51 protein-coding genes and 1 tRNA gene (1 of these 52 only partly in view) are annotated in these 56,820 nt (G+C 61.3%); 23 read left to right on the top strand and 29 right to left on the bottom strand.

From position 1 onward, the window contains the following. Positions 1-2: 2 nt before the first annotated feature. From fdxA to AC07OO_RS20860, 7 genes are all read right to left on the bottom strand, one after another. Positions 3-332: a ferredoxin FdxA gene (fdxA, locus tag AC07OO_RS20890; RefSeq protein WP_495084073.1), complete on the bottom strand. Its 330-nt coding sequence runs from the start codon at positions 330-332 to the stop codon at positions 3-5. A gap of 120 nt (positions 333-452) precedes the next feature. Beyond that, complete coding sequence (locus tag AC07OO_RS20885) at positions 453-1,823, bottom strand: sulfate adenylyltransferase subunit 1 (protein WP_495084072.1); 1,371 nt, start codon at positions 1,821-1,823, stop codon at positions 453-455. Continuing rightward, positions 1,823-2,755, bottom strand: coding sequence for a sulfate adenylyltransferase subunit CysD (gene cysD, locus AC07OO_RS20880; protein ID WP_495084071.1), 933 nt, complete (start codon positions 2,753-2,755; stop codon positions 1,823-1,825). Before cysD ends, AC07OO_RS20885 begins: the two co-directional genes overlap by 1 nt. Positions 2,756-2,781: 26 nt before the next feature. Then, a complete protein-coding gene (locus AC07OO_RS20875) occupies positions 2,782-3,417 on the bottom strand; it encodes a phosphoadenosine phosphosulfate reductase domain-containing protein (RefSeq protein WP_495084070.1) in 636 nt (211 codons plus the stop codon). Beyond that, complete coding sequence (locus AC07OO_RS20870; RefSeq protein WP_495084069.1) at positions 3,414-3,797, bottom strand: DUF934 domain-containing protein; 384 nt, start codon at positions 3,795-3,797, stop codon at positions 3,414-3,416. The genes AC07OO_RS20875 and AC07OO_RS20870 overlap by 4 nt, the downstream gene beginning before the upstream one ends. Positions 3,798-3,799: 2 nt before the next feature. Further along, complete coding sequence (locus AC07OO_RS20865; protein WP_495084068.1) at positions 3,800-5,617, bottom strand: nitrite/sulfite reductase; 1,818 nt, start codon at positions 5,615-5,617, stop codon at positions 3,800-3,802. 65 nt (positions 5,618-5,682) lie between these two features. Continuing rightward, positions 5,683-6,474, bottom strand: coding sequence for a sulfite exporter TauE/SafE family protein (locus tag AC07OO_RS20860; protein ID WP_495084067.1), 792 nt, complete (start codon positions 6,472-6,474; stop codon positions 5,683-5,685). A gap of 134 nt (positions 6,475-6,608) precedes the next feature. On the opposite strand from AC07OO_RS20860, the gene AC07OO_RS20855 reads away from it, so the two are divergent. Then, the gene (locus tag AC07OO_RS20855) at positions 6,609-7,013 is read left to right on the top strand and encodes an MAPEG family protein (protein WP_495084066.1); all 405 of its coding nucleotides are present in this window, start codon (positions 6,609-6,611) and stop codon (positions 7,011-7,013) included. A 48-nt stretch (positions 7,014-7,061) separates the two neighbouring features. Here the strand turns inward: AC07OO_RS20855 and AC07OO_RS20850 are convergent, their stop codons facing one another. The 3 genes from AC07OO_RS20850 to AC07OO_RS20840 are packed head-to-tail and all read right to left on the bottom strand — an operon-like array spanning position 7,062 to position 9,896. After that, positions 7,062-7,907, bottom strand: a complete 846-nt coding sequence (locus AC07OO_RS20850) for an isopenicillin N synthase family dioxygenase (protein ID WP_495084065.1) — start codon at positions 7,905-7,907, stop codon at positions 7,062-7,064. A 32-nt stretch (positions 7,908-7,939) separates the two neighbouring features. Next, positions 7,940-8,938: a nucleoside hydrolase gene (locus AC07OO_RS20845; protein WP_495084064.1), complete on the bottom strand. Its 999-nt coding sequence runs from the start codon at positions 8,936-8,938 to the stop codon at positions 7,940-7,942. Positions 8,939-8,948: 10 nt separating this feature from the next. Beyond that, positions 8,949-9,896: a ribokinase gene (locus AC07OO_RS20840; RefSeq protein ID WP_495084063.1), complete on the bottom strand. Its 948-nt coding sequence runs from the start codon at positions 9,894-9,896 to the stop codon at positions 8,949-8,951. Positions 9,897-10,053: 157 nt separating this feature from the next. On the opposite strand from AC07OO_RS20840, the gene AC07OO_RS20835 reads away from it, so the two are divergent. From AC07OO_RS20835 to AC07OO_RS20815, 5 genes are all read left to right on the top strand, one after another. Continuing rightward, positions 10,054-11,034, top strand: coding sequence for a BMP family lipoprotein (locus AC07OO_RS20835; protein WP_495084062.1), 981 nt, complete (start codon positions 10,054-10,056; stop codon positions 11,032-11,034). Beyond that, positions 11,034-12,587, top strand: a complete 1,554-nt coding sequence (locus AC07OO_RS20830) for an ABC transporter ATP-binding protein (RefSeq protein WP_495084061.1) — start codon at positions 11,034-11,036, stop codon at positions 12,585-12,587. The genes AC07OO_RS20835 and AC07OO_RS20830 overlap by 1 nt, the downstream gene beginning before the upstream one ends. After that, complete coding sequence (locus AC07OO_RS20825) at positions 12,584-13,729, top strand: ABC transporter permease (protein WP_495084060.1); 1,146 nt, start codon at positions 12,584-12,586, stop codon at positions 13,727-13,729. Before AC07OO_RS20830 ends, AC07OO_RS20825 begins: the two co-directional genes overlap by 4 nt. Next, the gene (locus tag AC07OO_RS20820) at positions 13,722-14,690 is read left to right on the top strand and encodes an ABC transporter permease (RefSeq protein ID WP_495084059.1); all 969 of its coding nucleotides are present in this window, start codon (positions 13,722-13,724) and stop codon (positions 14,688-14,690) included. Before AC07OO_RS20825 ends, AC07OO_RS20820 begins: the two co-directional genes overlap by 8 nt. A gap of 107 nt (positions 14,691-14,797) precedes the next feature. After that, positions 14,798-15,535 carry a hypothetical protein gene (locus tag AC07OO_RS20815; protein ID WP_495084058.1) on the top strand — a complete coding sequence of 246 codons (738 nt, stop codon included), beginning with the start codon at positions 14,798-14,800 and terminating at the stop codon, positions 15,533-15,535. Here AC07OO_RS20815 and AC07OO_RS20810 read toward each other — a convergent pair. Next, positions 15,532-17,130, bottom strand: coding sequence for an FAD-dependent oxidoreductase (locus tag AC07OO_RS20810; RefSeq protein WP_495084057.1), 1,599 nt, complete (start codon positions 17,128-17,130; stop codon positions 15,532-15,534). The genes AC07OO_RS20815 and AC07OO_RS20810 overlap by 4 nt on opposite strands. Before the next feature lie 113 nt (positions 17,131-17,243). After that, on the bottom strand, positions 17,244-17,516 hold the full coding sequence (locus AC07OO_RS20805; protein ID WP_495084056.1) for an oxidative damage protection protein: 273 nt from the start codon (positions 17,514-17,516) through the stop codon (positions 17,244-17,246). A 181-nt stretch (positions 17,517-17,697) separates the two neighbouring features. On the opposite strand from AC07OO_RS20805, the gene AC07OO_RS20800 reads away from it, so the two are divergent. Both AC07OO_RS20800 and AC07OO_RS20795 read left to right on the top strand, forming a co-directional pair. After that, positions 17,698-18,210, top strand: coding sequence for a disulfide bond formation protein B (locus AC07OO_RS20800; RefSeq protein WP_495084055.1), 513 nt, complete (start codon positions 17,698-17,700; stop codon positions 18,208-18,210). 137 nt (positions 18,211-18,347) lie between these two features. Continuing rightward, entirely contained in the window at positions 18,348-19,253 is a 906-nt protein-coding gene (locus AC07OO_RS20795; RefSeq protein ID WP_495084054.1) for a methyltransferase domain-containing protein, read from the top strand. Here the strand turns inward: AC07OO_RS20795 and argA are convergent. Next, positions 19,245-20,594 (bottom strand): amino-acid N-acetyltransferase, encoded by a 1,350-nt coding sequence (gene argA / locus AC07OO_RS20790; RefSeq protein WP_495084053.1) that lies wholly within the window; start codon positions 20,592-20,594, stop codon positions 19,245-19,247. The genes AC07OO_RS20795 and argA overlap by 9 nt on opposite strands. A gap of 141 nt (positions 20,595-20,735) precedes the next feature. Between argA and hrpA the strand changes: the two genes are divergently transcribed. Continuing rightward, positions 20,736-24,725, top strand: coding sequence for an ATP-dependent RNA helicase HrpA (gene hrpA, locus AC07OO_RS20785; protein ID WP_495084122.1), 3,990 nt, complete (start codon positions 20,736-20,738; stop codon positions 24,723-24,725). Here the strand turns inward: hrpA and AC07OO_RS20780 are convergent. From AC07OO_RS20780 to AC07OO_RS20765, 4 genes are all read right to left on the bottom strand, one after another. After that, positions 24,685-26,088, bottom strand: a complete 1,404-nt coding sequence (locus AC07OO_RS20780) for a GAF domain-containing sensor histidine kinase (RefSeq protein ID WP_495084052.1) — start codon at positions 26,086-26,088, stop codon at positions 24,685-24,687. The two genes, hrpA and AC07OO_RS20780, sit on opposite strands and share 41 nt — an antisense overlap. A gap of 2 nt (positions 26,089-26,090) precedes the next feature. After that, a complete protein-coding gene (locus AC07OO_RS20775; protein ID WP_495084051.1) occupies positions 26,091-27,644 on the bottom strand; it encodes a methyl-accepting chemotaxis protein in 1,554 nt (517 codons plus the stop codon). Positions 27,645-27,755: 111 nt separating this feature from the next. After that, positions 27,756-30,257, bottom strand: a complete 2,502-nt coding sequence (locus tag AC07OO_RS20770; RefSeq protein ID WP_495084050.1) for a PAS domain S-box protein — start codon at positions 30,255-30,257, stop codon at positions 27,756-27,758. Positions 30,258-30,454: 197 nt separating this feature from the next. After that, positions 30,455-31,024 (bottom strand): DUF3455 domain-containing protein, encoded by a 570-nt coding sequence (locus AC07OO_RS20765; RefSeq protein ID WP_495084049.1) that lies wholly within the window; start codon positions 31,022-31,024, stop codon positions 30,455-30,457. A 198-nt stretch (positions 31,025-31,222) separates the two neighbouring features. Here AC07OO_RS20765 and AC07OO_RS20760 point away from each other — a divergent pair, with 198 nt between their 5' ends. The 3 genes from AC07OO_RS20760 (at position 31,223) to AC07OO_RS20750 (ending at position 35,026) form a co-directional block, all read left to right on the top strand. Next, positions 31,223-31,681 (top strand): tetratricopeptide repeat protein, encoded by a 459-nt coding sequence (locus AC07OO_RS20760; RefSeq protein ID WP_495084048.1) that lies wholly within the window; start codon positions 31,223-31,225, stop codon positions 31,679-31,681. 16 nt (positions 31,682-31,697) lie between these two features. Next, complete coding sequence (locus tag AC07OO_RS20755; protein WP_495084047.1) at positions 31,698-32,384, top strand: cupredoxin domain-containing protein; 687 nt, start codon at positions 31,698-31,700, stop codon at positions 32,382-32,384. A gap of 245 nt (positions 32,385-32,629) precedes the next feature. After that, positions 32,630-35,026: a TonB-dependent receptor plug domain-containing protein gene (locus AC07OO_RS20750; RefSeq protein WP_495084046.1), complete on the top strand. Its 2,397-nt coding sequence runs from the start codon at positions 32,630-32,632 to the stop codon at positions 35,024-35,026. Between the two features lie 124 nt (positions 35,027-35,150). Here the strand turns inward: AC07OO_RS20750 and AC07OO_RS20745 are convergent, their stop codons facing one another. Continuing rightward, positions 35,151-36,047 carry a hypothetical protein gene (locus tag AC07OO_RS20745; protein ID WP_495084045.1) on the bottom strand — a complete coding sequence of 299 codons (897 nt, stop codon included), beginning with the start codon at positions 36,045-36,047 and terminating at the stop codon, positions 35,151-35,153. A 317-nt stretch (positions 36,048-36,364) separates the two neighbouring features. Between AC07OO_RS20745 and AC07OO_RS20740 the strand changes: the two genes are divergently transcribed. From AC07OO_RS20740 to AC07OO_RS20720, 5 genes are all read left to right on the top strand, one after another. Continuing rightward, positions 36,365-37,081, top strand: coding sequence for a DUF4124 domain-containing protein (locus AC07OO_RS20740; protein WP_495084044.1), 717 nt, complete (start codon positions 36,365-36,367; stop codon positions 37,079-37,081). 170 nt (positions 37,082-37,251) lie between these two features. Then, positions 37,252-38,049, top strand: coding sequence for a hypothetical protein (locus AC07OO_RS20735; RefSeq protein WP_495084043.1), 798 nt, complete (start codon positions 37,252-37,254; stop codon positions 38,047-38,049). Next, positions 38,046-40,388: an ATP-dependent DNA helicase gene (locus AC07OO_RS20730; protein ID WP_495084042.1), complete on the top strand. Its 2,343-nt coding sequence runs from the start codon at positions 38,046-38,048 to the stop codon at positions 40,386-40,388. The genes AC07OO_RS20735 and AC07OO_RS20730 overlap by 4 nt, the downstream gene beginning before the upstream one ends. A gap of 106 nt (positions 40,389-40,494) precedes the next feature. Then, positions 40,495-41,043 (top strand): hypothetical protein, encoded by a 549-nt coding sequence (locus AC07OO_RS20725; protein WP_495084041.1) that lies wholly within the window; start codon positions 40,495-40,497, stop codon positions 41,041-41,043. Continuing rightward, positions 41,040-42,494, top strand: coding sequence for a TPM domain-containing protein (locus AC07OO_RS20720; RefSeq protein WP_495084040.1), 1,455 nt, complete (start codon positions 41,040-41,042; stop codon positions 42,492-42,494). The genes AC07OO_RS20725 and AC07OO_RS20720 overlap by 4 nt, the downstream gene beginning before the upstream one ends. Here the strand turns inward: AC07OO_RS20720 and AC07OO_RS20715 are convergent. The 5 genes from AC07OO_RS20715 to lptF are packed head-to-tail and all read right to left on the bottom strand — an operon-like array spanning position 42,481 to position 47,233. Continuing rightward, complete coding sequence (locus tag AC07OO_RS20715; protein WP_495084039.1) at positions 42,481-43,629, bottom strand: pyridoxal phosphate-dependent aminotransferase; 1,149 nt, start codon at positions 43,627-43,629, stop codon at positions 42,481-42,483. The genes AC07OO_RS20720 and AC07OO_RS20715 overlap by 14 nt on opposite strands. Next, the gene (locus AC07OO_RS20710) at positions 43,629-44,582 is read right to left on the bottom strand and encodes a CysB family HTH-type transcriptional regulator (protein ID WP_495084038.1); all 954 of its coding nucleotides are present in this window, start codon (positions 44,580-44,582) and stop codon (positions 43,629-43,631) included. The genes AC07OO_RS20715 and AC07OO_RS20710 overlap by 1 nt, the downstream gene beginning before the upstream one ends. Positions 44,583-44,631: 49 nt before the next feature. Next, complete coding sequence (locus AC07OO_RS20705; protein ID WP_495084037.1) at positions 44,632-45,012, bottom strand: sirohydrochlorin chelatase; 381 nt, start codon at positions 45,010-45,012, stop codon at positions 44,632-44,634. After that, on the bottom strand, positions 45,009-46,115 hold the full coding sequence (gene lptG / locus AC07OO_RS20700) for an LPS export ABC transporter permease LptG (protein WP_495084036.1): 1,107 nt from the start codon (positions 46,113-46,115) through the stop codon (positions 45,009-45,011). Before lptG ends, AC07OO_RS20705 begins: the two co-directional genes overlap by 4 nt. Next, positions 46,112-47,233: an LPS export ABC transporter permease LptF gene (gene lptF / locus AC07OO_RS20695; protein ID WP_495084035.1), complete on the bottom strand. Its 1,122-nt coding sequence runs from the start codon at positions 47,231-47,233 to the stop codon at positions 46,112-46,114. The genes lptG and lptF overlap by 4 nt, the downstream gene beginning before the upstream one ends. Positions 47,234-47,257: 24 nt before the next feature. Here lptF and AC07OO_RS20690 point away from each other — a divergent pair, with 24 nt between their 5' ends. The 5 genes from AC07OO_RS20690 (at position 47,258) to AC07OO_RS20670 (ending at position 50,129) form a co-directional block, all read left to right on the top strand. Then, a complete protein-coding gene (locus tag AC07OO_RS20690) occupies positions 47,258-48,703 on the top strand; it encodes a leucyl aminopeptidase (RefSeq protein ID WP_495084034.1) in 1,446 nt (481 codons plus the stop codon). After that, positions 48,700-49,137 carry a DNA polymerase III subunit chi gene (locus AC07OO_RS20685; RefSeq protein ID WP_495084033.1) on the top strand — a complete coding sequence of 146 codons (438 nt, stop codon included), beginning with the start codon at positions 48,700-48,702 and terminating at the stop codon, positions 49,135-49,137. The genes AC07OO_RS20690 and AC07OO_RS20685 overlap by 4 nt, the downstream gene beginning before the upstream one ends. Beyond that, entirely contained in the window at positions 49,137-49,418 is a 282-nt protein-coding gene (locus tag AC07OO_RS20680; protein WP_495084032.1) for a hypothetical protein, read from the top strand. The genes AC07OO_RS20685 and AC07OO_RS20680 overlap by 1 nt, the downstream gene beginning before the upstream one ends. Positions 49,419-49,517: 99 nt before the next feature. Further along, positions 49,518-49,607: transfer RNA gene (locus AC07OO_RS20675), tRNA-Ser, on the top strand. A 189-nt stretch (positions 49,608-49,796) separates the two neighbouring features. Then, complete coding sequence (locus AC07OO_RS20670; RefSeq protein WP_495084031.1) at positions 49,797-50,129, top strand: hypothetical protein; 333 nt, start codon at positions 49,797-49,799, stop codon at positions 50,127-50,129. Between the two features lie 86 nt (positions 50,130-50,215). Here the strand turns inward: AC07OO_RS20670 and amrS are convergent, their stop codons facing one another. The 5 genes from amrS to AC07OO_RS20645 all read right to left on the bottom strand — a co-directional run bounded on the left by amrS (position 50,216) and on the right by AC07OO_RS20645 (position 54,125). Beyond that, positions 50,216-51,301 (bottom strand): AmmeMemoRadiSam system radical SAM enzyme, encoded by a 1,086-nt coding sequence (amrS, locus tag AC07OO_RS20665; protein WP_495084030.1) that lies wholly within the window; start codon positions 51,299-51,301, stop codon positions 50,216-50,218. Positions 51,302-51,307: 6 nt separating this feature from the next. Beyond that, positions 51,308-51,865, bottom strand: coding sequence for an AmmeMemoRadiSam system protein A (amrA, locus tag AC07OO_RS20660; protein ID WP_495084029.1), 558 nt, complete (start codon positions 51,863-51,865; stop codon positions 51,308-51,310). After that, on the bottom strand, positions 51,852-52,670 hold the full coding sequence (amrB, locus tag AC07OO_RS20655) for an AmmeMemoRadiSam system protein B (RefSeq protein ID WP_495084028.1): 819 nt from the start codon (positions 52,668-52,670) through the stop codon (positions 51,852-51,854). Before amrB ends, amrA begins: the two co-directional genes overlap by 14 nt. A gap of 69 nt (positions 52,671-52,739) precedes the next feature. Next, a complete protein-coding gene (locus AC07OO_RS20650; RefSeq protein WP_495084027.1) occupies positions 52,740-53,648 on the bottom strand; it encodes an SPFH domain-containing protein in 909 nt (302 codons plus the stop codon). 48 nt (positions 53,649-53,696) lie between these two features. Then, positions 53,697-54,125 carry an NfeD family protein gene (locus tag AC07OO_RS20645; protein WP_495084026.1) on the bottom strand — a complete coding sequence of 143 codons (429 nt, stop codon included), beginning with the start codon at positions 54,123-54,125 and terminating at the stop codon, positions 53,697-53,699. A gap of 132 nt (positions 54,126-54,257) precedes the next feature. Here AC07OO_RS20645 and AC07OO_RS20640 point away from each other — a divergent pair, with 132 nt between their 5' ends. Further along, positions 54,258-56,531, top strand: a complete 2,274-nt coding sequence (locus tag AC07OO_RS20640) for an Orn/Lys/Arg family decarboxylase (protein ID WP_495084025.1) — start codon at positions 54,258-54,260, stop codon at positions 56,529-56,531. Between the two features lie 95 nt (positions 56,532-56,626). Here AC07OO_RS20640 and fabI read toward each other — a convergent pair whose 3' ends face one another. Then, positions 56,627-56,820, bottom strand: the final stretch of a protein-coding gene (gene fabI / locus AC07OO_RS20635) for an enoyl-ACP reductase FabI (RefSeq protein ID WP_495084024.1). The gene runs 598 nt beyond the window's last position; only the last 194 of its 792 coding nucleotides appear in the window; the start codon falls outside the window, past its right edge; its stop codon occupies positions 56,627-56,629.

Below are 56,820 nucleotides of genomic sequence, written 5' to 3'. Positions count from 1 at the left end.
GATCAGCGGATCAGGTGGACCAGCTTGCCGGTCTTGTCTTTCCACTCTTCGGCTTCGGGCAGCTCGGCCTTGCGCTTGGTGATGCTCTTCCAGGTGGGCAGCTTGGCCAGTTCGGCGTTCAGGGCCGTCATGTGGCGCTGGTCGGCGGGCACATCTTCTTCTGCGTAGATGGCGTTGACCGGGCATTCGGGGATGCACACCGCGCAGTCGATGCATTCATCGGGGTCGATGGTCAGGAAATTGGGGCCTTCGCGGAAGCAATCCACGGGGCAGACGTCGACGCAATCGGTGTACTTGCACTTGATGCAGGCTTCGGTGACGGTATGGGTCATTTTGTTTTCTAGTGCGAGAAGAGATTTAACAACTTCTTGATTTTATTGGCAATTGGTCACCCATCCTGTCGCATGGGTACGCCAGGATGAGCGACATTGCACCATCGTGCGGACCGACGCTCAGTTCAACAGCAGTGCACCCGAGGTCTTGTGGCTGGCCGTATCCACCAGAATCAGCGCACCCAGAATGCGCGACTGGCTGTAGGGCAGGGCGGCGATAGGCTCTTGCAGCGCCAGCTCGATATGGCCGATGGCGTTGGGCTCGATCTGTGTCGCGTCGTGTTCTTCCAGCGTATTGACGTCCAGGCTGTGCACGATGCGTTTGACCTTGGCCTTGATCCAGCGGTGGCCGTGCAGGGCTAGGTAGACGCGGCCGGCAACTAGGGGCTCGTCGTCCATCCAGGCCACGGTGGCTTTGATCTCGCGCGTGGGCTGGAAGAATTTGACCGGCGTGTTGTCGGCAAACTCGTCGTCCGAGGCCGGGGCGGTGGTCGCGGTGGACAGCAGCCAGTCGCCGCGGGACACGTCGACCTCGCGGTCCAGCGTGATGCCGGCGCCATGGCCAGCCGCTACGCCCTTAGGCACGCGGGCGTGGTTGACCACCTGGGCCACGACGGCGGTCTGGCCGCTGGGCAGTATCGTGATGGTGTCGCCGGGCTGGACGCGGCCGGTGGCCACACGGCCCCAGAACACACGGCGGCCCTGGGTGGTGTCGGCCGAGTTGTGGAATTTCTCGACCCACTGCACCGGGAAGGCGAAGGGCACGTCGGTCTCGGCGGCGGTCACGGGCAGGGTTTCCAGCAGGGCCAGCAGACTGGGGCCGGTATAACCGCACCAGCCTTCGGTTGCGGTCACCACGTTGTCGCCCTTCAGGGCCGACATCGGAATGGTGGCCGTGACGGCAATGCCGGCGTGCTCGGCAAAGGCGAGCAGGGCCTCGCGGATCTTGGCAAAAGCCTTGGCAGCATCGGCACCCAGGGCGTCCAGCTTGTTGACGGCGAAGACGATGCTGGGCACACGCAGCAGGTTGACCAACAGCGAATGGCGGCGGGTCTGGGGCAGCAGGTCCACCAGGCCTTCCACATCCCACTTGAGCTTGGTGGCATCCACCAGCACCACGGCGGCGTGGGCGCTGCTGGCTGCGGTGACCATGTTGCGGGTGTACTGCACGTGGCCCGGCGCGTCGCCGATGATGAACTTGCGGGTGGGGGTGGCGAAGTAGCGGTAGGCCACGTCGATGGTGATGCCCTGTTCGCGTTCGGCGCTCAACCCGTCGGTGAACAAGGCCAGGTCGGCCTCGCCACTCTTGGACACATTGGCCAACTGGTCTTGCAGCACCGAGCGGCTGTCCACCAGCAGGCGGCCGATCAGCGTGCTCTTGCCATCGTCCACGCTGCCGCAGGTGATGAAGCGCAGGGCGGACTGTATGTCAAATTCGCCGCTAGCCCTCGTGGAATTTGCGTGGTCAGCTATCAAAGTAGTAGCGTTCATCAGAAGTATCCGTCTTTCTTGCGTTTTTCCATCGAGGCTTCGGAAGTCTTGTCATCCATGCGGGTTGCGCCGCGTTCGGACACGTCAGCCTGCAGCGTCTCGATGACGATATCGGCGGCGGTTGCGGCCAGGCTGTCCACGGGGCAGGTGCAGGTGATGTCGCCCACGGTGCGAAAGCGCACGTCACGGCTTTCAATCGTTTCGCCGTCCTTGGCCGGAGTCAGGTCGGTCACCGGCACCAAGAGACCCTTGCGTTCGACCACGTCACGCTTGTGCGTGTAGTACAGGCTCGGCAGCGCGATCTTTTCGCGTTCGATGTACTGCCACACGTCCAGCTCGGTCCAGTTGCTGATGGGGAACACGCGGAAGTGTTCGCCGGGTTGCAGGCGGGTGTTGAACAACGTCCACAGTTCGGGGCGCTGGGCCTTGGGTTGCCATTGGCCAAAGCTGTCGCGGTGGGAGAAGATCCGTTCCTTGGCGCGGGCCTTCTCTTCGTCGCGGCGGGCACCGCCGATCAGCGCGTCAAAGCGGAATTCTTCAATCGCTTCGAGTAGCGTCACCGACTGGTGCACGTTGCGCGATTCGCCGGGGTGGGCCAGGCGCACGGTGCCGCGGGCCATGGAGTCTTCGACGCTGCGCACGATCAGTTCGGCACCCAGTTCCTTGGCGCGGAAGTCGCGGAAATCGGTCACTTCGTGGAAGTTGTGGCCGGTGTCGATCATCAACAGCGGGTAGGGGATGCGGCCCACGCCAAAGGCTTTTTCGGCGCACTTGAGCATGACCAGCGAGTCCTTGCCGCCGGAGAACAGCAGCGTGGGGCGCTCAAAGGCGGCGGCGACTTCGCGCAGGATGAAGATCGTCTCTTCTTCCAATGCATCAAGGTGCTGGTTGGAGAGGCGTTCGAAATGGGTGGGTTCAGTCATGGCGTTCATGGCGTTGTCGTATTCAGGGAGTTTAGTCAGTGCGCAATGTGCAAGCCGCACTCGCGCTGCTCTTCGCCCTTGGTCGGGTCCACGTAGTCGAAATTGTTGGGCAGGCCGTGGGCCTCGCAGTACTGGTAGAGGTCTTTGGACGACCAGTGCAGCAGCGGGGCGACCTTGATCAGGCCGTCCGGGTTGATGCTCACAGGGTCCATCTGGGCGCGTACGGCGCTGTCGGTGGCGCGCAGCGCGGTGAACCAGACCTTGGGCGCCGTCTCGCGCAGCGCGCGGGCGAAGGGCTCCAGCTTCACCTCTTCGGTGAAGGCGGCGTGGCGCGGGTCGTCCAGCCCGGGCAGCGGGCCATCCACGGCCTCGCGGTGCGCGCGTGAGCGCAGCGGCAGGTAGATGCGCAGGTTCAGGCCCAGTTGCTTGGTCACTTCGTCGGCGTAGCGGTAGGTGGCCTCGGTGTTGTAGCCATTGTCCATCCAGACCACGGGTACGTCGGGTTTGGCGCGCGTGACCATGTGCAGGATCACCGCCTCGAACGGGCGGAAATTGGTGGTGACGATGGGGCTCTGGTTCAGGCCTATGGCCCATGCGACCAGGGCTTGGGCGTCGCGGCCCAGCTCGGCGTTGATCTTTGCGAGATCGAGAGTATTGCTTGCGGTGCTCATGCGGCTTCCCGGGAAAAGTGGGGCTTCACGGTGACGGCGTCACCTTGGTAGAAGGCGGTGTAGCGGTCCAATTGCCGCTGGGCTGTGCCTACGTCCTGGCCTGCGCGCAGCACGGCGGAGGTGAAACCGCTGCGTTGCATCTGCGCCAATTGGTCGACCAGCACGTCGCCAGTGGCGCGGATCTCGCCCTTGAAGCCCAGGCGGCGGTGCAGCAAAAAGGCCTGGGTGAACGCGCGGCCATCGGTGAACTTGGGGAAGACCAGGTCGATACGGTCGACACCATCCAGCGCCAGCGTGCGGGGGTCTTCCGTATTGGCAAGCTCTACGACGTTTTGGCCTTCAGCCCTCGTAGAATGTGCTTCTGCAGCTATCAATTTCATAGTTAAGCTTCCTGTGCGTCTTTTGCATAGCCGGCCGACTTGGGCAGGGCGTGCAGGTCTTCGTGTTTGTCGGCCAGGCGAGCGCTGTTGGCCGCGGTCTTGAAGGTGTCAAAACCGACGCGCTTCACGCAGTCGATAAAGGTCTCGCGGCCGTTGCGGTTCAGGCGGAAGGTGTCCAGCAAGGCTTCGATGACGCCAGGTACTTCGCCCGCGCCAAACGATGGACCGACCACCTTGCCAGGTACTGCGGCGCCGGAGAGGGCGGAGCCATCCGAGCCGCCCAGCGAGATCTGGTACCACTCCTTGCCGTCCTTGTCCACGCCCAGCACGCCGATGTGCCCGCTGTGGTGGTGGCCGCAGCTGTTGATGCAGCCGCTGATGTGCAGGTCGATCTCGCCCAGGTCGTGCAGCTCGTCCATGTCCTGGTAGCGCTCCGTGATAGACGCCGCAATCGGGATGGAGCGGGCGTTGGCCAGCGCGCAAAAGTCGCCGCCGGGGCAGGCAATCATGTCCGTCAGCAGGCGGATGTTGGAGCGCGCCAGGCCGGCGTGGCAGGCGGCCACCCACAGGGCGGGCAGGTCTTCGGCGCGTACCCAGGGCAAGAGCAGGTTCTGGTCGTGCGTCACACGCACTTCGCCAGCGCTGAATTCATCGGCCAGGGCGGCCGCAGTGTCCAACTGGTCCGCGTCGGCGTCGCCAGGAGCCTGGCCCAGGCGTTTGTAGGACAGCGTTACGGCGCGCAGGGCAGGGTTCTGGTGAGCGGCCACATTTTGCTTCAACCAACGCTCATAGTCTTTTTGCCGGTCCGCTGGGACTGCTACGGTTCTGGTAGCGGCATGTTCAGTATTGGCGAGGGCTGGCGGCACAAACGATGCAGAGACCCTGTCCAGTTCGGCCTGGGTGATGGTGTGCGGCGCGCCGTCGACGGTGATGATTTGCTGGTATTCGGCTTCCACCTCGTCGATGTAGCGCTGACCCTCGGCCTTGACCAGAATCTTGATGCGCGCCTTGTACAGATTGTCGCGGCGGCCCCAGCGGTTGTAGACGCGCACTACGGCTTCCAGGTAGTTCATGATCTGGTTCCAGGGCAGGAACTCGCGGATCGTCGTACCGATGACGGGCGTGCGGCCCATGCCGCCGCCCACCAGCACCTTGAAGCCCAGCTCGCCAGCGGCATTCTTGATCAGGTGCAGGCCCACGTCATGCCAGTAGGTGGCCGCGCGGTCCTCGGTGGCGCCGGTGATGGCGATCTTGAACTTGCGCGGCAGGAAGGCAAACTCGGGGTGCAGCGTGCTCCACTGGCGCATGATTTCGGCAAACGGGCGGGGGTCGGCAATCTCGTCGGGCGCGATGCCGGCCAGCTCGTCGCTGGTGATGTTGCGGATGCAGTTGCCGCTGGTCTGGATGCCGTGCATGTCCACACTGGCCAGCAGGTCCATGACGTCGGCGCTCTTGTGCAGCGGAATCCAATTGAACTGCACGTTCTGGCGGGTTGTGAAATGGCCGTAGCCCACCGGCAGGTGCGTCGTGCCCCAGGTGGCCTGGGTGCCGATGGCCTTGTCAAAGACTTCCTTGGTGGGGTGGTCGTATTCGCGTGCAATCTTGGCCAGGGCTCGCAGCTGTTTGCTGGACAGCTCGCCGTAGGGCACGGCCACGCGCAACATGGGGGCGTAACGCTGGATGTACCAGCCGTTCTGCAGGCGCAGCGGGCGGAACTCGTCGTCACTTAAGGTGCCGGCCAAGTTGCGTTCCAGCTGGTCGCGGTGCTGGGCGGCGCGGCTACGGATGAACTGGCGGTCAAAGTCGGTGTATTGGTACATGGTTTTAATCAGTTGAGGACAGAGCAAAGTTCACTGCGCGAACTCTTGGTCTGTCCCGCAAGGTCTCACAAAGCGATAAGTTTCAAACCGGCGTAGGCCAGCAGCACGGACAGCAGGGAGCGGATGACGCGTTCAGGTGTCTTGGACATCAGGTGCGAGCCAACCCAGATACCGGGCAGGGAGCCGGCCAACAGACAGGCCAGCATGGACCAGTCCACAGAACCCAGGGAAGCGTGGCCAAAGCCAGCCACCAGGGTCAGCGGCACGGCGTAGGCAATGTCGGCTGCCACGATGCGTGGCAAGGGCAGCTTGGGGTACAGAATCATCAGCACGGTGACGCCAATGGCACCCGCGCCCACGGATGTCAGCGTGACCAGCGTGCCGATCAGGGCGCCAAACAGCAGCGGCAGGCTCCAGTGACGGGGGCGGGCAGCGGCGGCCTCCTGGCCCTTGGCGATGGTCTTGGGGGTGATCTTGCCGCGGACCACCTTGTACAGCGTGGCGGCGGCTGTCAGCAGCAGGGCCGCGCCCAGGGTCAAGGTCATGACTTTTTGCACCTGGACGCTGGTGGCGCCCACGTTGTGCAACAGGTACAGCGTGATCAGTGCGGCGGGAATGCTGCCGGCTGACAGGTTGAGCACGACCGGCCAGTCGATGGACTTGGAGCGTGCCAGCTTGAGCGTGCCCCCCATCTTGGTAAAGGCTGCAAACAGCAGGTCGGTGCCGACGGCCAGATAAGGCTTGATGCCAAAGAAGAAGATCAGAATCGGCGTCATCAGGGAGCCGCCGCCCACGCCAGTCAAACCAACAATGGTGCCAACAAAGAAACCCGCGAAGACAAACGCTAATTCATGCATGGAAGCGACTGTAGGCTTCCGTGCTTATATTGAAAAATATTTTTTAGCTATTTCCTTATTCTTAATTCGAATATGGTGTTGCGACGCCATCGGTTACCGTACGCGCTTCAACAATTTACAGGGGACTCCAGCCTATGACCGCTATTCAAGCTCTTTTGGGATTTGCCGCATGGACCGCACTCTTGGTCTTGGGTGTTTTCCTGTACCGCGGACTGCGGTTTGTGAGCGGCATGCCCATCAACAGCTGGCCACGGGGTTCCAAACAAGCCGGTGACTCGGCCTTTGTCCAACGCCTTCAAGATGCCCATGCCAATTGCCTGGAAAACCTGCCGGTGTTCGCCGTCATCGTGCTGGGCGCTACTGCCATGGGCCGCGTGGACGCTATTGCTGCGTTGGCGCCGTGGGTGTTGTATGCGCGCATTGGTCAGTCACTGACGCACCTGACTGGCGTGGGGCAGCTCCATGTGCTGGTGCGGGCGTCGTTCTGGAGCGTTCAGTTGGGGCTGATGCTCTTCATGCTGTTCAAGCTCCTCGCTTGAAGAACGGGCACCCAAAAACAACAAAGCCCCGGACTGCCGGGGCTTTTTTCATTTCTTTTCGCCACGCAACTCGCGCATGCGTTCGTCGAAATAACTGCCCACGGTGTAACGGTCTGACAGCACCACATCGCGCTGCGGGTGCAGGAACAGCGGCAGCGAGATGCGCGATTTGGTGGCCGCTGCACCCACGGGGTTCAGCACCCGGTGCACGGTGGAGGGGTAGTAGCCACCCGAGGCCTCTTCCAGCATGTCGCCGATGTTGACGATCAGCAAGCCAAAGTCGCAAGGCACATCGTGCCAGGCATCGTCCTTGCCTAAAACCTGCAAGCCGGGCTCAGTGGCCGCCGGCAATATGGTCAACAGGTTGATGTCGCCATGGGCAGCAGCGCGCACAGCACCGGGTTCTTCATCGCCGCGCAGAGGCGGGTAGTGCAGCACGCGCAACAGGGTGTTGTCGCTGCCTTCCAGCATTTGGGGCAGGGGCATGGAGTAGCGCGCCTTGACGTCGGCGGGCGAGTTCTCTTCTACCCAGTTCAGCAGCGTGCGGGCCAATGCGTTGCCCTGGTCGTAATAGCGGCGTGCGGTGTCGGACACCTCGGCCGGGTAGCGGCCCCAGGGGTAGATATGGAAGAACTCCTTCAAGTCGCGCTGCGTGTTGTTCTTGGCAATTTCGGACACCGATGGCGGAAAGTAGCCGTCATGCTTGACCGGGTCGGTCAGGTACTGGTGCTTGGCTTCGGTCTTGAAAAAAGCCAGCCACTCGGCATAAATGTTTTCCACCATGGCCTGCTCCAACGGGTGGTTGCGCAGCACGCCGAAGCCGGTTTCGTGCAGGCTGCGGCAGAAGTCTTGGGCAGCGGTGGGGCTGCGGAAATCAACAACGGGTAAATGCATGGCTCGTCTCTTTCGCTTTCTCGTTTTTTCGCTCAGTTTTTTGTCAACCAGTCAGACATCAGGGCCTGCTCAAACAGCGCCAGGCAACCCGGCGCGTCCACCTGCATGCACACATCGGTCATCGGCAGGTGCTTGCCCCAACCGGCCTGCGGGTAGTCGATGTAGGCGCGGCGGTTCAGCATGGTCTGGCCTTGGGCGATGCCCTCGGTGACCACACGTATGCAGCCACGCTCCAGCTTGAACAACTCGGGGCTGACCAGGTAGATGAAGGCCAGCAAGTCATGGGCGAAGCAACCGGGGTTGGCGGCCAGATGCGGGTGCAGACCGCTGTAGAAGTTGGAGTAGAAGGCCACTGCGTGGTGCAGTGTGTCCGTGGCGATGTGGCCGTGGTGCTCTGCAATCTTCTGGAAGAGGGTGAGCTCGGTCACCACCTTGTGGGTCACATCCAGGCCCACCATCGTCAGCTTCCAGCCTGCAGTGAACACGTGATCAGCAGAGTGGGGGTCGTTCCAGATATTGGCTTCGGCCACCGGAGACACATTGCCCGGCTCGTCGATGGTGCCACCCATGATGATGACTTCGCGCAGCAGTTTGGGCAACTCGGGATCGAGCTTGAGGGCCAGGCTCAGATTGCCCAGCGGGCCAACGGCCACCAGAGTGATCTCGCCGGGATAGGCGCGGGCCATGTCCACGATGAACTGTGCTGACGAGCGCGGGTCCACCACATTGGTCGTCGCTACACGGCTAGCTAAGTTGCCAAGGCCGTCGGCCCCGTGGATGAAATCAGGTGGTGCCTCGCCGGGCTTGACCCAAGGCGACTTGACGCCTTTGGTGACCGGGACTTTTTTTCCGGTAATGGCTGTCAGGTACAGCGCATTGGTGGCGGCTTGTTCAACCGATACATTGCCAAACGTGGTGGTGATGCCCACCATGTCGATACCGGAATGGGCCAGCGCGAAATACAGGGCCATGGCGTCGTCCACGCCAGGGTCGGTGTCATAAATAACTTTGCGGGGTGCTTCGGTGTTCATCATCTGGTCTTCAAGAATAGCTGCCAACGGGCAGACCGCAATAGGCGCCGAGTGCATCCATTTGTGCGGTGGTCTTTTGGGGTTGTTGGGCGAGGAAGGCTGTCACTTCTGCCTTGCGCGGGATGCTGGATTGCGCGCCCAGACGGGTGCAGGCCAGGGCACTGGCGGCGCCAGCCACGGACAATGCCGTCTGCATGCTGGCCCCCTCGCTCAAAGCGGCCACCAAGCTGCCACAAAACGTGTCGCCTGCAGCCGTGGTGTCCACCGGTGTGATGGCGCATGCGGGCTGCACCACGAAGGTGCCCTGAAAACGTGCACAGCAGCCACGATGGCCCAGGGTAACCACCACCGTGGGCACGGCAATGCGCTGCAGACACTCGGCAATGCTGCCGGTGTGACCGGACAGGCTGGCCAGTTCGCCTTCGTTGACCACCAGGATGTCGACCCACTGCAGCAACTCCGCGGGGAGTGCCTGTATGGGGGCCGCATTGAGCACCACGGTCACGCCTTGCAGGTGCGCGGCTTTTGCGTAGGCCACGACCGCGTTCAGAGGAATTTCCAACTGCATCAGCAGGTGGCTCACATTTTGCAAGCTGGGTAAATGCTGCTCCAGCAGGCTGAGGTTGGCACCGGGTGCTACCGTGATGGCGTTTTCGGCGTCTGCGGAGACGCAGATAAAGGCTGTACCCGTGGGCTGGTCGGTGGAGCGAACAATGTTCAGCGTTACCGAAGCATCCTGGAGTGATGCCTCTAGCGGAGCGGCGAAGGCGTCGGAGCCCAGGGCGGTCAGGAAGGTCGTAGGTGCACCACCGGCCCGCGCGCAGGCAACGGCCTGGTTGGCACCCTTGCCACCAGGGAATGTTTTGAAATCGTGGCCCAGCACTGTCTCGCCCGGCGCGGGAATGTGGTGGGCCCGGACCACAAAGTCCAGGTTGGAGGAGCCAGCTACCAGTATCATGAAGTCTTAGGCGGTTGCAATGGGGTGTCCATTGTGTAGTGGAAAATACAGAGGTTCAAAAATTTGCGCTAGGGAAACACCCTGATTGCAAGAGGCGTGCTAGGACTATAACCTTACGCCCATTTTCCTGATCATTTAGTCAACAAAAAGGTTTGATATGAGTTTTACAAATGTGGTGCGCTTGAGTGTGTTGGGCCTCGCGCTGGCCGCCAGCTTCCAGGCCATGGCCGAGCCCGCCATCGTGTACGACATGGGCGGCAAGTTCGACAAATCCTTCAATGAAGCAGCCTACCGCGGCATGGAGCAGTGGAAGAAGGAAACCGGCAAGCCTTACCTCGATTTCGAAATCTCCAACGAATCCCAGCGTGAGCAGGCCATCCGCCGCATGGCAGAGCGTGGCGCCAGCCCCATCATCGGTATCGGCTTTGGCCAGGCTTCCAGCATCGAGAAGATTGCCAAGGAGTTCCCCAAGCTGCAATTCGCCATCATCGACATGGTGGTGAACCAGCCCAATGTGCAATCCGTGGTCTTCAAGGAACACGAAGGCAGCTTCCTGGTCGGCGCCATGGCCTCCATGGCCAGCAAGACCGGCAAGGTGGGCTTTGTGGGCGGCATGGACATCCCGCTGATCCGCAAGTTCCAGTGTGGTTACGAGCAGGGCGCCAAGTACGCCAACCCCAAGGCCGAGGTGTTTGCCAATATGACTGGCACCACTGGTGCCGCCTGGAGCGACCCCGCGCGCGGCGGTGAGTTGGCCAAGGCCCAGTTCGCCAAGGGCGCTGATGTAGTGTTTGCCGCAGCCGGTGGCACTGGCATGGGTGTGTACCAGGCCGCCAAGGACAGCGGCAAGCTGGCTATCGGTGTGGACAGCAACCAGAACCATCTGCAGCCCGGCACCATGCTCACCTCCATGGTGAAGCGGGTGGACTTGGCCGTTTACAACGTGGCCAAGGGCCACAAGGCCGGTGTGTCTGCACTGGGCCTGAAGGAAGGCGGCGTGGACTACGCGCTGGACGACAACAACGCCAAGCTGGTGACGGCCGACATGAAGAAGAAGGTTGAGGCCATCAAGGCCGACATCGTCAGCGGCAAGATCAAGGCCGCCGACTACATGGCCGACAACGCCTGCAAGTACTGATGACGGAGACTGCCGCGCACGCGGCCATCGCGGTCCGCATGCGCGGTATCCACAAGCGCTTCGGCGCAGTGGCTGCCAATGCGGACGTCAATCTGAGCATTCCCACCGCCACCGTGCATGGCATTGTGGGAGAGAACGGCGCCGGTAAGAGCACGCTGATGTCGGTGCTCTACGGCTTCTACCAGGCCGATAGCGGCGCCATCGACATCTTTGGTCAGCCGGCCACCATTCGCAATGCGGACGACGCCATCGCGCTGGGTATTGGCATGGTGCACCAGCACTTCATGTTGGTGGACACGCTGAGCGCACTGGAAAACGTGATGCTGGGCGCCGAGCCCCATTGGCTGCTCAAGCGGGCTGATGCCCAGGTACGCAGCCAGCTCACGGCGCTGATGCAATCCACAGGGCTGCATGTGGCGCTGGACACACTGGTGTCGGATCTGCCGGTTGGTGACCGCCAGCGTCTGGAGATTCTGAAGGCGCTGTACCGTGGCGCCAAGATCTTGATTCTGGACGAGCCGACTGCGGTGCTGACACCGCAGGAGACCGAGCAGTTGTTCGATGTCTTGCGCGTGCTGCGCGAGCAGGGCACCACCGTTCTGTTGATCACCCACAAGCTCAAGGAAGTCATGCGACTGTGCGACAACGTGACCGTGATGCGCGCGGGGCGCGTGGTGCACGAGTTGCCCATTGCGCAAGCTTCTTGCGAAGGCCTGGCCGAGGCCATGGTTGGGCGCAAGGTGCAGACTGGGCGTGTGGATGAAGAGGCCAAACCCTTGGGCGAGGTCTTGCTGCAAGCCAGCAATGTGTTGGTGCGCGACGCGCTCAATGTGGTGCGCTTGCGTGGCCTGAATTTGACGCTACGGGGCGGTGAAATCGTGGGTGTGGCGGGTGTCTCAGGCAATGGCCAAAGTGAATTACTAGATGTGCTCTCGGGCCTGCTGCAACCTACCGAAGGCCAACTGCAACTGGGTGGCACCACATTTGAAGCCAGCTCTTGGCTGGACCCGCACGCGGCGCGCACATTGGGCCTGGCCCATGTGCCGGAAGACCGGCATGCACGGGCCATGGTCATGGATTTCGTGGCCTGGGAGTCGGCGGTGCTGGGCTACGAGGGGCTGCCCCAGTACTCATCCGGTGGCTGGATGCACCACACGGCGATGCGCCAAGCGACGGCCGACATGATGGAGCACTTTGATGTGCGCCCGCGCGCCCCCGAGTTGCGCAGCCGCAGCTTCTCCGGCGGCAACCAGCAAAAGCTGGTGCTGGCACGCGAGATCGGCCAAAAACCCAAGGTGCTGCTGGTGGGGCAACCCACGCGCGGCGTGGACATTGGTGCCATTGAATTCATTTACAGCCAACTGCGCGCCATGCGCGATGCGGGTTGCGCCGTGTTGGTGGTGTCCAGTGAGTTGGATGAAATATTGGCGCTGGCCAATCGGGTGATCGTGATGAACCAAGGGCGTGTAACCGGTGAGTTGGCAATAGAAGACTGCACCGAGGCCAGCATTGGCCTGTTGATGGTGGGCGATGCGATGGGGGAGGCCGCATGAGCAGCAGTGCCAATAGCACCTTGCCGCGTTGGGCGGACCTTGTGCTGCTGCCCCTGGTGTGCCTGGGTGTGGCCTTGCTCGCCGCGGGCGGCGTTGTGGCTCTGGTCGGGCAAAGTCCGACCGAGGTCATTGCGGTGCTGGTGCACGGAGCCTTCGGAACGGCGCGCGGTTTCAGCTACACGCTGTACTACGCGACCACGTTTGTGTTCACCGGGCTGGCCGTGGCGGTCGCCTTGCATGGCGGCCTGTTCAACATCGGTGGGGAGGGGCAGGCCATTCTGGGCGGGCTGGGCACGGGGCTGATAGCGCTGTGGTTGTCTCCCGTCTTGCCGGCCTGGATCATGCTGCCTTTGATGCTGTTGTCGGGTGCGCTGTTCGGCATGGTCTGGGCGTCGATTCCGGCTTACTTGCAGGCCTATCGGGGCAGCCATGTGGTCATCACCACCATCATGTTCAACTTCATTGGCAGCAGCCTTCTGGTGTATCTGCTAGTGAACCACTTGCGCCCGGCGGGTTCCATGTCGGTCGAGAGCGTCCCCTTCGCCGATTCGGCCAAGCTGCCTGCCATGCACGAAGCCTTGGCCTGGCTGGGGGTGGAGTGGCCGAGTTCGCCACTGAACCTCAGTGTGCTGTTGGCCTTGGTGGCAGCCGTTGGCGTCTATCTGTTCTTGTGGCGCACCCGCGCCGGCTACCACCTGCGTGCGGTGGGCTCCAGCGCCAGTGCTGCGGAGTATGCGGGCATGCGGCCCAAGCGCCAGATCATGATTGCGATGGCCGTGTCCGGTGCCTTGGCGGGCATGGTGGGCATGAACGAGATTGCAGGTGTCAATGGCAAGCTGCTGCTGGAGTTTGTCAGTGGTGCGGGCTTTACGGGCATTGCCGTGGCCCTGATGGGGCGTAACCACCCGGTGGGCATTGTGCTGGCCAGTATCCTGTTCGGTGCGCTGTTTCAAGGTGGGGCCGAGGTTGCCTTTGAAGTGCGCGGTTTTAGCCGTGACATGGTGGTCATGCTGCAGGGCTTTATCGTGCTGTTTTCGGGCGCCATGGCCTATGTGATTGCGCCCATCGTGGCGCGCGTGTTGGCGCTGGTTATCCGTGTACTACCCAAGTCCAATGCTGCGTCAGGAGCTGCCCATGGATGACGCATTGTTGGGGACCATGCTGGCGTCTACGTTGCGCCTGGCGACCCCTCTTATTTTTTGCGCCTTGGCGGGTTTGTTCTCGGAGCGCTCGGGCGTTGTGGACATCGGCCTGGAAGGCAAGATGCTCTTCGCAGCCTTTGCGGCGGGTGCCGTGGGCGCGGTGTCGGGTTCCACGACGCTAGCGATGCTGGCCGCCTTGGGCATCGCCGTCGCCTTGTCGTGGATGCACGGCCTGGCCTGTGTCAGCCACAAAGGTGACCAGGTGGTGTCCGGTGTGGCCATCAACATCATCGCATCGGGCTTGACCGTGGTGCTGGGCATTGCCTGGTTCGCTCAGGGGGGGCAGACCCCGCCGGTGACCACGGCCGTTCGCATCCAGCCTCTGCTGCCACAGGCGGCTGCTAGCCTGGCGGGTGTTCCCTGGGTCGGGCCGCTGTTGGGTGAGGGCCTCTTGAGCCACAACGCCATGGTGTATTTGGCCTTGGCCCTGGTGCCAGCTTCGTGGTGGTTGCTGTTTCGCACCCGCTTTGGCCTGCGCCTGCGGGCGGTGGGTGAAAACCCGCAGATGGTGGATGCGGCAGGTGTATCGGTCTCCGGTCTGCGCTATACCGCGCTCACGTTGAATGGCGTGTTGTGCGGCTTGGCGGGCAGCTACCTGGTGCTGGCCCAAAGTGCCAATTTCTCTCCGAATATGACAGCCGGCCGCGGCTTCATGGCGCTGGCAGCGCTCATCTTTGGCCGCTGGTACCCGGTGGGTGCTCTGTGGGCCTGCCTGCTGTTTGGCTTCCTGGATGCCGCTGCCATCCGCATGCAAGGTGTGGCCTTGCCTTTGGTGGGCGAAGTGCCCGTGCAAGCCATCCAGGCCTTGCCTTATGTGTTGACGGTTGTTCTATTGGCCGGTTTCATTGGCACGGCGGTCGCACCCAAGGCTCTGGGGCGTCCTTATAGCAAGGACCGCTAAGTAGCGAAGTAGTCAGGAAACCGATGGCATACACTGCTAGAGTCTCGGCTTGGCAAACGCTTGTGGCCCAGCCCTCTTAGTTTTACCATCGCGTCACTACTACCAGCATGTCATCCAGTATTTGGGTCAAAGTGGTTGGATTCAGCGCAGTTGAGCGGCACTCGCTCAACACGCTGTTTCGCCTGTCCGTGCGCCAGACGCCTGCCTATTGCTTGTGGACGCCGGATGCGCCGGCGCCACCCCATGTGTCTTTGATTGATATGGACTGCCACGAGGCCGAAGTCGAGCTGGCTTCGCCCACCTTCAACCCCCATCTGAAGACCATTTGCGTAGGCACAAAAACCCATCCGCAGGCCTGGCGCTCGTTCCACCGCCCGGTGGATTGGAATGCGATGGTGCAGGTGTTGGATGGTTTGTTTGCCTCCCACGCGTATGTGGATGTGGTGACTGGCTTTGACGAGCTGGAGGAGCAAACGGTGCCGCCGGGTGTGCGGGTCTCGCTGTTGGTCGGCCTGAACCGCGAGGACGGCATGTACCTGCGAGCACGGCTTTCCTTGGCGGGGTTGACCGACGTGGATGAGGCAGAGACCGAACGCCAAGCCAGCATTCGCATGGAGCACCGCCACTACGATGTGGTCATGGTCAGCCTGGAATTGGCAGATGCAGACCCTTGGGCATTGGTGGAAAGCATCAAGGCGCTGCCCACGCCGCCCCAGGCCATCATTTTGACGACCGACAAACCCTCCTGGTCTGTGATGGAGCGGGCCGAGCAGTCCGGCTGCGCCGGCTTGCTGGAAATCCCCTTCAACCCGCCCCAGGTCCTGGGGTTGCTGCAAAAAGTCTAGGCCTCTGACTCGCTGCCGGACCGCCGTTGCAGGCGGTTAGCGTCCAGGCTGCGCGCCAGACTCTGGGCCACGGGCAGCGGCTCACCGCCCAGGCGAGCGGCCAGCAACTGGGCACACAAAGCGGAAAAACTCAAGCCCCTGGACCCCATGCCAACGCATAGCCACAGGCCTGTATGGGGACCGGTATCGATAGGTCCTACCAAGGGCAGGCGGTCGTGCGTGGTGCAGCGCGTAGACGACCATTGCATGGCGGGATTCTGCAGCAATGCCTCCACTAACTGCGATCCTTCACGGGCCAGCAATTGCCGCAAGCGCTTCACATTGATCGCATGCTGCGCCACTAGGTCGGTTGCCAAAATGCCATCCGTCTCGAAGGTTGAGCCGGCATACCATTGCTCACCGTCCGCGCCAGGTATGTGGGGGATGAAGCTGCCATTGCCGTTGATGGGCGTGGCAGGCAAACCCGGCGTCATCTGGGCATGGTGGCCGTAGCTCAAGGTGCCATGCACCGCTTGCAGGGCGTTTAGCTTGTCGCGTAGATCCGCACCGGCCGAAGTGGTAGTGGGGAGTGTGTTCAGCAACGCAACGCTGCCGATGGCATTGGCCAATACCACGGTCTCAAACGGACCGAGCTCTTCGCCCAACCCATCGCACAGCCACCAGACACCGTCGTCGGTGCGCAGGAGGGCATTGATGCGGTGTCCGCCAATAAAGCGTATGCCGGGGGCGGATAACCAGGCCTGCACCAGCTTGGCAGGCTTGATCCAGCAGGCCGTGGGGTGCCAAAGTGTGCTGCCGTCGGGGCGCCGCTCTTCCACACCAATGGGGTTCCAGTCGTGCCCCATTTGGAGGAGTTGGTGTGCATGCTGGGCCAGCAGGTGGATGCCACTCCGGGACAGGCGGGCGCGGGGGTTGTCGTCGGCTGACACATGGGGCACAGCGAGGCCAACGGGCAGGCCCGAGGCACCACCGGCCGGCGTGGTGTGCTGATCGACCACGCAGACATCCCAACCCCGCACCGCCAAGGCATGGGCCACGCTGGCACCGGCTATGCCGGCACCCAGCACCGCGCAACGGGAGGGGCTTTGAACCCTGTGCCGTGTATCGGTGCGGGTGGTTGGAATGTCCCAAATGGGATCGAAGCGCCCAAGCAAGCGTTGATTGTCCGACGACAACGCATCCAATTGAAATCCCACTGCCCGCAGCAGAGGGACGCACTGCGAGTCTGCGACTGGCGCCATCATCCGCATGCAGATACGTGCGCCGCGCTTGCAACGCCGTGCCAGCAGTTGCGCGGCCCATTTGTCTGCGGGCTGTTCCGCAAATAAGGTGTCGGCTTGGAAAGTCAATTCGGCCAATAAAGCCTGGCGGTCGCCCAGGCACAGGGTTACAGAAACCCGGCCGCCCTCCAATACCAGGCGGTGAAAGCCGCTGCCCAGTTCCGTGCACTGCGCTGCGAAATCGTGCCAGCCCTTGGGTGTTTCGTGCCCGGTATGTGCGGCCAACCAGGTTTCTATGGATGGGGCGACGACCACATAATGCAGCATGTGCGGCCGCTGCGGATCGTGCTGCCATGTCAGCCAGATGTCTGCCAAGTGTGCGCCGCTTGCGTCGGCGGCATCCAGTACAGTCCACGCATGGTGCCCAGCCCACGCGGCCGGTAGACCACAAGATGCCAGGTCACCCTGCGGCAGCATGGGGACGTAGTTCAGGCGCTGGGCGGCACATAGCCCTGGGCCGCATCGGCGCCAGAGCCAAAGAAATGGTTTTCCATCTGACGGGCCAAGTACTGGCGGGCGCGGGCATCGGCCAGGTTCAGGCGATTTTCGTTGACCAGCATGGTCTGGTGCTTGAGCCAGGCGGCCCAGGCTTCTTTGCTCACGCTTTCCCAGATGCGTTTACCCAGGTCGCCAGGGTAGGGGGGAAAGTCCAGCCCTTCAGCCTCTTTGCCCAGCTTGATACAGTTGACGGTGCGTGCCATGAGAAACCTCTGCTTGATGAAAAAAATGGGGCTCAAAAGGGAGCCCATAGGCTGAATCTTATTCGCTTTGTGCGGGTTGGGCTTTCGGCGGGTAGATGGGCTGGGAACTTCGCGGGCAAAATGCACACCAACTCCGCAGTGCGCTCACCCAGGAGCGCTTACTTTTGACAGGACCGTTATTTTGAACTTCGTTTTGGCACTCTTTGACACGGCCCCCCGCCGCATCCTGGCGACCATCTGTTTGGCCTGTGTGGGCATGCTGGCCTTTGGCATGTATTTGCAGCATGTGGTGGGATTGAATCCATGTCCGATGTGCGTTGTGCAGCGCTACGCTCTCGTTTTGGTAGCATTGTGTGCAGCGTTAACGGGGGCTAGCGGCCGAAAAGGTATACACATATTTGGTGGCGTGGTGTTGGTCCTGTTGGCCATCGCCGGCGCCTATGTGGCAGCCCGCCAGAGCTGGCTGCAGTGGTATCCGCCCGAGGTCGTGTCCTGCGGGCGCGATATCTACGGCATGATCGAAACCTTCCCGCTGCAACGCGCCATTCCCATGATCTTCAAAGGCGGCGGCGATTGCACCAAGGTGGATTGGACCTTCCTGGGCGGTTCCATCGCCAACTGGTCCTTTGTGTGTTTCTGCGGTCTAGCCTTATTGGGCGGCGTGTTGGTGTGGAGGCGTAGCCGCAAGGCTTGACGCACAAGCGGTGTATTCGCACCGTTAGTCTTCGTCCCTTGTCCGTGCGGCCTGCTTACATGCCGTAACACCGTACCCGTGCCCGGTGGCAGGGGCTTCACCCCCGTGTGATAAGGTTTATAAAACGGAGGGATGGAATGAAGAGCAGAAAAGAAAAACTTCTGGGTGGCCTTGACTTGGCCAATCTCGTCGGTGCAGAAATCGGGCCATTGCACAATCCGCTTGTCAGCAAAGGCCTGGGCCATGTGATCTATGTCGACCACTGCGATGCTGACCAGTTGCGCGCGAACTATGCCAATGACAAGAATGTTGATTTAGCAAAGATCTGCGTGGACGCCGTCTGGGGAGCACAGACCCTGCGGCAGGGGATCGATGGCTACTTTGCTGGCGCAGGTACCGCCACCCAGGTGCTGGATTACGTCGTTGCTTCCCATGTCATCGAGCACGTGCCTGACTTAGTGACATGGCTGAACGAGATCCGGTCCATTTTGAAGAGCGATGGCGCTGTCAGGCTGGCTGTTCCCGATCGGCGCTATACCTTTGACTACCTGCGCCGCCCGACGAATCTGACCGACGTGATGGCTGCATTTGCCAGCAAAGCGCGCATTCCTACAACTCAGTGCCTCCTTGATTTTTGCTTGAACGAAATTCCCGTAGACAGCATTGCAGCGTGGAATGGCACGCTGGATGTCGCTTCACTGAAGAAGGCACACACGCTGGAAGGCGCCTTGCAGGTTGCGCGGGATGCCCTTGTAAATGGGACTTACCACGATGTGCACTGCTGGGTATTTACACCTGCATCCTTTGCCGCACTATTTGCCGAAATGTCGCAGCATGGCCTGATCGATTTTGCGTGCGCCGATTTTTATGACACTGAGCGCAATGAGATCGAGTTCATCGTGAACATGCGGGTCTGTGACGACGCCCTTGAGCGCACGCAGAGTTGGCAGCGCATGTCTGTTCTGGCCCAGTACAAAGCGCCGGTAGCCAACAAGGCCGCTGATACCGAACCGGAGCCTGCGAAAGAATTGGTGCTAGGCTAGTTTCTTCACCAGCACTTGGCTCTTGCGGTCCCAGTTGTACTTGCGCTTGCGGGCCTCGGGCAGCCATTCGGGGTCGACCTGCACAAAGCCGCGTTTGATGAACCAGTGCATGGTGCGGGTGGTCAGCACGAAGATGCTGTCCAGGCCGGCGGCCTTGGCGCGCTGTTCCACGCGTTTCAACACGCGCTCTCCATCTCCCTGGCCCTGCACATCGGGCGATACGGTCAGTGCGGCCATTTCGGCGGTGCGGGCTTCGGGGTAGGGGTAGAGCGCGGCACAGGCGAAGATCACGCCGTCGTGCTCGATGATGGTGTAGTTGCCGACATCGCGTTCTATCTCGGTGCGGCTGCGTTTGACCAGCGTGCCGTCCTTCTCGAAGGGCTCTATCAACTGCAGGATGCCGCCCACGTCCTCGACCGAGGCCTCGCGCAGCTCTTCCAGCTTCTCGTCCACCACCATGGTGCCTATGCCGTCGTGCACATACACCTCCAGCAGGATGGAGCCGTCCACCGAGAAAGGGATGATGTGGCTGCGCTCCACGCCATTCTTGCAGGCCTTGACGCAGTGCTGCAGGTAAAAGGCCGTGTCGGTGGGATGGTTGGCTGCGGGCAGCTGCTGTAGCAACAGTTCGGCGGCGGCCAGCGGCAATTCGGTGTCGACAGGGTTGTCTTCGGATGGCGCTTCGGAGGGCCGCATGCGAATGCCGGGTACCTCGGTCACAAAGATCAGCTTGTCGGCCTGCAGGGCCGTGGCGACCGAGGTGGCCACTTCTTCCATGGCCAGGTTGAAGGCCTCGCCGGTTGGTGAAAAACCAAAGGGCGAGACCAGCAGCAGGGCACCCATGTCGAGCACGCGGGTGATGCCCGCCGTGTCGACCTTGCGCACAAGACCCGAGTGTTGAAAGTCGATGCCGTCCACGATGCCCACGGGGCGCGCGGTGATGAAGTTGCCGGAGATGACCCGCACGGTAGAGTCCGCCATCGGCGTATTGGGCAGGCCTTGGCTGAATGCCGCTTCGATCTCGTAGCGCAATTGCCCGGCGGCCTCTTGCGCGCAATCCAGCGCCACCTCGTCGGTGATGCGCATGCCGTGGGAGTACTTGGCGGCATGGCCTTTGGCTTTGAGCTGTTCATTCACCTGGGGCCTGAAGCCATGCACCAGCACGATCTTCACACCCATGCTTTGGATCATGGCCAGGTCCTGCGCCAGATGGGGCAGCTTGCCAGCGGCAATGGCTTCACCTGCGATGCCCACCACAAAGGTCTGGTTGCGAAACTTGTGGATGTAGGGCGCGACCGAGCGAAACCAGGGGACGAAGGTGAAATTGAAAACAGTGGTCATGGCACTCGGGTTAGGGCGGCAATAGGGGCAGCGAGACTGGGATAATCCCTGATTCTCTACGAAGTTTGTACCTTGACCTCCAGCTCCCTGCACATTGAGTTCCCCGAATCCCTGCCGGTATCGGGCAAACGCGAAGAAATCATGGCCGCCATGGCCGCCCACCAAGTCATCATCGTCTGCGGCGAGACCGGTTCGGGCAAGACCACACAGCTACCCAAGATCGCACTGGCCATGGGGCGGGGCAAGCTGAACTATCCCTCTGGGCAAAGGGGCAAACTCATCGGCCACACCCAGCCGCGCCGCATTGCGGCCAGCAGCGTGGCCAAGCGCATTGCGGAAGAGCTGAAGACGCCGTTGGGCGATGTGGTGGGTTTCAAGGTGCGGTTCAACGACCGGTTGGGCAAGGATGCATCAGTCAAACTGATGACCGATGGTATTTTGCTGGCCGAGACGCAGACCGACCCGCTGCTCAACGCCTATGACACCATCATCATCGACGAGGCGCACGAACGCAGCCTGAACATCGACTTCCTGCTGGGCTATTTGCGCCAGATTTTGCCGCGCAGGCCAGACCTGAAGATTGTGGTGACCTCGGCCACGATTGACGCCCAGCGTTTTGCAGACCATTTCAAATCCAGCAAAGGACCTGCCCCCGTCATCATGGTGTCGGGCCGCATGTTCCCGGTGGAGCAGCGCTATAGGCCGTTTGAAGAGTCGCGCGAATACGATCTGAATGACGCGATTGCCGATGGTGTGGACGAGCTCTGGCGGGACCACCACAACCAGGGTGACATCCTGGTCTTTCTGCCCGGCGAACGCGAGATCCGCGAGGCGGCGGACCACCTGCGCAAGCACCTGAGCCACCAGCCCATCATGCGCAGCGCAGAAGTGCTGCCGCTGTTCGCCCGCCTGAGCCCTGCAGAGCAGGACCGCATCTTTGACGGCCATACCGGCCGGCGCGTGGTGCTGGCCACCAATGTGGCCGAGACCTCGCTGACCGTGCCCGGCATACGCTACGTCATCGATGCGGGTACTGCCCGCGTCAAACGTTACAGCTTCCGCAGCAAGGTGGAGCAACTCCTGGTGGAGCCCATCAGCCAGGCCGCTGCCAACCAGCGCTCCGGCCGCTGCGGGCGGGTAGCCAACGGTATCTGCATCCGCCTCTACGACGAGAAAGACTTCAACGGACGCGAGCGCTTCACCGACCCGGAAATCTTGCGCTCCTCACTGGCTGGCGTCATCCTGCGCATGAAGTCGCTACACCTGGGCATCGTGGAAGACTTTCCGTTTCTGGAACGTCCCAGCGGGCGCGCCATTGCCGATGGCTACCAATTGCTGAACGAGTTGGGTGCCGTGGACGACGCGAATGAGCTGACACCGCTGGGCACCGAACTGTCCCGCCTGCCGCTAGACCCGCGGGTGGGGCGCATGTTGCTGGAGGCGCGTTCTCGCGAGGCATTGGACGAGGCGCTGGTGATTGCCTCGGCACTGAGTGTGCAGGACGTGCGCGACCGACCCATGGAGGCACAGCAGCAAGCCGACACCGCGCACCAAAAGTTTGATGATGAGAAGAGTGAGTTCACCGGTTACCTGAAGCTGTGGAAGTGGATCCATGATGCGCGTGGCGGTTCTTCTGCCGAGGTGTCAGGAGCTGGGGGGGCCGGGCGTTCTGCGCAGGTAAAAGGAGGAGCCCTAAGGGCGGGGGACACGGAGCAGAACGCCCGGCCACCCCAGCTCCTAGCGCCTGCAACAACGCACAAGCTGAGCAATCGCCAGTACGAACAACTACTGCGCCAAAATTTCGTCAACATCCGCCGCGTGCGCGAGTGGAAAGACATCTACAGCCAGCTCCACACCGTAGTGGCTGAGCACAAATGGCGCCTGAACACCAAGCCCGCCAGCTACGAGCAATTGCACCTGTCCATGCTGTCGGGCCTGTTGGGCAACATCGGTTGCAAGCTGGAGGAGGGCCAGAACGGCGAATACCTGGGTGCCCGCAGCATCAAGTTCTACGCCCACCCCGGCGCACACCTGACCAAGAAGCCGGGGCGCTGGATCGTCGCCTCCGAATTGGTCGAAACCACACGCCTGTTTGGCCGCGGCCTTGCCAACATCGAACCCCAATGGCTGGAGCAGGTGGGCGGCCACCTGCTGAAAAAGCAACTGCTGGACCCGCACTGGGAGAAAAAGGCCGCCGAAGTGGTAGCGCTGGAGCGGGCCACGCTGTATGGCATCGTCGTCTACAACGGCCGTCGCACCAACTACAGCCGCGTGGACATGCCCGGCGCCCGCGAGATCTTCATTCGCCAGGCCCTGGTGGGTGGCGAGTGGGAGACACCGCTGCCATTCCTGGCCGCCAACCAGAAGCTGGTGCGCCAGGTGGAGGAGCTGGAGCACAAGTCCCGCCGACAGGATGTGCTGGTAGACGAAGAGCTGATCTACGCCTTTTACGACCAGCAGCTGCCAGCCGATGTGTGCAGCGGCTACTCGCTGGAGCGTTGGTACCGGGAAGAGGTCAAGAAGCAGCCCAACCTGCTGAAGCTCACCCGCGAGGAGCTGATGCGCCACGAGGCCGCCGGCATCACCACCGCGTCCTTTCCCAAAACCATACGCCTGGGTGGCGTGGACTGTGCCGCTACCTACCTGCACGAGCCCGGCGACCCGCGCGACGGCCTCACGGTGACCGTGCCGCTGTTTGTGCTGAACCAGGTCAGCGAGGAGCGCTGCGAATGGCTGGTGCCCGGTATGCTGAAGGACAAGGTGCAGGCCCTGCTGAAGACCCTGCACCAGCGCCCGCGTTCGCGCCTGGTGCCACTGCCCGATACGGCCACCAAGTTTGCCGAGACGCTGAACGCGCCCGAACGGTTTGGCACAGGTGGTCTGGTGGATGCCGTACTGAAGTTGGTGCGCGAAGCCACATCGCTGGATATCGTCAAGGCCGATATCAAGGTCGACATGCTGACGCCGCATTTCTTCATGAACTTCCGCGTGGTCGACGAGCATGGCCGCCAATTGGGCCATGGCCGCAACCTGGGCGCGTTGAAGGCCGAGCTGGGCGCCCAGGCGCGTGGCGCGTTCCAGGCGCTGGCAGGGCTCAAGCTGGCGCAGGCGCCGGGCGCAACGGAAGCCGTTTTCGGCAAATCACTTAAGCAAAATGAGCCTCCAGCCCTCGTAAAATCTGGATCAGCCGCTATCAAGTCAGGAGTAAACCAAACAGCTTCTCCTCAAGGCAAGACTAACCCGGCGGCGGTCACCGACCAGCGCCACACCGCCTGGACCTTTGGCGAACTGCCCGAGCTGCTGGAGATCCGCAAGGGCGGCCAGACGCTGATTGGCTTCCCGGCGCTGATCGACCAAGGGGACGCCGTCACCATCGAGGTGTTCGACGAGCCTGAGGTCTCCGCCGCCAAACACCAGGCCGGCCTGCGCCGCCTGTTTGCGCTGCAGATCAAGGATGCGCTGAAGTACCTGGAGAAGAACATCCCCGACCTGCAGAAGATGGCCGTGGCCTACATGAACGTGGGCAAGGCGGACAACGGCACCGGTGGGGGTACGGTGGAAGAGCTGCGCGAGCAGATCATTGCCGTGGCGCTGGATCGGGCCTTCTTGCTGGACCCGCTGCCCACCGACGAGTTCGCCTTCAAGCGCCGGGTGGAGGAGGGGCGTGGCCGCTTGACGCTGATCGCCAACGAGGTGGCGCGCCTGGCCGGGATCATTCTGCTAGAGCATGCCACCGCCGCCCGCAAGATCAAGGACACGAAGAATGCCCCGGACGCTGTGGCCGACTGCGCCCAGCAGATCAACCGGCTTGTGCCCAAGCGCTTTCTGCAAGCCGCGCCCTGGCCGCGCCTGCAGCACCTGGCCCGCTACCTGAAGGCCATCACGCTGCGGCTGGACAAGTACCGTGCCGACCCCGCCCGCGACGTGGCGCGCCTGGCCGAGCTGCGCCCGCTGGAACAGCGCTACTGGCGCCTGGTGGCTGAGCGCAAGGGTGCGGTCGATGAGCGCATGCAAGAGTTCCGTTGGCTGATGGAGGAGCTGCGCGTCAGCTTCTTCGCGCAAGAGTTGCGCACGCCGCAGCCCGTTAGCGTCAAGCGCCTGGAGAAGGCCTGGACGCAGATGGGCTCGTAGGGTCTGGTGCCATCCCAGGCTGGAACATCGGTGCAACCAGGGGCAGGGCCAGCACAAACGTACTGCCTTGCCCCAGCGCGCTGTGCACCTTGATGCGCCCGCCCAGGATGCCGGTGATGATGTTGTGCGTGATGTGCAGACCTAGACCAGAGCCGCCCGTGCCCAGTCGTGTCGTGAAAAAAGGATCGAACAGGCGCTTCAGGTTGGCCGGAGCAATGCCGTCGCCCCGGTCTTCCACGGTCAGCTCCATCCAGCCGGGGGCGGCCGGTTTGGCGCTGACGTAAACATCACCTGTGGCGCGGCCCGCGTAGCCGTGCAGCATCGCGTTGCTCACAAGGTTCAGCAGCACGTCCGTCAACGGGCCGGGGTAGCTGTCGATCTCTATCGTGCCCTCGACGCTGCAGTGGATCGTCAAACCCGGGCGACCACACAGCGTATCCAGGCCCTGCAGAGACTCCGCTACCGAGAACTTGCAACGCTGCGCACTCGATTGCTCCACGGCCACCTGCTTGAAACTGGATACCAGATTGGCGGCGCGCTGAAGGCTGCGCACCAGCAGTTCGCTGGCTGTCGTGGCATCCCCAATAAATGTCTCCACGGCGCTGCGGGTCAGGCCCGTGGCATAGCCCGCGGCGAAATTTTGGGCACGGTCAGCCAGTGTGCTGGCGGCTACCAAGCTGTTGCCAATGGGGGTATTGAGTTCGTGCGCCACACCTGCGACGAGGGCGCCCAGCGCGGCCAGCTTGTCCCGGCGCACCAACTCTTCCTGCGTGGCACTGAGTTCGGCTGTGCGTGCGGCTACCAGCTCTTCCAGGTGGAAGCGGTGGCGCTCCAGTTCGCGCTCGCGCCGCGTGCGCTCAATGGCGATGCCGGCAATATGGGTGGCCACATCCATCAGACCCAACTCCTTGGGCCCTGGGCTGCGCACCTCTTTGTAGTACATGGCAAAGGTACCCAGCACCACCTCGCGGTTCAAATAAATCGGCTTGGACCAGCAGGCGCGAAATCCATGCGGCTCGACCAGACTCTTATACGGCGCCCACAGCGGGTCGTTCATCAGGTCGGTCACCACGACCGATTCCTTGCGGTACATGGCCGTGCCGCAGGAGCCCACCACCGGTCCGATGGGAAACCCGTCCAGCGCCGCCATGTAGCTCGTCGGCATATTGGGTCCCGAGGCTGGGCGAATGTGGATACCGTCTTCGTCCAACAACAGCACCGAACAGTACAACCCTTCGGACTGCGATTCGATCAGCAGCATCAGGCTGTCCAGCACCTCTTTCAGCTCTACGCCTTTGGCGATCAGTTCCAGCAGATGGCTCTGCCCCTGGCGCAGGGCTTCGGCCGTATTGATGTAGGGCATTGCTAGGCCCCGCGGCTGGCGGGCAACGCCAGCGCCGTTCCGTAAGCGGGTACGGCAGGGCGGCCGCCACGGCCGTCGTCGCGCAGTTTGAAGACACTGACCGATCGCGCCAGAACCGCGCTTTGCTCTTCCAGGCTGTGGGCCACGGCCGCAGCTTCCTCGACCAGTGCAGCGTTTTGCTTGGTGACATCGTCCATATGGGCAACGGTCTGGTTGATCTGCTCGATACCCGCGCGCTGCTCCTGACTGGCACCGGTGATCGCGGCCATGATGTTGGTCACTTGTTGGACCGATGCACCGATCTCCTGCATCGTGGCGCCTGCCTGGTGCACCAGGCGGGAGCCATCTTCGACCCGCTCGGTGGAACTCGTGATCAGGCTTTTGATTTCCTTGGCGGCCTCGGCCGAGCGTTGTGCCAAGCTACGCACCTCGGCCGCCACCACCGCAAAGCCACGCCCCTGGTCGCCCGCACGCGCGGCCTCCACTGCCGCGTTTAGCGCCAGGATATTGGTCTGGAAGGCAATCCCGTCGATGACGCCGATGATGTCGGCAATCTTGTGCGACGACTCGGTGATCTTGTCCATGGTGGAGACCACTTGCGACACCACATCGCCGCCACGCCCGGCAATCTTGGAGGTGTCTATCACCAGTTGATTCGCCTGGCTGGCGTTGTCGGCGTTCTTGCGCACGGTGCTGGTCAACTCCTGCATATTGGACGAGGCATGGGCCAGCGCGTTGGACTGCGACTCCGTGCGCTGCGACAAATCCTGGTTGCCGGCGGCCACCTCCTTGGTCGCCGTCGCAATGGCAAGGGCGCCGTTGCGCACCTCGCCCACGATGCGGGCCAGGCTGTCATTCATATCGTCCAGCGCCTGGCATAGCTGGCCGATCTCGTCGCGCGAGCGTATCGTCACGCGGGCCGTCAAATCACCGGCGGTCACGCACTTGGCAAAGGCCAGGGCCTCGTTCAACGGGTCCAGGGTGCTGCGGCGCAGCAGCCAGAAGATAGCCACCACTGCCAACATGCCGGCAATGCATTCGGCCAACACCAGGTTCTTGATGAAGGCCACAGCCTCGGACACCAGCACGACGAACTTGGACGAGTTGTCGAAGATGACAATCATCTCTGGGCGCACGTTCACAGCGAATTCCTGGCTGATGCCGGTGCCGGGCGCTGCCACCAGCGCCGCGCGGAGTTTTTGGTGGTCTTTGATGTCCTTGGCGGGCAGGTCGAAGATGTCGCTGAAGCCCATCATCCTGAAAATCAGCTGCTCGATGTAGAACACCTCGGTGTCGGCACGCCCGGCCAGCACGATGTTCTCGTCAATGGCTTTGAGCAGGTCCTCACGTCGCAGCGCCTCGGCCGCCTTGCCGCCTTGCTCGGCCAGCTTGAAGGCCGTGTCGATGCGCATCACGTTTTCCAGGTGGTTGCGCTCCAGGTAGTGGAACAGGGCGCCTTTGCCCATCAGGCGAAGCCCCCATAGGGTGTTGAGCGACACCAGAATGACCACGACCAGGCCGATCATGAACTTCTTTTTGAGGGTCAGGTCCTGCATAAGGCGTGGCTCCATGCGCTCTAAGTATGGACCCGAAAATAGGCCCAGCGGCCTTATCTGTCAAGGGCGATAAGTGCGTATGGCCGGAAGCACCCGCGCATTCACCGTCCTTTACACAACGTCGGCTTGGGTGGCGGCCTTGACGGTGCAGGGCAACACCAGCGTAAACGTCGTACCCGTACCGGAGGGGCTCTGAACAAATATGCGACCGCCCAGGGGGCCATGCACGATGTTGTGTGCAATATGCAGACCTAAGCCGGTGCCCCCTTGGCCCATTTTTGTGGTGAAAAATGGATCGAAAATCTTGCCAAGGTCTTTTGCCGGAATGCCCTGCCCGTTGTCATGCACGGTGATGTGTACGTGCTGGCCAACCTGCTCACAGGCCACGGTGATGGTTCCGGCCTGACCCTTGTCGAAACCATGGAGGATGGCGTTCATGACCAGGTTGGTAAGCACTTGACCCAGCGGGCCCGGATAGGTGTGCATGGCAATGCCCGCTTGCAGACGCTGCACCAATTGGATGGGCGGCTTGAGTACATGGGCCATGACCGATAGCACTTCGGAAATTTGCTCGCCCAGGTCAAATTCCCGCGCTAGGTCCGTGGTCTGGTCAACCGCTACTTGTTTGAAATTCTGAATCAACTCGGCGGAGCGCTTTGCACTGGTCAACAGCAGCTGCGTACCTTCCTGGTTTTGCTCCAAAAACTGCGCCATGGCGCTGCGGGTGACTGTTCCATCGGCGACGGACTGTGCAAACTTTTCGGATACTTCGCGCAGCGTGCTGGCTACTGTTACCAGGTTGCCGATGGGGGTGTTGAGCTCATGGGAAACGCCGGCCACCAAGCGGCCCAGAGATGCCAATTTTTCGGCCTGAACCAGTTGGTCCATGGCTGCGCGCAACTCCTCGTTGGCGAGCGCCAATTGGGTGGTCCGCTCCAGTACGCGGATCTCCAGGTCTTCATTGACGCGGCTGGCGCGTTCTTCGGCCAGCTTCTGCTCGGTAATGTCCATCAGCGTTTCGATGGCGCCTACGACCTTGCCCCTACCATCGCGTAACGGCGACGCGCAAAAGTGCAACCAACGCCCCGCGCCAGCGGCCATATGTTGGAAAAAGCCTGTGCTCTCGAATGCATCTGGATTCACGTGCGAGCGCTTGCAGGCCTCGCCGTAGTAGCCGAGCAATTCAATCTGATCGCCACCGTCTACGATCAGATTGGCCATGACGGGCCTGGGCTGAGGGTAAAACACGCGCCATACGTCTTTTTTCCCCAGCATCTCCAAGGCCTCGACCCCCAAAATGCGCTCGCACGCCGGGTTCCAGATGACAACCCTATGCTGATCGTCCAGTACAAAGGTTGGTACCGGGTTGCCGTGCAACACCTGGACCAAACGGCTTTCGCTGTCTTGCAGCGCCGCTAGCGTCTGGCGTTGTTCCGTGACGTCGAAGCCCATGCCGATCAGACCCGCGATTTGGCCTTCGTGGTTGCGAAAGGTCGCCTTCCAGAAGTCGACATCGCGTACCCCCTTGCCGCGCGTGCCAATCTGCACGGAGTAGTTTTGCGTCGCATCGGGTGCTGCAAACAAAGCCTCGTCGGCCGCCTCATAACGCTTGGCAAGCGTGTGGGGAAGAAACTCCGAAGCGCGTCTACCAATACAGTCTGACAAAGTCAGATCGGTCAATTCCAGGTAGGCCGGGTTGGCTCCCAGATAGCGCCCCTGTCTATCCTTATAGAAAACCGGCAGGGGCAGGGCGCTGAGCAGGCCTTCCAGGAAACGCGATTGGTCCGCGACCTGTGCCTCGATCTTGACGATATCGGTCAGCTCCGAGATCAGCACGATGCGGGCGCGCAACTTGCCGATTTGCGCCGGCTTGGACACGGTATCCACTACAAACAGTGCGCCATTGCGGCGCCGGTGGTGCCAGCGGTATTTGCGCAGACTGCTGCTGCCCAAGGCCAGCACTTCCTGCAAGCGCGCGTGTTCAAAGTCGGGCAGCAAGGCGTTCAGGTGCTTGCCCAGCAACTCTGTTTCAGGATAGCCATACAACTGCGCTGCTGCGGCATTGATCGCCAGAATTTTCACGGACTCTGTGTCATACAACAGCATGGGGTTGGGGTTGTCATGGAATAGCACGCGGTGCTGGGCCTCGCGTTCGGCGAGCAACTCCTCGCTGCGCTTGCGCTCGGTGATGTCCTCGACCATGGCCAGATAGCCTGCCGGGCGGCCCACTTCGTCTTGCAAGGCTGTAACCGTGAGCACGGCGGGAAAGCGCGAACCGTCGCGGCGCACACAGGTCCACTCATGCGCATTGGGTAGACCGAGCTTGGTCTTGATCACCAACACGTCAAAGCCGGGCGCTACGATTTGGCCCAACTCACTGGAGAACTGAGTTGCGCGTAACGTCACTTCAGAAGGCAAGTGGAACACCGCTGGCGTGACTTTGCCGACCAGTTCCGTTTCGCTGTACCCCAGCATCGTCTGGGCAGTGCGGCTGAAAACGGTGATGATGCCGGACACATTGGTTGCAATGATCCCGTAACCCGAATGGTTGAGGATGGCGGCGTGCAGTATGGCCGCCTGCTTTTCGGGTGACGGTGGTGGACTAAGCTTCATGCCGACAAGCAGGCACACCTTGGATGCGCAATCCAGCGTGATGCACGCATGACAGTGTCCCCATTTTTTTCATGGGCAGCACTGTCACACGCATCACTTACGTCAAGCAAACAACCATTCGCCAACAGTGGCTTTTCTCAAACTTACAGTGCGTTGTCTGTGCTCGAAGATGCCCACGGTTGGTGGTGTCGTGGTATTTATTTGGCGACGAAGAACACGTAGTCTGCGGTATAGCCTTCCTTGACACGCTTGCCGGCGTCCGCCGCTTCCACACAGCCTTTGGCTGGTGCTACGCCGCCTTCGGTGTTGAGCCGTTGTACGCTGCTCACGCGCGCCATCTTGCCGGCCGTGCCGTTGGATTTGGTGCTGAGCAGCAGCAGTGGAATGTCGTTGGCACGCGCAGCATTGGCGCGGGCCTTGACCGTGCCCAAGGTCTGGCTACCGTCTTGCGCGGCCCAGAATGGACCGGCACCATGCGTGCCGACTTTCTCATCCTTCTGGTTGTACAGATCAGCCTCGGGTGCCACAAAGACCCAGCTAAAGCCGCCCTTGTCGGAGGGCTTGCACTCGTAGATCTGTGAGCCAATGGCATGCCACACAAAGCCCGCACGCTCGGTGTCGGCCACCGCCAGTGCGGCGGGCGCAGCCGGCGCTACCACAGCCTCTGCAACTGGCGGGTTGGAGGCACAGGCGCCCAATAGGCTGACCAGGCATGCGGCCAGCACGGTACGCGAACCCAACGAGAATGGAGAAGTGAACGGTGTCATGGAATGCTTTCTATAAAGATGAAAGGGAAAAACACGACTGACAAACGACGCCGGTCCAGGTTTGGATGCAATGCGGCCCACAAATTTTTAACGCCTATTTTTTGTCGGGGCTGCATCTGTTTGCCGATGCGCGTCGTTTATCCCAGGTGCTGTCTTGCAGCGCATTGCTTTCAAACCCATTTCTAAAAGGATGCTTCCATGCACGCAAAAAACCTTCGCTCATTCTTCGTTGTGCCCTTCATGGTTCTGGCATGCGCCAGCGCTGCGCAGGCGGCCGATATGCAGACCACACCGGTCGAGAACGCGCAGGTCGACGACTTCACCGCAGGCAAAAAAGCGATTGATAGCAAGCAGTGGGCCGAGGCCGTGACCAGCTTCAGCAAGGTCGTTGCAAAAAACCCCAAGAATGCTGACGCCTACAACTACCTGGGCTACTCCAACCGCTGGCTGGGCAAATACGATGAGGCCTTTGCTGCCTATGGCAAAGCCCTGGCCCTGGACCCCAACCACCGGGGAGCGCTGCAGTACTCTGGCATCGCCTATCTGAAGACCGGCCAAAAAGCGCAGGCCCAGGTGCAGTTGGCCAAGCTGCAGACTCTGTGCGCCACCTGCACTGAGACATCCGAGTTGGCCAAGGCCGTGTCCGCAGCGCAATAAAGCAAAAGGTACCGCCATGACCCTGCACGCTCACTCGGTTCGTAGATTTTTGTCATTTGCTATCGTTTTGCTAGCTACTTGCGCCTATTCCACGAGGGCTAGCGCTGCAAATGTCTCAGTGACGGTGCTGGACAAGGACGGCAAGCCCGTGCCCAATGCCGTGGTCGTGGTGGTGCCATCCGCCAAGTCAGATGGGCCCAGTCAAGCGCTTCCCCAGCAATCCACCGTTTACCAGGAGAAGATGCGTTTTGTGCCGGCCATCAGCATCGTGGCGTTGGGCGCCAAGGTGCAATTCGCCAACAACGACGCGTGGGAGCACCATGTTCGCGGCTCGGCGGCGGGCAGTGCCAATTTCAATGCCGCCAGCGGCGAAGGCTTCGAGCTGCGGTTGGACGGCAAACCCGCCGACAAGAAACCGCATTCGGCCGAGGTGACATTCAACAAGGTGGGTGCCGTGCTCTTGGGCTGCCATATTCACGCCTCCATGAGCGGCCACGTCTACGTCAGCGATTCGCCCTGGGCCGTGCTGACCAATGCCGATGGCGTGGCGGCGCTGGACCAATTGCCCGAGGGCGCCGCCCAGATCAAGGTCTGGCACCCCGACCAATTGGTCGATATTGCATCGCAAACACTCGTTTTAGGCGCATCGCCGGCCAAGTTGAGCATGCAACTGGGCGTGTTGCCACGCCGCAGACGGATTTAGCCCCCACGCTCCACCGCGTTGCGGGTCGCTGCCCCCAAGGGGGCTGTTTCACCTTGGGGCTGCCCGGCGGTGAAACTTCGCCCTCTCTATTAGCAAAACTGATGACCTATTAAAGGGTCATATCCGTTTGACTAAATCGTCATAGCAGTGTGGTAAGGCTGAAACAAGGGCCCCCATGGCGTGGTAGGCACCCCTAGAATTTCCAGCTTGGTCCCCATCCTCACATTATTCAAAAAGGGCGAGCTATGACTGTATTGCGCAAGGCACTATCCATTGGACTCTATGGCGCGGCGGCAGTTGCCGCGCTCACCCCCGTATCGTTTGCGGTCGCCCAGACCACCGGCGCAGCCCCAGCCGCCGGCCTGGACAGCGTCACCATCATCGGCTCGCGCAAGGCCAATGCCTCGGCCACCGACACGCCGGTGCCTATCGACTTCATTCCCCTGACCAAGACATCGGAGCAGGGCGGCCAGTTTGACCTGGCGCAATCGCTGCAATACCTGTCGCCATCCTTCAATTCCACCCGCCAGACCGGTGCCGATGGTGCCGACCTGATCGACTCCGCCTCTTTGCGCGGCCTGGGTTCGGACCAGACCCTGGTGCTGGTCAACGGCAAGCGCCGCCACACCACGGCCCTGGTCAACCTGTTTGGTGCCCGCAACCGCGGCAACACCGGTACCGACCTGAACGCCATCCCCGTGCTGGCCATCGACAACGTGCAGATCCTGCGCGACGGTGCGGCCGCCCAATACGGCTCGGACGCCATTGCCGGCGTCATGAACATCTCGCTGAAGAAGAGCAAGGGCTGCGAGGCCATTCTGGGCTACAGCCAGTACTCGGTGGGTGACGGCAAGAACTACCTGCCATCGGCTTACTGCGGTTTTGGCATTGGCGACAACGGCGTGCTGGGCATCACGGCCGAGTATTCGGACCGCGGCCGCTCCAACCGCGCCGACCCCGGCAACCCCCGCATCATTGGCGACACCCAATCCAAGAACTCCACGCTGTACCTGAACGGCGAACTGCCCACCAGCAGCACCGGCAAGCTGTACTTCACGCTGGGCGCGCAAAACCGCGATGCATCGTCTGCCGCCTTTGCGCGCGGCGGTGTGGGCTCGGACGATATCCCCACCCGCAACTCGGCCGCCATGTACCCTGGCGGTTTTGTGCCCTTCATCAATGGCGACATCAGCGACCGCACCGCCATCGTGGGCCACAAGTGGCAATTGGGTGAGTGGACAGCCGACCTGTCGCAAACCTACGGCTCCAACGAGATGCGCTACCGTATCTCCAACACCATCAATGCCTCCATCGCCAACCAGGATTTGCTGAACGGCGGAGCTGGCCGAAGCGCCAGCGTGTTCCAGGCCGGTGGCTTCTTGTTCTCGCAGGCCACGACCAACATCGATTTCAGCCGCTTCTTTGATGGCTTCTTCCAAGGCGCCAACGTGGCCTTCGGCGCCGAATACCGCCGCGAAAACTACCAGATCTACGCGGGCGAACCCGGTTCGTACATTGATGCCGACGGCGTGGGCAATGGCGGCAACGCCGGCAGCCAGGGCTTCCCCGGCTTCCAGCCTGCGGATGCGACCAATCGCAACCGCGACAGCACCGCGCTGTACATCGACGTCGAGACCGACGTGACCCAGCAGCTCAAGGTGCAAACCGCCGTGCGCACCGAGCAGTACAGCGACTTTGGCAACACCACCACCGGCAAGCTGGCGGCCAGCTTCAAGGCCAGCGACCAATTGCTGTTCCGCACCTCGGCCAGCTCGGGCTTCCGCGCACCGTCTTTGCAACAGGTCTACTTCTCGTCCACGTTTACCGACTTCATCAGCGGCAAGGCCCAAGACGTGGTGCTGGCTCCCAATGGCGGCACCATCGCCAACGCGGCCGGCATCCCCAAGCTGAAGGAAGAAAACTCCAAGAACTACACCTTGGGCTTCACGCTGACGCCAAGCAAGACAACGTCGGTCACGGCTGACCTGTACCAGATCGACATCACCGACCGCATCGGACTGTCCGGCCGCTTTGACGCCAACAACTTCCCCGCGCTGGGCGCCACATTGGCCGCCCTGGGCGTGGGCCAGGCGCAGTTCTTTGTCAACTCCATCGACACCAAGACCAAGGGCTTGGACCTGACCGTGTCCAACAAGTCCGACCTGGGCGACGGCAAGCTCAACACCTTCCTGGCCGTCAACCTGAGCCAGACCGATGTGGTGAGCGTGCATGCGCCCGCGTCGCTGAAGGGCTATGAGTCGGTATTGCTGTCGGAGCGCGAACGCCTGTTCATCGAGCAGGGTGGCCCCCGCACCAAGGCCACACTGGGCTTTGACTACAGCCAGGGCGCATGGGAAACCAACCTGAAGATCATCCACTTTGGCAGCCAGACCCTGGGCACCTTCTCCGGCACCGAAGCTGGCGTACCCAACGCCTACTACGAGCCCAAGACCTCTGCCGATTTGAGCTTCACTTACAGCTTCGACAAGAACACCAAGCTGACCATTGGCGGCAACAATATTTTCAACGTCAAGCCCACCAAGCAAGACCCGAATGAAACCGACAACGGCTTCATTTATGACAGCGTGCAGTTCGGTTTGAACGGCGCGTCGTACTTCGCGAAGTTCTGGAAGCGTTTCTGATCTTCTGACAGTTGTTTAGCACGAATTAGGTTTGCACTAACCGAGTGGGCCAACACCGAAAGGTGTTGGCTCTTTTTTTTAGGGGTGGGAGTGGCTCAAATGCAAAGCGTATGTCCGGTGCCCACTACTTGGCAGCCAGCGTTATCGTAACAATGGCGGTTTGGTTATACCCCACAGCGGCCGAACTGCCCGTGAGCGTGATCGTTCCGCTTTGCGGGGGATTTTTGGTGCAGTCGTAGTACACCGAGACCGGCACGGCGGCCCCGACGGGCACCGACAGGTTGGACGCATTCGCGTTGTTGGCGGCCGGCCAGCTCAGTTGAAAAACCGGGTTGGAACTGCTTGCAGCCACGTTCAACAACTGCCCGGCAGCCAACTGGCTGGTCACGTTGATGGTGCCTATCAGTTGTGGGCAGGGGGTCGTGCCGACTTTGTGCTCATTCGTCAGCGCACTGGGGGCTACGGTCATCAAGGGCGGCCTCTTGAACACCTCTTTGGTGTTGCCGCTCAAAATGCCATTGGCCAGGGCTTCGTTCGGATTGGCGCCCGTTCCCACCACGACCCAGATGGCATCGCCGCCCTTCATGCCTGCCAGAATGGTCGAGACATCGGTGGAGACGATGGTGCTCTGGTCGATGGCAATCGAAAGCCCGGTAGTGCTGTTGGGGGTATTGACATTGACTGGCGGGTTGGCGGGGGCATTGGGGTCAACCGTGAAGGGGGTGGATACGGTGCCATAGCCCTTGAGCGTGCCGACGGTGTATTGCGTGGTGTTGAGGCTCAACATATCCACGGGGATCAGGCCCGCGGCGTTGGGTGCATGCAGCACGCCGATGAACATGTACACATGCTGACCCGGTTGTGCGGCGGCTTTCATCTGGTCGACAACAGGCACCGATACGGTGAAGAAAGAGCCGGGTGGGTTCGCGGGGTTGGGGGTTTCCGTGAGAGTGACCGCCAGATCGCCCCACGCAGGCAGAGACAGCATCCAGAACAGAACGAGCGCCAGCAGCTTTTTCATTGCACCACCTCGTCAATGTGAGAGCCATCTACGAAAATGCCTGTTGGCAATATTAGTCCTGTTGGCCACAAAGTCCAGTAGTCTTCAAAACCCGCTGGGTACAGTGCCAAGTGACAGGACTCTTGCGTCCTATGGGCGGGTGCTAAAGTCAATGTCTGGCCTGCCCGGTTACCGTTGCTTACGGATGGCTTGGTCAGCAAGCCTTGGTATTTTCTGCATCAGCCCTAAAATTCTTGCAGCAGCTACTTTCTTTTTGGGTACGCGGTAGCGTCGTCTCACACCCATCCTATTGCGAAATCCAGGGAGCCAGAATAACCATGCGAACGATTTCACCGGCTGTTTTATCACTGCTTCTCCCACTGGCCTTGTCGTCTCAGTGGGCACAGGCAGAGGTCTTCAAATGCACAATGGCGGACGGCAAAACCAGCTATTCATCGACGCCCTGCGTGGAGGCAGACGCCAAGGAAACAGTAGTACCCATCGTGGCACCCCCTCCGGGTGTCAAGCCCGCCGCAGGCAAAAACTGGGCTGCTGAAAACGCAGCCATCAATGCCCGTGTGAAGGCGGCGGAAGAGGCCGCGGTAGCAGCGCGTATGGCTAAGAAAGCATCGGCACCGAGTAAGAGCGCCAAGGAACTCCAGGCTGAATGCGAGGCCAACGGCGGAAGTGACTGCAATAAAGTGGCGGACAACGCAGCCCGCACGCCGACACCTGAAGAGCTTGCCGAGCAGCAGCGTGCGGCGGCCGGGGCCCGGCAGGCCGACGCCAACTCCAAGGATGCTGCTGCAACCGCTGCCAAAGCCGACGCGGTAGCCGCCGCAGCAAAGGCAGATGCCGCCGCGGCGGCTGTTACTAAGGCCGATGCGGCGGCAGCGGCAGCTGCAAGCGGAGATAAATCCTTAGCGGCATCGCCCGTAACTGCAAAGGCGGCGGCAGAAGCTGCGCGAGCGGATGCTGCGGCTGCCAAAGCTGCCGCTACCGCTGCAGCCACCAAAGCCGCTGCGGCGGCAGCTGCTGCAAAAAAGAGCAAGTAGGCGACCGATCCATTTGAAGCGCTCTTAGACTAAGCCCCAACGGCGCAACGCCGGGTTTTTGTCTGTGGTGGAGAGGGCGGTGCTTGGGCCGATGGATGGCGACGAAGCCTCCGGGCTTGTGATGCTGGTTGTTTATACAGTATTATTGCCATCTCAGCGCCCAAGCCCCCATGCCCCGCACCACTGTCATCAACGCCATCGCCTTAGGCCGCGCACACGCCCGGCGGCTGCGCGATGTCTACCGCTCGGCCGGCTGGCCCTGCCTGGACAGTGTGGAGGTGGAATTGCTCGCAGCCGGTCTGCTGGAGCGCCTGGTGGAGCCCAGCGGCCACGACAAGGTGCGGCTCACGGACACGGGCATCACCTTCCTCGCTCAGGCCTTCCACACCAACCGCCAGGCGCGCTCGGCACATGAGGAACTGGTCGATCGCGTGGCGCAGCAGATGTTGCGCGACGGGCGCATCGTCTGGACCGACCTGAGCATTCGCGCCCGCTTACCCTCCGAACCCGAGGAGCCCCGCCGCTGGAAGGTGTGCATGCCCGATGTGTTCTCCATCCGCAACACCACGGTAGCCGGTTACCTGGAGCCTGTGGTGCACGAGATCAAGGTCAGTCGGGCCGACTTGCTGGGTGATCTCAAGTCCAAAGACAAGCGCGATAGCTACCTGGATGCTGGCGGCCAGTGCTGGTATGTGCTGGGCTGCGACCGCAAGGGCCAACCGATTGCACAGGCCGACGAAATCCCCGTCGAATGCGGTGTCATTGTGTGGCACGGCGCTCGGCTGGAGGTGGTGCGCAATGCCCCCAAGCGCGCCGTCGCGGATCTGCCGTTTGCGCTGTGGATGGTGCTGGCCAAGGCCACGCCGCTGCGCGCCCATGCCGATCTGGGTACCGAAGACGGGCCAGACCAGTCCATGCTGGTGGAGCAGGCGTCGGAACCTCCGCCGCTCGACAAATCGCAGCCATGAGCGACGCGAGCTACAGCGTCTCCGTGCGCAACCTGTGCGAGTTTGCGGCCAAGGCGGGGGATCTTGATCTGCGCTTCACTCCGTCGCCCACCGCACAGCAAGGCAGGGAAGGCCATCAATTGGTGGCCAGCCGGCGGCCGCCCGAGCATGAGGTAGAGGTGTCGCTGACAGGCACATACGAGACCACATTGCGCATCAGCGGCCGTGCCGATGGTTACGACGCGGCCAGCAACGTGCTGGAAGAGGTCAAGACCTTCCGTGGCGCAGTGGCGGCCATCGCCCCCAACCACCGCGCGCTGCACTGGGCCCAGCTCAAGGTCTATGGCTGGCTGATGTGCCAGAGCCGCGGCCTGGCCCACATCACGCTGAGCCTGGTCTACTTTGACGTGGTGGATCAGACCGAGCATCCCATCAACGAAGACTGGTCCGCCGTTGACCTGCAGGCCTTCTTTGACGCCTTGTGTGCCCGCTTTGTGGCGTGGGCGCACAGCGAACAGGCGCACCGGCGCACGCGTGATGCGGCTCTGCAGGTGCTGGAGTTTCCCCAGTTGCCATTTCGCCCCGGCCAGCGCGAACTGGCAGGCCGCGTATACCGCGCCTGCATGCAGTCCCAAACCCTGCTGGTGCAGGCGCCTACCGGCATTGGCAAGACCATCGGTACCGTTTTCCCGGCGCTGCGCGCCATGCCCGAGCGTGGCATCGACAAGCTGTTCTTTCTGACCGCCAAGACACCAGGCCGCCAAGTGGCGCTGGAGGCCTTGCACGCCGTGCGCGGCGCCCATATCGGCCTGGACTTGCGGGTACTGGAGTTGGTGGCCAAAGACAAGTCGTGCGAGCACAAGGACAAGGCTTGCCACGGCCAGTCTTGCCCGCTGGCCCAGGGCTTTTACGACCGGCTGCCCCAGGCCAGGCGTGCCGCCGCACAGCGCGGTTGGTTGAACCAGCCCAGCCTGCGCACGATTGCGCTGCAGCACGCGGTTTGCCCCTACTACCTGGGCCAGGAGATGGTGCGCTGGGCCGACGTGGTGGTGGGCGACTACAACTACTATTTCGACCGCAGCGCCATGCTCTATGCGCTAACCGCCAGCAATGCCTGGCGCATCAGCGTGCTGGCGGACGAGGCGCACAACCTCTACAGCCGCGCCTGCAGCATGTACAGCGCTGACCTGGCCCGCGCTGAGACCACTGCGGCCTGCTCCGAGCTGCCGAGCGTGCTACGCAAGCCCGCGGAAGAAGTGTTGAACCAATGGGATCTACTGGCCTTGGCGGCCGAGCGCGAGGCCCCCGCCACGCCGTGGCGGCTGCTTAAGGAGCTGCCGGAGGCCTGGCTGCGCAGCCTGCAGCGTTTCAACAGCGCCGTGGGGGAATACCTCAACGAGCACGCGGCCGACACACACGGTGCCTGGCTGTCGTTCTTCTTCAAGACCCTGGCTTTTGCGACGCTGGCCGAAGAGTTTGGCGAGCATTCTCTGTGCGAACTGAGCCTGGCTGCAACGACCACCGCAACGGAGCATGTTGGCCAGACCGATTTGTTGGTTGACGGAGAAGTGGTGCACGGCATGGGCGCAGAGGCCAGCCTGAGCCTGCGCAACATTGTGCCGGCCCACTTCATCCGCCCCCGGCTGGACGCGGCCGATTCCCTGGTGCTGTTTTCCGCCACGCTGAACCCGGCCGACTACTACATCAACCTGCTGGGCCTGCCCGATACCACGCAGTCCATGGATGTGCCCAGCCCGTTTGACCCGGCGCAGCTGGCCGTCAGCATCCACCCCCTGTCCACCCGGCGTGATGATCGGCTGGCTACATTGGATGTACTGGTCGACACCATGGCCGCGCAGTTCGAGCAGCAGCCAGGCAACTATCTGGCCTTCTTCAGCAGCTTTGACTACCTGGAGCAGGCCCTGGCGCGGCTGCAGGCGCGCCACCCCGGCCTGCCGGTCTGGACCCAGCAGCGCCAGATGGGAGAGACCGCGCGCAGCGCCTTTCTGCAGCAGTTTGACCTGCAGGGGCAGGGCATTGGCTTTGCGGTGCTGGGCGGCGTGTTTGGCGAGGGGGTGGACCTGCCCGGCAAGCGGCTCATAGGCGCTTTCATCGCCACGCTGGGCTTGCCGCAGTTTGATGCGGTGAACCATGCCATTTGCGAGCGTATGCAGGCCCTGTTCGGGCGGGGCTATGACTACACCTATGTGTTCCCCGGCATGCAAAAGGTGGTGCAGGCCGCCGGGCGGGTGATACGCACGCCCACTGATACCGGCGCTGTGTTACTGATGGACGACCGTTACCGCGAGCACCGCTACCGCACACGGCTGCCCGACTGGTGGCGCGTTGCTATTGTTTAGATAGCTACTTATGCAGATTCGACGAGGGCTAGAGGCTTGTTCTATATATGACACCATACAAAATACCCAAAATGGGTGTGATTTGCCGTTCTGGCAGAATCCAGCCATGATCAAGTTCATTGGAATAGCCTTGCTCGCGGCCCTGCCGCTTGCCGCGTCTGCCGCCATGACGGTGGAGCAGGCTTATGCGGCCATCCCACACCAGCGTACACAGTTCGACATGGCCGGCTCGCGCCTGTCGCGTGGGCAGGTTGACGCCTTGCAGCCCTTGTTTGAGTTATCGGACCGCGGCACGGTGCTGCGCGTCGAGGGGTTGGACGCGCTCAAGCGTGGTGACACCAGCCGATTGCGCACTATCGTGCGCGATTACGCGGCGGTGCTGGATGCCCTGCGCCAACTCCGCACCACCCAGCAAACCCGCGCGGCCACCGACCTGGTCGTGCAAGCCGTGCAGCAGCATCTGGCCTTTTTTGAAGCCAAGCTGGCTGCCGGCGTGAGCAGTGGCCAGTGGGATGCCAGTTTCACCCCCAATGTGCACCAATCCAGTCAAAAGCTGCGCCAAGCCTACAGCCTGCTGATGGCAGCCTTCCCGGAAGAAACACCACGCAACCGCCAGGCATTTTTTGACTACCTGTGCGCGTTGGACTTCCTTTGACACGCCGCCGCACCGCTATTGCCGTAGTGGCAGCCTTGGTGCTGATGCTGGGTGCCTGGTTCGCCTATGGCGCGCGTTCCAACCCGCAGCAGGCACCACTGACTGCGCTGCTGGTCAACGACACGCCGCTCAAGCGCTACGACCGCGCCTTGCTGGCCTCTATCCGCATCTTCCAGCAGGCCACGGGCATCAACCTGGCCATTGTTCTGCAGGACCAATTGCCATCTGGCCAAACCATTGAACGCCAGGCCGAGGCTTTCTTCGAGCAGCACGGCCTGGGCAAGGGCTACCAGGGCAAGGCGATGCTGTTTGTATGGTCCGAGGCCGAGCGGCAGTTCAAGATCGAGGTGTCTTACAGCCTGGAGTCGGTGTTTCCCGATCTGCTGTGCCACCAGCTGGAGCAGGCCGCGCGCGGCTATATGCTGGCCTCCAACCCCTATGCGCGGCGCGACTTTCTGACCGAACTGATGGTGACCCTGCGGCTGCACTACCTGGCATCACGCGAAGCCGCTGGTGGTGCCGTGGCGCCATTGGCGGCGCCCACGCTCGCCGGTGCCTATGGCCTGTCGTCCTATTGGTCGGGTGGCGGTGGTATCGTCGGGCGCGACTATGCCGCCGCGTTGGAGAAAGCCCAGGCCACGCAAGTGCGCCTGTCAGAGGGGGCTGCCAAAGACTTTGAGCCCCAGGCCTCGGCGAACGACGCTGCCATGCAGTACCTGCGCTCTCTGCGCGAAGGCCTGGGCTCGCCGATGCTGCCCTTGCTAACCGAGGGTAGCCGCTACTACCGCATGGAAAAGCCCATGGCCGCCGCCTATGCCCGGCGCCTCGCGCAGTTCTACGACAAGGCCTTGCCGCTGTCCATCTGGCAGAGCGGCGACAAGGCGGTGGCGGTGTTCCAGCCTGGGCAGCCGGTGTTGCCGGTGTTTTTGCACCGCAATGCGCAAGGCCGCTGGTTGGTGGACGAGCCCAAGGCGCAGGCCTATTTTGTGCTGCCGGAGCAGGGTGGGGCAGCCGTGCAGAAGTACGCGAAGTTTCCCTATGCGCAGGCCTTTCAGCCAGCGGCCCGTGCGCTGTATGCAGACCGTACGGCGGCGCCGGATCTGGCTGTGGATGACAACGCACTGCGCCAGCGCCTACAGCAACTGCAAACCCGGCTCGCGGCACAACCCGATGACCTTGGCACGGTACTGCAACTGGCTGAGACCCTGCACTTTGATGTGTATTGGCTCGAGGCCGCCGCCCCGCTGTACGAGCGGGCCTTACGGTTGGCACCCGACCGCAATGACCTGCGTTGGCGCTTGCTGGATGTCTACACCGGCACATCCGACATCGACGCACAGGAGCGGCTGTACCACGAGCTGCGCGCCAAGACCCCGGACGACGCACTGGTGGAGCACTACTACGCGTGGTTCGGCAAGATGTACCCGCCGTCAGTAGCTACAAAGCCTTGAGTCGCTCCAGCGCCGCGTGCAGCGTGGCATCTTGCTTTGCGAAGCAGAAACGCACTACGCGTTGGTCGAAGCCATTGCCGTAAAAGGCTGACAGCGGAATGGCCGCCACGCCCACTTCGGCCGTCAGCCATTGGCAGAAGTCGGCCTCGCCCAGGTCGCTGACCGCGGAGATATCCACGCACTGGAAATAGCTGCCCTCGGATGGCAGCAGACGCAGGCGCGTGTGTGCCAGGCCGGCGCGGAAGAGGTCGCGCTTGCGCTGGTAGAAGGCGGGCAGGTCGAGATACGGCGCCGGGTTGGCCATGTACGCGGCCAAGCCGTACTGCACCGGCGTGTTGACGCTGAACACGTTGTACTGGTGCACCTTGCGGAACTCGGCCGTCAGCGCGGCGGGGGCGGCCACATAACCAATCTTCCAGCCCGTGACGTGGTAGGTCTTGCCAAAGCTGGAGACGATGAAGGCACGTTCGGCCAAACCGGGGAAGCGGGCCGCGCTCTGGTGAGGGGCTCCGTCAAACACCATGTGCTCATAAACCTCGTCGCTGATCAGCAGCACATTGGTCGGCGTCAGAATGTCTTCCAGTTGCAGCATGTCCTGGCGCGTCCACACCGTAGCACTGGGGTTGTGCGGGCTGTTGATGATCAGCGCGCGGGTCTTGGGTGTGATGGCTGTGGCAATGGCGCCAAAGTCGGGCCGGAAGCTGCCCGGCGTCAGCGGCACGCGCACGGCGGTGCCTCCGGCCAGTTCGATATTGGGCACATAGCTGTCGTAGCAGGGCTCCAGCACGATGACTTCATCACCGGGGTGTACGGTGGCCAGGATTGCTGTGATGATGGCCTGTGTGGCACCTGCCGTAATGGTGATTTCGTCTGCAGCCCTGTAGGAATGGCCATACAGTGCTTCTATTTTGCTAGCAATCGCCTCGCGGAACAGCGGCACGCCTGCCATCGGCGGGTATTGGTTGTGGTCGGCCTGCATGGCCTGCGTGACCTGGTCCACCAGGGCGGGGTCGCAGGCAAAGTCGGGAAAGCCTTGGCCCAAGTTCACGGCCTTGTGCTGTGCGGCCAGCGTCGACATCACGGTGAAGATGGTGGTGCCCACGGCGGGCAAGCGAGAGGTGAGAGCAGGAGTCATCAGTAGTCGTAATTTTCAGTATGGCCATCCATCGCGCGGGCGATGAGCTTGCGGTCCAGCCTGTCGCTGAGTAGCTCGGCAAAAGTGAACACAAAGTTGCGTAGGTAGGCGCTGCGCTTGAAGGCCACGCGCGCCACGTTCTGACCAAACAGGCCGCCGCCGGGGCGCACCACCAGGCCGCTCTTGCCGCCGTCTTCCACCACATCGCGCACGGCCATCTCGGCGGCAATGCCCACGCCCATGCCAAGGCGCACATAGGTCTTGATCACGTCCGAGTCAATGGCTTCCAGCGCGATGCGGGGCGTCAGCTTGCGGGTGGCAAAGGCAGTGTCGATTTTGGTACGGCCGGTGAACGAGGGGTGGTAGGTGATCAGTGGCTCCTGCGCTACATCTTCCAGCGTGATGCGCTCCTTGCGCGCCAGCGGGTGGTCGGTGGGCAGGACCAGCATGTGCTGCCATTCGTAGCAGGGCAGTGTGACCAGCTCGCTGTAGTCGGCCAGAGATTCGGTGGCAATGCCGATCTCCGCCACCTCGTCGATCAGCATGCGGGCCACCTGGTCGGGCGATCCCTGGTGCAGACTGATGTTGACCTTCGGGTAGGCGGTGCGCAAGGCAGCCACTTTTTCTGGCAGCACGTAGCGGGCCTGGGTGTGGGTGGTGGCAATGGACAGGGTGCCGCTGTCTTCGGCGCTGTATTGCTCACCAATGCGCTTGAGGTTGCCGACCTCGCGCAGGATCAGGTCTATGCTTTTGAGCACGTGCTGACCTGGTTCGGTGATGCGCTTGAGGCGCTTGCCATGGCGGGCGAAGATTTCTATGCCCAGTTCTTCTTCCAGCTCGATGATGGCTTTGGAGACACCCGGTTGCGACGTGTGCAGGGCTTTGGCGGCCTCGGTCAGGTTGAGGTTGCGGCGTACGGCTTCCTGAACAAAACGGAACTGGTGCAGGTTCATATCGAATCTCAACTAAAGAAGAGATTCATTATGCCGGATCAAAGGGCTTCTACAGGCCGTCCAGGGCAATTTGTGCCATCAATTGCACCAAGCGTGGGTCTTCCCCCACAGCGGCTTGCAGGGCGAAAGTCAGTCCCGGGTGAACGGCTTCCAGAGTGGCGACCAGGCGGGGCAAATCCTCGCGCGCATGCTTGCCGACACCCAGGAACATGGGCAGGACGGTAATGCTGTGCACACCACGGTCCATCAAGGTCTGGGTGGCCGTGGCCAGGTCGGGTGAGCTGAGTTCCAGGTACGCACAGACCACCGGCGTTTGCGGTGACAGCTGGCTGATCTGCGCGGCAACGGCTTCCATCGGCTTGTGCCACAGCGGGTCGCGCGAGCCATGGCCAAACAGGATGATGCCGCGCGGGGCCGCTGGTTGCGTCATCGCCGTATCACCAACCAGGTGAAGGCGGTCAGCGAGGCGAAGGAATAGATCAGGCCCGGCAGCGCTGCGGTAATCCACGGCCACCAACCCCGCAATGCCCCCAGGTCACCCAGCACGTTGTTCAGCAATACAAAGCTGACGCCCGCCATGACTCCGCCAAACACATAGCTGGCCACACTGCCCGAGCGGAAATGCAGGTAGGCAAAGGGCAGGGCCAGCACCACCATGACCAGGCAACTCAGCGGGTAGAACACCTTTTTCCAGAACTGGATCTCATACTTCACCGCGGCCTGGCCGTTGGCGTCCAGATGGCGCATGTACTGGAACAAGTCGATCGTGCCCATGCGTTCGGGCCGCAGCACGGCGGTGGCTACCATTTCGGCGCTGATCTGCGTGGGCCAGCGGAAGGTGTCCACCAGGGTGCGGTCAACCTTGGACGCATTGGCGTCGGCACTGGTGAATTCGGTGTGGTCCGCCTTTTCCAGCAGCCAGGAGTCATCCCGGCCAAACTTGGCGGTGGCACCCTCGGTCATGGAGACCAGGATGCCCTGGTTGTCGAATTCGAAGATGCGCACATCGCGCATATTGCCGTCCGGCGTCAGGGCGCCCACGTTGACGGCGTAGTGGCTGTAGGACTGTTTTTCCTTCAGCCAAGCACCGGTCTTGCCCACCGTGACCTTGCCCTGGTAGCGCGACTTCAGCAATTGGGCTGATTTGTCTGCAATGGGCGCCATATAGTCGCCCATCGCAAAGGTGAAGACCACGAAGACCAGGCCCAGCACCAACAGCGTGCGCAGCGCCAGCCAGGGTCCGAGCCCGCTGGTGCGCAAGATCGTGAACTCAGAGCTTTGTGCGAAACGGGCCATCACGAAGATGGTGCCTATCAGCACCGTGATGGGCAGCAACTCGTATAGATGGCTGGGCAGCAGCAGCGCCACATACATCAGCGCCTGTGGCAAGGTGTAGCCAGTGGCGCTGTATTTGCCAACAGCCTGCAATTCTTCGACGAAATCGAAGAAAAAAAACAGCGTCGCAAAGCCCAACGTGACCAGGAAGACGGCCAGTATGACCTCGCTGTAGATCAGTTTGCGTACGGTTTTCATGGCGTAGCCTTGCTCGGCTTGCACTGGGCACGGCGGGCCTGGCTGCCCGGGAGGCGCAGCATCCAGTTGTTGTGGCGCTTGGCCAGCCACAGCAGGGCCAAGGCCAATGCGCCGCCATGCAGCGCTACCAGGAAAACGCCAAAGTGCACCTGGCCCGTCTGAATCCAACTCTTACCCAGTATCAGCAGGTTGAAGTAGACAACAAAAGCGCCGAAGGCAAAACCCAGGTTGGCCGTCCGCCCCACGCGCGGGTTCACCCCCGCCGCTGCCAGGCCCATGATCACCAGATTGATGGCTGAGAGGGCCAGACCGGCCCGCCAGCACAGCTCTGCCAGGTGGGCAAGATTGGGTGCAGCCAACAGCTCCAGCGTGGTTTTGGCGCCGGAGGGTACGAAGGCGCGGGCCGACTGGTCGTCTGAGTCGACTTGGGCGCCATAGGTGCTGAACACCGCCACCGTCAGATCGGGCTTGCCCACATTTTTCTCCAGGCGCTGACCGTTCTCCAGCACCAGAAATTTCTCGCCGTGCAAGGACTCTACATGGCCACTGCGCGCCGAAGTCACGGATTCCTTGTCGTTCTTGTGGGTGGCAATGAATACGTTGTTGCCAGCTGTCTTGCTGTTGGCATCTTTCTCGATGAAAAAGACCCGATCGCCGCTGGACGACTCCTGGAATTGCCCCGGTTCAATGCGGGCAATATCGCCGCGCTTCTCGAAGCGGTCCTTCATGTCGGCAATGCGGCCCTCGGCCCAGGGCAGGATCAAGAAGGACAGCGCGGCAATGACCACCAGAATGGGCCAGGCAAAGCGAAAGAGGGGTTTGATCAGCGATGTCAAGCCGCGCCCGCTGCCAAACCAGATGACCATTTCGCTGTCGCGGAACATGCGGGTCAGCACACTGAGCACGGCGAGGAACAGGCACAGGGCCAAGATGGTGGGCATCTGGGACAAGACTGTGTAGCCCATGATGATCATCACATCCGACGGGTTGTATACCCCGCGCCCGGCTTCGCCCAAGGTGCGTATCAGTGTCATGGTCATGACCACGGTGATCAGCACCACCAGGGTCGCGCCGAAACTGCGGGCCAGTTCTTTGCGGATGGAGGAATGGAATAACATTGCGGCAAAAGGAAAACCTGAATTATGAACTTTGAACTGAAAGCTACCGGCCTCGCAGGGGTCTCTACCGAGAAATGCGATGCGCTGATCGTCCTGGTACCCCAGGACTTCAAAGCCGGCAAGGATGATGTCTCAGCGCTGATCGCGCAGGCCATCAAAGCGGGAGACCTGGACACCAAACCCGGTAAATCCCTGACCCTCTACCGACCCGCGCAGGCACAGGCCACGCGGGTGGTGCTGGCAGGTGTGGGGGCGGGTTCCGCACGCGATGTGCGCGGTGCGGTGCTTGCAGCGGTGTCCGCAGTCAAATCGGCCTCATTGAAAAAACTGCTGGTCTGCTTTGCCAGCCCGGCCCGCGAAGAGGCCGTGCGTGCGGTGGTAACCGCCGTGGCTGACGCCAGCTATGTCTACACCACGACCAAGTCCAAACCGGAAGGGCGCACCCTCAGCAAGGTGCTGGTCGCCACCCCCAATGCGGCGGATGTCAAAAGCGCATTTGACCGTGCGGCGGGTATTGTGGTCGGTGCCGAACTGGCCAAGGAATGGGCCAATCGCCCCGCCAACCACGCGACTCCAACCCTGTTGGCACAGGCCGCCCAGGCCTTGGCAGAGTCGCCAAAGATCAGCTGCGAGGTGCTGGGCCCCAAAGAAGTGGCCAAGCTGGGCATGGGTTCCTTTATTGCGGTGGCCCAGGGATCGGATCAGCCCCTGCGGTTTGTCGTTTTGAAATACAACGGCGCAGCCAAGAGCCAAGCCCCGACGGTGCTCGTGGGTAAGGGCATCACCTTTGATTGCGGCGGCATTTCCATCAAGCCGGCTGCCGAAATGGACGAAATGAAGTTCGATATGTCGGGCGCGGCCAGTGTGCTGGGCGTATTCCGCTCTCTGGCAGAACTCAAGCCCGCCATCAATGTGGTGGGTCTGATCGCTGCCTGCGAAAACCTGGTCAGCGGCTCGGCGGTGAAGCCCGGTGACGTCGTGACCAGCATGAGCGGTCAAACCATCGAAATCCTCAATACGGATGCAGAAGGCCGTCTGATCCTGTGTGACGCGCTGACCTATGCGGAACGCTTCAAGCCCAAGGCCGTGGTGGATATCGCCACCCTGACCGGCGCTTGCGTTATCGCTCTGGGTGGCGTGCGCAGCGGGCTGTTTGCGGCGGACGAAGCCTTGGGTAACGCATTGTTCGCCGCGGGTGAAGCCGCACAAGACAGCTGCTGGAAAATGCCGCTGGACGAAGAGTATGCCGAAGGCCTGAAGACCAATTTTGCCGATGTGGCCAATCTGGGTGGCCGCGCGGGCGGTGCCATTGCGGCGGCCAAGTTCCTGCAGCGCTTTGCCGAAAAATTCCCGTGGGCGCACCTGGACATCGCCGGAACCGCCTGGAAGAGCGGTGCCGCCAAGGGCGCGACTGGGCGCCCCGTTGGTTTGTTGGTTGAATACTTGCTGAGCCAGGCACCTGCCAAGTGACCGACCTGGCCTTCCACTTTGGCGCGCCAGACAAGCTGGCCTATGCGTGCCGTTTGGTGCGCAAGGCCGTGGGTAGTGGAGCCAAAGTGGTATTGGTCGCAGATGCGCAGGCTGTCGCGCGCTTGGACGCGGATTTATGGGCCTTGTCGGCCACTGACTTCTTGCCCCATTGTGTGGCACCTGCCGCGCCCGCCTTGCAAGCCCGCTCACCCGTCATGCTGGTTACCGATACGGCGCAAGCCCCTGGGCACAACGGGGTGCTGGTGAATCTGACAGATGCCGTTCCAGCGGGGTTTGAGCGTTTTGATCGCCTGATCGAAGTCGTGAGCACCAATGAGGACGACCGCGCGGTGGCGCGAGGACGCTGGCGTCACTACACTGACCAGGGCTACGCCATTACCCGGCATGACCTGAGCCTCAAACGTGCGGACTGATGCAGAGCAACAAAGCCGTTCCCCGGTTTGTGCCCACGCTGACAGAGGTCGTGCAGCCGGGGCAAACCCAGAGCATCTCGGCCATAGACCCTGAGTGGCTGGCTGAACAGGTACTGCAAACGGTGAAGCCCAAATTGGAACAGCAGCTCCGCGCGTCTTTGCAGGTGCTGATTGAACAACAGATGCGGGAGTCTGGCCCGCATCTGCAGCAGGAAATGGAAAGCGCTGTGCGCTCAGCAGTGGCCCAAACCTTGGCCCGCGTCATCAAGACCAAAAAGTAGCCGGTCGAACGCGCACCATGTGACCAATGGTTCTTTTTTCTGAATTTGAGCGGTCCGATTTTGAAACCGGGCAAAAGGCAGGTTAGAATAGAAGGCTCTGGAGCGGTGGATGAGCGGTTTAAGTCACACGCCTGGAAAGCGTGCGTGGGGTAAAACCCACCGCGGGTTCGAATCCCGCCTGCTCCGCCAGATATAAAAAACGCGCAACTCATTTGGGTTGCGCGTTTTTTTGTGCTTTTTAAAACAGGGGGAAAAGTGAAATTACTTATCAAACTGGTACTTTGGGGCTTGGCCGCAATGTCCCAATCCGCTTGGGCCGCGGACTCTGGGCCCTTTTACGTGCGGCTGACAGGCTATTGCAATACCAAAAAAGTCTACTTGAACAAGTACAACGACATCTATGGCACAGAAGTAGGCTGTCCGCAGTTGATGGGCCAACCCGTCGTTGGCTATCTTCGCAATGACGGCCTCGCCATTATTTCGAGGTCGCTCAATTTGTTAGGTTCGTCGGTTTGCATGGAGTTTTATTTCCCTGACGGTACTGAGTCGCTGCAGTGCTCTAGTGGCACTTCTGTCGATTACTCTAGTGGAACGTCGACCTATACGGTGAAGCCATCTGCTATTTCTGAATCTCCAAAACCTGTTCCTTACGTTGTCAGTACAGAAGTGCCGGATCTGGAAAGCCTGAAAAATTTGCCGCCCCGGCAATAGGCCTGGATTCAAGGTCGCAATTTGATATTGAAGAGCCCTGTACTTGCTGAAGTGCAGGGCTTTTTCTTTGCCAAGACGATTACCCCTTAGGTGGGCTGGATTGAAACCGGGATGCGCTGACGGCCAAAGTCTGATCTTTGCTTGGCAAACCGTCCAACTGCTTGGGCGCCGCAATCTGGACAAAAGCCTGTGGGGCTTAGTCGATATTGTTTGATCTGGTACCAATCCCGCACGATCAGTGGAGCCTGACAAACCGCGCAATAGGTCGTACCACCTTCCTCGTCATGCACGTTTCCGGTGTACACATAATGCAGGCCCGCCTGCAATGCAATCTGCCGTGCGCGCGCCAACGTGGTCTTGGGTGTAGCCGGCACATCCGGCATTTTGTAGTCGGGGTGAAAGGCAGAGAAATGCAATGGCACATCCGGCCCCAATTCCCGCATGATCCATTGACTCATTGCGGTGATTTCTGCGTCAGAATCATTGTGATCGGGTATCAACAGGGTTGTGATTTCGAACCACACCTGGGTTTCGTGCCGCAGATACATCAAGGTGTCTAGCACGGGCTGCAGATGCGAGCCGGTGATCTTGAAGTAGAAGTCTTCGGTGAAGGCTTTCAGATCCACATTGGCGGCGTCCATCTTGGCGTAAAAATCGCGGCGCGGCTGGGCATGGATGTAGCCCGCAGTAACGGCGACGGTTTGTATACCCCGCGCGTGGCAGGCATCGGCCACGTCCATCGCATATTCCGCAAAGATCACAGGGTCGTTGTAGGTGAAGGCCACGCTCTTGCAGCCACGGTCTGCCGCGGCTTTGGCAATAGCCTCGGGCGAGGCCTGGTCCATGAGCCGGTCCATGTCACGGGATTTGCTGATGTCCCAGTTTTGGCAAAACTTGCAGGCGAGGTTGCACCCTGCTGTGCCAAAGGACAAGACGCTGCTACCGGGATAGAAATGGTTCAGTGGCTTCTTCTCGATGGGGTCTATGCAAAAGCCGGATGAGCGCCCATAGGTGGTCAGGACCATGGCATCGCCCTCGCGCTTGCGCACAAAGCAGGCCCCGCGCTGGTCCGCATGCAGTTTGCAATCGCGCGGGCACAGATCGCATTGGATGCGACCGTCATTCAATGAATGCCAGTAGCGCGCGGGGTAGGGCGTTGCCAATTGCATCATGGCCTCTCATCCACTGTGTTCGGACCACTTGCTGACGGTGTAGCGATATAGGTGAATCTGGTCCGACCAGAAACCTATGGGCAATCCGGCTTTACGCTTGAGTTGCCCCAGAAAACCAGTGGGGGAGGGGAGTTGCTCCCACACTTGGGGCAAGAAGGTACCGCGTTGGCTCCCGCATTCCAACACGACGCCGTCGATACCAGGTCGCAATTGCGACAGCGCGTCGGCCTCGCTGACGAAGTGTATGGCTTGCATCGGTGATAGCACGGAGACCTCCACCTGGGTGACGCCTAACTCTGGGAGAGACAACGGTGCAAAGCGAGGGTCGTGGAAGGCGGCGGCCACGGCGTTGGCTTTGACGTCTGCCAGCAAAAGGCGCCTGGCTTCCAGCGAGCCTATGCACCCGCGCAACTGGCCTGCCTGGGTCAAGGTGACAAAGCAGGCGCCAGGCTCTCGCAGCCAGGTCGCGTCTTCAGCGGGAGCCAAAACCTCTTGTCCTAGCGCTGAGGCGATGGCGGCACGGGCTATCGGCAACAGGCAGGTTCCTGCGTCAATGGGAAGCATTAGCAACAACCTCAGTGAATTCGAAAGCAGCGTAGCCCACGACGCGTGCTTTGTCGCCAGCGGTGTCTCCGGAATTGCAATGGCCCAGCAGGTGCGGCTGCAAATGGCGGCGGCGGACAGCCAACAGCAGGCCATTGATAGGTGTGGCACCACAGGCCTGCTCGTGCGTGATGCCAGTCTCCAGGCTCAAGATATGGTTGACTGTCGCACCATCAACAGCCTGAGCTTGGGCGTAGGGCAGGAAGTGCGACAAATCCGTGCTGACGACCAAGAGCGTTTCCGGGCCACCCCACACCAGGTCCAACACCTGCGCTACTTCCTCTGCCGTGGCATTGCCAACCGCCAGCGGTAGCAATCGAAAGTCGTCCAACACGGATTGCAAAAAAGGGAGTTGCACTTCCAGCGAATGCTCATATGCATGGGCTTGTGGGCTGAGCACTACTTGCGGCAGCCCCCTCAGCAAAGCCACGGCCTCCTGGTCTATGGGAATGGTACCCAGCGGTGTAGCAAAACCCGTGGCGCTATCCAGGGCCAAGCCCCGTACCGCGACCCGGTGTACAGGTCCCAACAGAACGACACGGCGGATGGTGGCGCGGGCTGCTGCAAGGCGAACATAGGCCAACGCTGCGGTTGTACCCGAATAGATATAGCCGGCGTGGGGAACGACGAGTGCTTTGGGTGTGACAGCTCCGCGCACCTGCGCACGATCAGCCGCGTCCAACAGGTTGGCAACATCGTGGGCGAGCACGTCTGCTTGGCCCGCATAGAAGGCTCCGGCTACTGCCGGTGGGCGAAGCTGTAGCATCGAAACCTCCTTAATTGCAGTCCCGGGGCTGTCGATCCCGTCAGCGTCGAGGATGCAGTGAAGTTACTGTTATTTTGGCAACTGCGTCATCTTCATGGCCGAACTGATCAAAGTAGCCACTTCGGCCATATGGCTGGGAACCACCAGCGTTGTGGTTGCATCGGCCGCGACCTTGGAATAGGCGTTGACAGCCTGCTCGGCCACCTTCAACTGCACGGCTTGTTCCCCGCCGGGCTGGCGTATGGCGGCAGCAACGCGTTCAATGGCCTCCGCATTGGCCTGTGCAACGGCCAGAATGGCCGCCGCCTGCCCCTGGGCGTTGTTGATGGCGGCCTGCTTCTCGCCCTCGGATCGGGCGATATAGGCCTCGCGCTCGCCGGTGGCGATGTTGATCTGCTCCTGGCGGCGGCCTTCGGATGCGGCAATGAGCGCGCGCTTCTCGCGCTCCGCGGTGATCTGCTGCTGCATGGCGTGCAGAATTTCCTTGGGCGGTGTCAGGTCCTTGATCTCGTAGCGCAGCACCTTGACGCCCCAGTTCAAGGCCGCCTCATCGATGGCCTGCACCACCTGGGCATTGATGATGTCGCGCTCTTCAAAAGTCTTGTCCAACTCGAGTTTGCCGATTACCGACCGCAGCGACGTCTGCGCCAGTTGCGAGATGGCCACTACGTAGTTGCTGGAGCCATAGCTGGCCCGCATAGCGTCGGTCACCTGGAAGTACAGGATGCCGTCGACCTGCAGCTGTGTGTTATCGCGCGTTATGCAAACCTGGCTGGGTATGTCCAGCGGCACTTCTTTGAGCAAGTGCTTGTAGGCCACGCGATCCATGAAGGGCACGACCCAGTTCAGCCCGGGGGTCAAGGTGTCTTTGTACTTGCCCCAGCGTTCGATAACCCAGGCATGTTGTTGGGGGACGACCTTGATGGTCTTGAAGCCAAAAATGATGGCGACGACCAGTAGAACCATTGCAACTTCCATCTTGCCTCCTTGAGAAATGCTGTGCTGTCGGGGAGCAGACCCTGGCGTCTACAGTTTGCGAACGATAAGGCGGCTGCCCACCACCTCCACCACCTGGTGCGGGCCGGCCATCAAGGGCGAACCCGAAACGCTGGCCACCGACCATTGGGCGCCGCGGTACTTCACCGTGCCTGTTCCATCGGAGTTCCAGGCATCCACCTGTACGGTCTCGCCAATATCGAGATTGACATCGCGGTTAGCGCTGGCCGTCGGATTCACGGGTTGCGTCTTTTTCTTGTAGGCATGCCAACCCCACACGGTGGCGATGGAGGCAACCGCGGCGACCACGATTTGCACGGCAAAACTGGCGCCCAAATGGGCAGAAATGGCCGCCAGGGCCAACCCAACGGCCAGCATCAACAGGTAGAAGGTACCGGTGGCCAATTCGACGCCTACCGCTGCGCCAACGAGCAGCCACCAGAGTGTGGATTGGGCCATACCGTCCTTGCATGTGTTGCGATCACCACATTTTGGGGCAAAAGGCGGCTCGCGCAAGCTGCGAGACACAATATGTCCTTACACTTCGCGCCTGTTTTTCTTATTTGCGCCCTTTGCATCCTGGAGCCTTTCATGAAATTTCGCTTCCCCATCGTCATCATCGACGAGGACTATCGCTCTGAGAACACCTCAGGTTCGGGTATCCGCGCGCTGGCCCAGGCGATTGAAAACGAGGGTTTCGAGGTGCTGGGCGTTACCAGCTACGGCGATCTGAGCCAGTTCGCGCAGCAGCAGAGCCGTGCCAGCGCCTTCATTTTGTCGATTGACGACGAAGAGTTCACACCCGGCCCAGACCTTGACCCTGCGGTACTGAACCTGCGCCATTTCATTGAAGAGGTGCGCCGCAAGAACCTGGACGTGCCCATTTATGTGTACGGCGAGACCAAGACCAGCCGCCACATCCCCAACGACATTCTGCGCGAACTGCACGGCTTCATCCATATGTTCGAAGACACGCCGGAATTTGTGGCCCGCCACATCCTGCGCGAAGCCAAGAGCTACCTGGAGGGTGTACAGCCCCCGTTCTTCAGGGCTTTGTTGGACTACGCGGAAGACGGTTCTTATTCGTGGCATTGCCCTGGACATTCCGGCGGCGTGGCCTTCCTGAAGAGCCCGGTGGGCCAGATGTTCCACCAGTTCTTTGGCGAAAACATGCTGCGTGCCGACGTCTGCAATGCGGTAGAAGAGTTGGGCCAACTGCTGGATCACGACGGCCCTGTGGGTGCTTCTGAGCGCAACGCAGCGCGTATCTTCAATGCCGACCACTGCTTCTTCGTGACCAACGGCACCAGCACATCCAACAAGATGGTCTGGCACCACACGGTGGCGCCAGGCGATGTGGTGGTTGTGGACCGCAATTGCCACAAGTCCATCCTGCACTCCATCATCATGACCGGGGCTATTCCGGTCTTCCTGAAGCCTACGCGCAACCACTTCGGCATCATCGGACCTATCCCGAAGGAAGAGTTTGAGCCGGCCGCCATCCAGGCCAAGATCAAGGCCAACCCCTTGCTGCGGGGTGTGGATGCCAAGAAGGTCAAACCCCGCGTGCTGACGCTGACCCAATCCACCTACGACGGCGTGCTGTACAACACCGAGACCATCAAGGGCATGCTGGACGGCTACGTCGAGAACCTGCACTTTGATGAGGCCTGGCTGCCCCACGCGGCCTTCCACCCGTTCTACGGCTCCTACCATGCCATGGGCAAGCGCCGTGCTCGGCCCAAGCACGCCATGGTGTACGCCACCCACTCCATCCACAAACTGTTGGCGGGTATCAGCCAGGCCAGCCAGGTGCTGGTGCAGGACTCGCAGACTGTCAAGTTGGACAAGCATTTGTTCAACGAGGCCTACTTGATGCACACCTCCACATCACCACAGTACAGCATCATTGCCAGCTGCGACGTGGCCGCGGCCATGATGGAGCCACCCGGCGGCACCGCTTTGGTGGAAGAAAGCATTACCGAAGCGCTGGACTTCCGCCGCGCCATGCGCAAGGTGGACGAGGAGTACGGCAAAGATTGGTGGTTCAAAGTCTGGGGACCGGACAAGCTGGCTGAGGAGGGTATTGGCCGTTCGGACGACTGGATCATCAAGGGTGAGTCCAAGAATGCCAAGGCCGGCGTCAATTGGCATGGTTTTGGCAAGATGGCCACCGGCTTCAACATGCTGGACCCGATCAAATCCACCGTGGTGACACCGGGCATGGACTTGAATGGCAAGTTTGCCAAGACCGGCATCCCGGCCAGCATCGTGACCAAGTTCCTGGCCGAACACGGCGTGGTGGTCGAAAAGACCGGCCTGTACAGCTTCTTCATCATGTTCACGATCGGCATCACCAAGGGCCGCTGGAACAGCATGCTGACCGCGCTGCAGCAGTTCAAGGACGACTACGACAAGAACCAGCCCATGTGGCGCATCCTGCCCGAGTTCTGCCAGAAGTTCCCCCAGTACGAGCAGATGGGCCTGGCCGATCTGTGCCAGTTTGTGCACGAGTTGTACGCCAAGTACGACATCGCACGCCTGACCACGGATATGTACCTCAGCGACCTGACCCCGGCCATGAAGCCAAGCGACGCTTACGCCCACATTGCGCTACGCCAGACCGAACGGGTGGAAATCGACAAGCTGGAAGGCCGCATCACCGTAGGCCTGGTGACGCCATACCCTCCGGGCATCCCGCTGCTGATTCCTGGTGAGGTGTTCAACAAGAAGATCGTGGACTACCTCAAGTTCTCACGCGAATTCAATGCCAAGTGCCCTGGCTTTGAGACCGACATCCACGGCTTGGTGGAAGAGCGCGGTGAAGACGGTGTAGTGCGCTACTACGCTGACTGTGTGAGGTAGGCGCTGGTTGCGCCAAACAAAAATAGCGCCCCGGAGGCGCTATTTTTCTGATAGCTGCTCACGCATATTCCGCGGGGGCTAGCGGGCAGTTAGGCTCAAGCCGGTGTCTCCAGAACGGCCACAGCCGACTGGCTGACGCCGCAGTCCACATAGGTGATCTGCGCGGTCATGCCGGAGGCCAGATCGCTAAGCAGGAAGGCGGCCACATTGCCAACTTCTTCAATGGTCACATTGCGGCGCATAGGCGCTGCGTTGGCCGAAATAGCCAGCAATTTGCCAAAGTCTTTGA

This window comes from Rhodoferax sp. GW821-FHT07G04, assembly GCF_059418585.1.
The sequence above is the reverse complement of the archived record's forward strand: the minus strand, read 5'-3'. Positions and strand labels throughout refer to the sequence as shown.

Coding starts and splice junctions, on each gene's coding strand:
- fdxA (WP_495084073.1), bottom strand. CDS start 332: ATGACCCATACCGTCACCGAAGCCTGCATCAAGTGCAAGTACACCGAT.
- AC07OO_RS20885 (WP_495084072.1), bottom strand. CDS start 1,823: ATGAACGCTACTACTTTGATAGCTGACCACGCAAATTCCACGAGGGCT.
- cysD (WP_495084071.1), bottom strand. CDS start 2,755: ATGAACGCCATGACTGAACCCACCCATTTCGAACGCCTCTCCAACCAG.
- AC07OO_RS20875 (WP_495084070.1), bottom strand. CDS start 3,417: ATGAGCACCGCAAGCAATACTCTCGATCTCGCAAAGATCAACGCCGAG.
- AC07OO_RS20870 (WP_495084069.1), bottom strand. CDS start 3,797: ATGAAATTGATAGCTGCAGAAGCACATTCTACGAGGGCTGAAGGCCAA.
- AC07OO_RS20865 (WP_495084068.1), bottom strand. CDS start 5,617: ATGTACCAATACACCGACTTTGACCGCCAGTTCATCCGTAGCCGCGCC.
- AC07OO_RS20860 (WP_495084067.1), bottom strand. CDS start 6,474: ATGCATGAATTAGCGTTTGTCTTCGCGGGTTTCTTTGTTGGCACCATT.
- AC07OO_RS20855 (WP_495084066.1), top strand. CDS start 6,609: ATGACCGCTATTCAAGCTCTTTTGGGATTTGCCGCATGGACCGCACTC.
- AC07OO_RS20850 (WP_495084065.1), bottom strand. CDS start 7,907: ATGCATTTACCCGTTGTTGATTTCCGCAGCCCCACCGCTGCCCAAGAC.
- AC07OO_RS20845 (WP_495084064.1), bottom strand. CDS start 8,938: ATGAACACCGAAGCACCCCGCAAAGTTATTTATGACACCGACCCTGGC.
- AC07OO_RS20840 (WP_495084063.1), bottom strand. CDS start 9,896: ATGATACTGGTAGCTGGCTCCTCCAACCTGGACTTTGTGGTCCGGGCC.
- AC07OO_RS20835 (WP_495084062.1), top strand. CDS start 10,054: ATGAGTTTTACAAATGTGGTGCGCTTGAGTGTGTTGGGCCTCGCGCTG.
- AC07OO_RS20830 (WP_495084061.1), top strand. CDS start 11,034: ATGACGGAGACTGCCGCGCACGCGGCCATCGCGGTCCGCATGCGCGGT.
- AC07OO_RS20825 (WP_495084060.1), top strand. CDS start 12,584: ATGAGCAGCAGTGCCAATAGCACCTTGCCGCGTTGGGCGGACCTTGTG.
- AC07OO_RS20820 (WP_495084059.1), top strand. CDS start 13,722: ATGGATGACGCATTGTTGGGGACCATGCTGGCGTCTACGTTGCGCCTG.
- AC07OO_RS20815 (WP_495084058.1), top strand. CDS start 14,798: ATGTCATCCAGTATTTGGGTCAAAGTGGTTGGATTCAGCGCAGTTGAG.
- AC07OO_RS20805 (WP_495084056.1), bottom strand. CDS start 17,516: ATGGCACGCACCGTCAACTGTATCAAGCTGGGCAAAGAGGCTGAAGGG.
- AC07OO_RS20795 (WP_495084054.1), top strand. CDS start 18,348: ATGAAGAGCAGAAAAGAAAAACTTCTGGGTGGCCTTGACTTGGCCAAT.
- argA (WP_495084053.1), bottom strand. CDS start 20,594: ATGACCACTGTTTTCAATTTCACCTTCGTCCCCTGGTTTCGCTCGGTC.
- hrpA (WP_495084122.1), top strand. CDS start 20,736: ATGGCCGCCATGGCCGCCCACCAAGTCATCATCGTCTGCGGCGAGACC.
- AC07OO_RS20780 (WP_495084052.1), bottom strand. CDS start 26,088: ATGCCCTACATCAATACGGCCGAAGCCCTGCGCCAGGGGCAGAGCCAT.
- AC07OO_RS20775 (WP_495084051.1), bottom strand. CDS start 27,644: ATGCAGGACCTGACCCTCAAAAAGAAGTTCATGATCGGCCTGGTCGTG.
- AC07OO_RS20770 (WP_495084050.1), bottom strand. CDS start 30,257: ATGAAGCTTAGTCCACCACCGTCACCCGAAAAGCAGGCGGCCATACTG.
- AC07OO_RS20765 (WP_495084049.1), bottom strand. CDS start 31,024: ATGACACCGTTCACTTCTCCATTCTCGTTGGGTTCGCGTACCGTGCTG.
- AC07OO_RS20760 (WP_495084048.1), top strand. CDS start 31,223: ATGCACGCAAAAAACCTTCGCTCATTCTTCGTTGTGCCCTTCATGGTT.
- AC07OO_RS20755 (WP_495084047.1), top strand. CDS start 31,698: ATGACCCTGCACGCTCACTCGGTTCGTAGATTTTTGTCATTTGCTATC.
- AC07OO_RS20750 (WP_495084046.1), top strand. CDS start 32,630: ATGACTGTATTGCGCAAGGCACTATCCATTGGACTCTATGGCGCGGCG.
- AC07OO_RS20745 (WP_495084045.1), bottom strand. CDS start 36,047: ATGAAAAAGCTGCTGGCGCTCGTTCTGTTCTGGATGCTGTCTCTGCCT.
- AC07OO_RS20740 (WP_495084044.1), top strand. CDS start 36,365: ATGCGAACGATTTCACCGGCTGTTTTATCACTGCTTCTCCCACTGGCC.
- AC07OO_RS20735 (WP_495084043.1), top strand. CDS start 37,252: ATGCCCCGCACCACTGTCATCAACGCCATCGCCTTAGGCCGCGCACAC.
- AC07OO_RS20730 (WP_495084042.1), top strand. CDS start 38,046: ATGAGCGACGCGAGCTACAGCGTCTCCGTGCGCAACCTGTGCGAGTTT.
- AC07OO_RS20725 (WP_495084041.1), top strand. CDS start 40,495: ATGATCAAGTTCATTGGAATAGCCTTGCTCGCGGCCCTGCCGCTTGCC.
- AC07OO_RS20715 (WP_495084039.1), bottom strand. CDS start 43,629: ATGACTCCTGCTCTCACCTCTCGCTTGCCCGCCGTGGGCACCACCATC.
- AC07OO_RS20710 (WP_495084038.1), bottom strand. CDS start 44,582: ATGAACCTGCACCAGTTCCGTTTTGTTCAGGAAGCCGTACGCCGCAAC.
- AC07OO_RS20705 (WP_495084037.1), bottom strand. CDS start 45,012: ATGACGCAACCAGCGGCCCCGCGCGGCATCATCCTGTTTGGCCATGGC.
- lptG (WP_495084036.1), bottom strand. CDS start 46,115: ATGAAAACCGTACGCAAACTGATCTACAGCGAGGTCATACTGGCCGTC.
- lptF (WP_495084035.1), bottom strand. CDS start 47,233: ATGTTATTCCATTCCTCCATCCGCAAAGAACTGGCCCGCAGTTTCGGC.
- AC07OO_RS20690 (WP_495084034.1), top strand. CDS start 47,258: ATGAACTTTGAACTGAAAGCTACCGGCCTCGCAGGGGTCTCTACCGAG.
- AC07OO_RS20680 (WP_495084032.1), top strand. CDS start 49,137: ATGCAGAGCAACAAAGCCGTTCCCCGGTTTGTGCCCACGCTGACAGAG.
- amrS (WP_495084030.1), bottom strand. CDS start 51,301: ATGATGCAATTGGCAACGCCCTACCCCGCGCGCTACTGGCATTCATTG.
- amrA (WP_495084029.1), bottom strand. CDS start 51,865: ATGCTTCCCATTGACGCAGGAACCTGCCTGTTGCCGATAGCCCGTGCC.
- amrB (WP_495084028.1), bottom strand. CDS start 52,670: ATGCTACAGCTTCGCCCACCGGCAGTAGCCGGAGCCTTCTATGCGGGC.
- AC07OO_RS20650 (WP_495084027.1), bottom strand. CDS start 53,648: ATGGAAGTTGCAATGGTTCTACTGGTCGTCGCCATCATTTTTGGCTTC.
- AC07OO_RS20645 (WP_495084026.1), bottom strand. CDS start 54,125: ATGGCCCAATCCACACTCTGGTGGCTGCTCGTTGGCGCAGCGGTAGGC.
- AC07OO_RS20640 (WP_495084025.1), top strand. CDS start 54,258: ATGAAATTTCGCTTCCCCATCGTCATCATCGACGAGGACTATCGCTCT.